At 36.4% G+C, this 57,671-nt stretch carries 43 protein-coding genes and 1 tRNA gene (1 of these 44 running past the window's edge); 23 read left to right on the top strand and 21 right to left on the bottom strand.

Features of this window, described 5'->3' with window-relative positions:
* The first annotated feature begins 209 nt into the window (after positions 1-209).
* The gene (locus tag FLA105534_RS01905; RefSeq protein WP_173964360.1) at positions 210-1,079 is read left to right on the top strand and encodes a GIN domain-containing protein; all 870 of its coding nucleotides are present in this window, start codon (positions 210-212) and stop codon (positions 1,077-1,079) included.
* A gap of 333 nt (positions 1,080-1,412) precedes the next feature.
* On the opposite strand, the gene trxB is transcribed toward FLA105534_RS01905, so the two are convergent.
* Positions 1,413-2,360: a thioredoxin-disulfide reductase gene (gene trxB, locus FLA105534_RS01910; protein ID WP_173964361.1), complete on the bottom strand. Its 948-nt coding sequence runs from the start codon at positions 2,358-2,360 to the stop codon at positions 1,413-1,415.
* A 350-nt stretch (positions 2,361-2,710) separates the two neighbouring features.
* Here trxB and FLA105534_RS01915 point away from each other — a divergent pair, with 350 nt between their 5' ends.
* The gene (locus tag FLA105534_RS01915; RefSeq protein WP_173964362.1) at positions 2,711-4,600 is read left to right on the top strand and encodes a carboxylesterase family protein; all 1,890 of its coding nucleotides are present in this window, start codon (positions 2,711-2,713) and stop codon (positions 4,598-4,600) included.
* A 144-nt stretch (positions 4,601-4,744) separates the two neighbouring features.
* Here the strand turns inward: FLA105534_RS01915 and FLA105534_RS01920 are convergent, their stop codons facing one another.
* Positions 4,745-6,448 carry a cadherin-like beta sandwich domain-containing protein gene (locus FLA105534_RS01920; protein ID WP_173964363.1) on the bottom strand — a complete coding sequence of 568 codons (1,704 nt, stop codon included), beginning with the start codon at positions 6,446-6,448 and terminating at the stop codon, positions 4,745-4,747.
* Between the two features lie 1,137 nt (positions 6,449-7,585).
* Positions 7,586-7,660, bottom strand: a tRNA-Pro gene (locus FLA105534_RS01925).
* Between the two features lie 201 nt (positions 7,661-7,861).
* Between FLA105534_RS01925 and FLA105534_RS01930 the strand changes: the two genes are divergently transcribed.
* From FLA105534_RS01930 to FLA105534_RS01965, 8 genes are all read left to right on the top strand, one after another.
* Positions 7,862-10,387, top strand: coding sequence for a DUF2339 domain-containing protein (locus FLA105534_RS01930; RefSeq protein WP_173964364.1), 2,526 nt, complete (start codon positions 7,862-7,864; stop codon positions 10,385-10,387).
* Positions 10,374-11,606 carry a hypothetical protein gene (locus FLA105534_RS01935; RefSeq protein ID WP_173964365.1) on the top strand — a complete coding sequence of 411 codons (1,233 nt, stop codon included), beginning with the start codon at positions 10,374-10,376 and terminating at the stop codon, positions 11,604-11,606. The genes FLA105534_RS01930 and FLA105534_RS01935 overlap by 14 nt, the downstream gene beginning before the upstream one ends.
* A gap of 236 nt (positions 11,607-11,842) precedes the next feature.
* The gene (locus FLA105534_RS01940; RefSeq protein ID WP_173964366.1) at positions 11,843-12,610 is read left to right on the top strand and encodes a ParA family protein; all 768 of its coding nucleotides are present in this window, start codon (positions 11,843-11,845) and stop codon (positions 12,608-12,610) included.
* 5 nt (positions 12,611-12,615) lie between these two features.
* Positions 12,616-13,518 (top strand): ParB/RepB/Spo0J family partition protein, encoded by a 903-nt coding sequence (locus tag FLA105534_RS01945; protein WP_173964367.1) that lies wholly within the window; start codon positions 12,616-12,618, stop codon positions 13,516-13,518.
* Entirely contained in the window at positions 13,518-14,078 is a 561-nt protein-coding gene (locus FLA105534_RS01950; RefSeq protein ID WP_173964368.1) for a DUF5683 domain-containing protein, read from the top strand. Before FLA105534_RS01945 ends, FLA105534_RS01950 begins: the two co-directional genes overlap by 1 nt.
* Before the next feature lie 37 nt (positions 14,079-14,115).
* Positions 14,116-14,817 (top strand): 4-hydroxy-tetrahydrodipicolinate reductase, encoded by a 702-nt coding sequence (gene dapB, locus FLA105534_RS01955; RefSeq protein ID WP_173964369.1) that lies wholly within the window; start codon positions 14,116-14,118, stop codon positions 14,815-14,817.
* A 65-nt stretch (positions 14,818-14,882) separates the two neighbouring features.
* The gene (lepB, locus tag FLA105534_RS01960) at positions 14,883-16,436 is read left to right on the top strand and encodes a signal peptidase I (RefSeq protein ID WP_173964370.1); all 1,554 of its coding nucleotides are present in this window, start codon (positions 14,883-14,885) and stop codon (positions 16,434-16,436) included.
* A 91-nt stretch (positions 16,437-16,527) separates the two neighbouring features.
* Positions 16,528-17,145 carry a WbqC family protein gene (locus FLA105534_RS01965; protein ID WP_173964371.1) on the top strand — a complete coding sequence of 206 codons (618 nt, stop codon included), beginning with the start codon at positions 16,528-16,530 and terminating at the stop codon, positions 17,143-17,145.
* A gap of 163 nt (positions 17,146-17,308) precedes the next feature.
* Here FLA105534_RS01965 and FLA105534_RS01970 read toward each other — a convergent pair whose 3' ends face one another.
* Positions 17,309-18,619 carry a S28 family serine protease gene (locus FLA105534_RS01970; RefSeq protein ID WP_173964372.1) on the bottom strand — a complete coding sequence of 437 codons (1,311 nt, stop codon included), beginning with the start codon at positions 18,617-18,619 and terminating at the stop codon, positions 17,309-17,311.
* Between the two features lie 176 nt (positions 18,620-18,795).
* Between FLA105534_RS01970 and FLA105534_RS01975 the strand changes: the two genes are divergently transcribed.
* Positions 18,796-20,016, top strand: coding sequence for a M24 family metallopeptidase (locus FLA105534_RS01975; protein ID WP_173964373.1), 1,221 nt, complete (start codon positions 18,796-18,798; stop codon positions 20,014-20,016).
* 70 nt (positions 20,017-20,086) lie between these two features.
* On the opposite strand, the gene FLA105534_RS01980 is transcribed toward FLA105534_RS01975, so the two are convergent.
* The 9 genes from FLA105534_RS01980 to FLA105534_RS02020 all read right to left on the bottom strand — a co-directional run bounded on the left by FLA105534_RS01980 (position 20,087) and on the right by FLA105534_RS02020 (position 37,760).
* On the bottom strand, positions 20,087-23,935 hold the full coding sequence (locus FLA105534_RS01980; RefSeq protein ID WP_173964374.1) for a M43 family zinc metalloprotease: 3,849 nt from the start codon (positions 23,933-23,935) through the stop codon (positions 20,087-20,089).
* A 355-nt stretch (positions 23,936-24,290) separates the two neighbouring features.
* Positions 24,291-25,748, bottom strand: a complete 1,458-nt coding sequence (locus tag FLA105534_RS01985) for a SusD/RagB family nutrient-binding outer membrane lipoprotein (RefSeq protein ID WP_173964375.1) — start codon at positions 25,746-25,748, stop codon at positions 24,291-24,293.
* Between the two features lie 14 nt (positions 25,749-25,762).
* Positions 25,763-28,969: a SusC/RagA family TonB-linked outer membrane protein gene (locus FLA105534_RS01990; RefSeq protein ID WP_173964376.1), complete on the bottom strand. Its 3,207-nt coding sequence runs from the start codon at positions 28,967-28,969 to the stop codon at positions 25,763-25,765.
* Positions 28,970-29,230: 261 nt separating this feature from the next.
* Positions 29,231-31,393 carry a S9 family peptidase gene (locus FLA105534_RS01995; RefSeq protein ID WP_173964377.1) on the bottom strand — a complete coding sequence of 721 codons (2,163 nt, stop codon included), beginning with the start codon at positions 31,391-31,393 and terminating at the stop codon, positions 29,231-29,233.
* 3 nt (positions 31,394-31,396) lie between these two features.
* A complete protein-coding gene (locus FLA105534_RS02000) occupies positions 31,397-32,692 on the bottom strand; it encodes an aminopeptidase P family protein (RefSeq protein ID WP_173964378.1) in 1,296 nt (431 codons plus the stop codon).
* 3 nt (positions 32,693-32,695) lie between these two features.
* Positions 32,696-33,931 carry an NAD(P)/FAD-dependent oxidoreductase gene (locus tag FLA105534_RS02005; protein WP_173964379.1) on the bottom strand — a complete coding sequence of 412 codons (1,236 nt, stop codon included), beginning with the start codon at positions 33,929-33,931 and terminating at the stop codon, positions 32,696-32,698.
* 73 nt (positions 33,932-34,004) lie between these two features.
* Positions 34,005-35,015, bottom strand: coding sequence for a 4-hydroxyproline epimerase (locus FLA105534_RS02010; protein WP_173964380.1), 1,011 nt, complete (start codon positions 35,013-35,015; stop codon positions 34,005-34,007).
* Between the two features lie 3 nt (positions 35,016-35,018).
* Positions 35,019-36,602, bottom strand: a complete 1,584-nt coding sequence (locus FLA105534_RS02015; RefSeq protein ID WP_173964381.1) for an aldehyde dehydrogenase (NADP(+)) — start codon at positions 36,600-36,602, stop codon at positions 35,019-35,021.
* Positions 36,603-36,845: 243 nt separating this feature from the next.
* Entirely contained in the window at positions 36,846-37,760 is a 915-nt protein-coding gene (locus FLA105534_RS02020; protein ID WP_173964382.1) for a dihydrodipicolinate synthase family protein, read from the bottom strand.
* Between the two features lie 178 nt (positions 37,761-37,938).
* On the opposite strand from FLA105534_RS02020, the gene FLA105534_RS02025 reads away from it, so the two are divergent.
* Positions 37,939-38,784: an AraC family transcriptional regulator gene (locus FLA105534_RS02025; RefSeq protein ID WP_173964383.1), complete on the top strand. Its 846-nt coding sequence runs from the start codon at positions 37,939-37,941 to the stop codon at positions 38,782-38,784.
* A 626-nt stretch (positions 38,785-39,410) separates the two neighbouring features.
* Here the strand turns inward: FLA105534_RS02025 and FLA105534_RS02030 are convergent.
* From FLA105534_RS02030 to FLA105534_RS02055, 6 genes are all read right to left on the bottom strand, one after another.
* Entirely contained in the window at positions 39,411-40,427 is a 1,017-nt protein-coding gene (locus tag FLA105534_RS02030; protein ID WP_246253156.1) for an endonuclease/exonuclease/phosphatase family protein, read from the bottom strand.
* A 48-nt stretch (positions 40,428-40,475) separates the two neighbouring features.
* The gene (locus FLA105534_RS02035) at positions 40,476-41,339 is read right to left on the bottom strand and encodes a rhomboid family intramembrane serine protease (RefSeq protein ID WP_173964385.1); all 864 of its coding nucleotides are present in this window, start codon (positions 41,337-41,339) and stop codon (positions 40,476-40,478) included.
* A gap of 43 nt (positions 41,340-41,382) precedes the next feature.
* Positions 41,383-42,132 carry a rhomboid family intramembrane serine protease gene (locus FLA105534_RS02040; RefSeq protein ID WP_173964386.1) on the bottom strand — a complete coding sequence of 250 codons (750 nt, stop codon included), beginning with the start codon at positions 42,130-42,132 and terminating at the stop codon, positions 41,383-41,385.
* Positions 42,129-44,075: a DNA mismatch repair endonuclease MutL gene (gene mutL, locus FLA105534_RS02045; RefSeq protein ID WP_173964387.1), complete on the bottom strand. Its 1,947-nt coding sequence runs from the start codon at positions 44,073-44,075 to the stop codon at positions 42,129-42,131. The genes FLA105534_RS02040 and mutL overlap by 4 nt, the downstream gene beginning before the upstream one ends.
* A gap of 218 nt (positions 44,076-44,293) precedes the next feature.
* Complete coding sequence (gene ribH / locus FLA105534_RS02050; protein WP_173964388.1) at positions 44,294-44,866, bottom strand: 6,7-dimethyl-8-ribityllumazine synthase; 573 nt, start codon at positions 44,864-44,866, stop codon at positions 44,294-44,296.
* 84 nt (positions 44,867-44,950) lie between these two features.
* Positions 44,951-45,730, bottom strand: a complete 780-nt coding sequence (locus tag FLA105534_RS02055; RefSeq protein WP_173964389.1) for a tetratricopeptide repeat protein — start codon at positions 45,728-45,730, stop codon at positions 44,951-44,953.
* 381 nt (positions 45,731-46,111) lie between these two features.
* Between FLA105534_RS02055 and recF the strand changes: the two genes are divergently transcribed.
* From recF to FLA105534_RS02075, 4 genes are all read left to right on the top strand, one after another.
* Entirely contained in the window at positions 46,112-47,191 is a 1,080-nt protein-coding gene (gene recF, locus FLA105534_RS02060) for a DNA replication/repair protein RecF (RefSeq protein WP_173964390.1), read from the top strand.
* A 448-nt stretch (positions 47,192-47,639) separates the two neighbouring features.
* Positions 47,640-48,338: a thioredoxin domain-containing protein gene (locus tag FLA105534_RS02065; RefSeq protein ID WP_173964391.1), complete on the top strand. Its 699-nt coding sequence runs from the start codon at positions 47,640-47,642 to the stop codon at positions 48,336-48,338.
* Positions 48,339-48,348: 10 nt separating this feature from the next.
* Complete coding sequence (locus tag FLA105534_RS02070; protein ID WP_173964392.1) at positions 48,349-49,026, top strand: DUF2461 domain-containing protein; 678 nt, start codon at positions 48,349-48,351, stop codon at positions 49,024-49,026.
* 192 nt (positions 49,027-49,218) lie between these two features.
* Positions 49,219-50,301: a glycosyltransferase gene (locus FLA105534_RS02075; protein ID WP_173964393.1), complete on the top strand. Its 1,083-nt coding sequence runs from the start codon at positions 49,219-49,221 to the stop codon at positions 50,299-50,301.
* 82 nt (positions 50,302-50,383) lie between these two features.
* Here FLA105534_RS02075 and FLA105534_RS02080 read toward each other — a convergent pair whose 3' ends face one another.
* On the bottom strand, positions 50,384-51,094 hold the full coding sequence (locus FLA105534_RS02080) for a hypothetical protein (protein WP_173964394.1): 711 nt from the start codon (positions 51,092-51,094) through the stop codon (positions 50,384-50,386).
* Between the two features lie 122 nt (positions 51,095-51,216).
* On the opposite strand from FLA105534_RS02080, the gene hisC reads away from it, so the two are divergent.
* The 7 genes from hisC (at position 51,217) to FLA105534_RS02115 (ending at position 57,526) form a co-directional block, all read left to right on the top strand.
* Entirely contained in the window at positions 51,217-52,320 is a 1,104-nt protein-coding gene (gene hisC, locus FLA105534_RS02085; protein WP_173964395.1) for a histidinol-phosphate transaminase, read from the top strand.
* A gap of 134 nt (positions 52,321-52,454) precedes the next feature.
* On the top strand, positions 52,455-53,468 hold the full coding sequence (gene murB / locus FLA105534_RS02090) for a UDP-N-acetylmuramate dehydrogenase (RefSeq protein ID WP_173964396.1): 1,014 nt from the start codon (positions 52,455-52,457) through the stop codon (positions 53,466-53,468).
* 77 nt (positions 53,469-53,545) lie between these two features.
* Entirely contained in the window at positions 53,546-54,160 is a 615-nt protein-coding gene (locus tag FLA105534_RS02095; RefSeq protein WP_173964397.1) for an FMN-binding negative transcriptional regulator, read from the top strand.
* Positions 54,161-54,243: 83 nt separating this feature from the next.
* Positions 54,244-55,350, top strand: coding sequence for a glycosyltransferase (locus FLA105534_RS02100; RefSeq protein ID WP_173964398.1), 1,107 nt, complete (start codon positions 54,244-54,246; stop codon positions 55,348-55,350).
* Complete coding sequence (locus FLA105534_RS02105) at positions 55,341-55,892, top strand: RNA polymerase sigma factor (RefSeq protein ID WP_173964399.1); 552 nt, start codon at positions 55,341-55,343, stop codon at positions 55,890-55,892. The genes FLA105534_RS02100 and FLA105534_RS02105 overlap by 10 nt, the downstream gene beginning before the upstream one ends.
* A gap of 155 nt (positions 55,893-56,047) precedes the next feature.
* A complete protein-coding gene (locus FLA105534_RS02110; protein WP_173964400.1) occupies positions 56,048-56,878 on the top strand; it encodes an energy transducer TonB in 831 nt (276 codons plus the stop codon).
* A 267-nt stretch (positions 56,879-57,145) separates the two neighbouring features.
* Entirely contained in the window at positions 57,146-57,526 is a 381-nt protein-coding gene (locus FLA105534_RS02115; protein WP_173964401.1) for a PH domain-containing protein, read from the top strand.
* A gap of 65 nt (positions 57,527-57,591) precedes the next feature.
* Here FLA105534_RS02115 and FLA105534_RS02120 read toward each other — a convergent pair whose 3' ends face one another.
* Positions 57,592-57,671 carry the end of a M48 family metalloprotease gene (locus FLA105534_RS02120; RefSeq protein WP_173964402.1) on the bottom strand. Its footprint extends 784 nt past the window's final position, so only the last 80 of its 864 coding nucleotides appear in the window; its start codon lies off the right edge, out of view; it ends in the stop codon at positions 57,592-57,594.

Below are 57,671 nucleotides of genomic sequence, written 5' to 3' on the forward strand. Positions count from 1 at the left end.
CGCGTTCTATTTCCTGAACAACTTGTAATTTAAAAGACATAGAGTAGTCTTTTTGTGTACGCTTTACATAGCGTATTTCTTGAGGTACTTCCATAATGACACTTTTTGTGTATCGCTATTTCAGGACTAGACATCTGTTAAATATAAAAAAATCATTCATCGAAAGTGGATGATTTTTTTATATTTGTCAAAATCAAATCTTAGAATTAATGAAAAAAAATACAGCCTTACTCCTATTATTATTGATTACTACTTTAACTTTTGCTCAACGAAGGGAAAAAATAAAAGGTTCTAAAATTGTAACTACCTCCGTAAAAGAAGTTGGTGCATTTGATGGCATTGAAGCTGATGACAATTTAGAAGTATACCTAGAACGAGGTGAGAAAAACGAAATTAGAATCGAAGCCGATGACAACCTGCACGAGATCATTGGAATGGATTTAAGAGAAAAAGTGCTTCGCCTGTACACCACCAAAGAGAGTACTATTTTCAAAAAACTGGTTGTTCACGTTATCTATACAAGTTCATTAAAAACGGCAATCGCTAAAAATGAGGCTGTAATTTATGCGATTCAGGAGCTTCAGTTAGATGATATCACTTTCCACAGCTTTGATTACGCCAAATTATTACTAAACGTAAACTCTAAAAAATTCAGTTTGTTTGCAGATGACAAATCTAAAACTGAACTGAACTTAAAATCAGAAGATGCTACTTTACAGCTAAGCAAAAATTCTTCGATTAAAACACTAGTTTCTGCTATAAAATTTAAATGTGATTTATACCAAAAAACAACGGCCGCTATTGAAGGTATTGCCGAAAAAGCAACTATCCGTTTAGACAATAACTCTGTTTTTACAGGAGTTAAATTTACTTTAAAAGAAGCCAATATTACCACCGAAGGTTCTGCCGTTGCTACTATACTAGCTGAAAACACGCTGGCAATTGCAGCCGGAGACAAATCAGAAATCTCTTTATTTGGTAACCCAAAAATAGATCTTACCCATTTTAGCGAGGAAGCCAAACTGATCAAGAAACCAAGTCCGGTAAAAGCTAAAGCAGCTACGCCATTGCAGGGGTAGAGTTTGTGGTTTGGAAAGGTTTCAAGTTTCAGGTTTCAAGTTGGAATGAGGGGAATTGATAAAGCGATAATGAACACCTAACCTACTAATCTCGCAGAAACGCAAAGACGCAAAGTTTTTACTTTTTAAAATATACCGGGCTGACTAACTGGTAAACAAAAAACAAAAAGTCCATTCGCAAAAACGAATGGACTTTTTCTATTTTAAGAGTTCCAACAACTTGAAACTTGAAACTTTCAGACTTGAAACTCTGCTTTGTTCCTTTGCACCTTTGTTCCTTTGTTCCTTTGCATCTAAAACTTAGAACCTAAGAACCTCAGCTCCTTAGAACCTTTACTCCTTAGCAGCAAGATATCTCTCTGCATCCAGAGCAGCCATACATCCGGTACCCGCAGCAGTAATTGCCTGACGGTATACATGATCTGCAGCATCTCCGGCTACGAAAACACCTTCTACATTTGTTTTAGAAGTTCCCGGAACATTTACGATATAACCGGTTTCATCAAGTGTGATGTAATCTGCAAAAATATCTGTATTTGGTTTATGACCAATAGCAACGAAAAATCCGGTTGCCGGAATGTCAAAAATTTCGCCAGTAGTTTTGTTTTTTGCTTTTATAGCATGTACAACGCTATCGTCTCCTAAAACTTCAACAGTATCGTGATTCATTAAAATCTCGATGTTTTCGGTTTTACGAACGCGCTCTTCCATGATTTTTGAAGCTCTGAATTTTTCACTTCTTACCAACATCGTTACTTTTTTACAAAGTTTAGACAAGTAATGTGCTTCCTCACAAGCCGAATCTCCTGCCCCAACAATAACAACTTCCTGATTACGGTAGAAAAACCCGTCACAAACAGCACAAGCCGAAACTCCGCCTCCCATTTGCAAATAATGCTGCTCTGATGGCAAGCCTAAATATTTAGCCGAAGCTCCTGTAGAAATAATAACAGTTTCACAGTGTAACTCGATTGTATCGTTAATCCAAACTTTATGAATATCTCCTGAAAAATCAACTTTAGTAGCCCATCCATCACGAATATCAGAACCAAAACGTTTTGCTTGTTCTTGTAATTGAATCATCATCTCCGGTCCTGTAACACCATCAACATAGCCCGGGAAATTTTCTACTTCATTAGTTGTAGTCAATTGACCTCCTGGTTGCATTCCCTGATATAAAACTGGATTCATATTTGCTCTGGCAGCATAAATAGCAGCAGTGTAACCCGCTGGGCCGGAACCAATAATTAGGCATTTAATTTTTTCGATTGTATCTGACATAATATGATTGTATTATTAATTAATGGTCACAAAAATAAGTTTTTATTGTCGGAAATAAGAATTCATTTAATTAGTTTTAACTATTCTCAAATAGAGAATTTAATACTGTAAAGAATTTAAAAATCTTTTCTCTCTTTCTCTTTATAATTAATCGATAAGATCATTTGAACTTCACTCAGAACAACAGACCAATTTCTGTTTAAAATTCCTGTTATTTCAGCGCTTTTACCCCCTTGAGATCTCCTTTACAACCAAAAGAACCCGCCACTTTTAAAATCTGAATTTGATTTTTAGTTATATTTGACATGACTACTGATCGATTGTTCGAAAACAAAACACTAGATATCAATATGAAAACAAAGGGTTATTTTTTGTACTTCGTATGGTGCATGATCCAGATTGTATCCGGACAGTCCTCACAATCAGACAAAATTCGCTTTTTAGATTTCACTCCTGTCATTGACGGAAAACTGGATCGTAAACTGATACATTTTAAGCAAAAGGAATTTAATCATTTCTTTCCGTTCGACAATCCGGCTGCGAGTCGTGCTAAGATCACTTACCTAATAGCCTATACTCCAACGCATCTCTATTTGTATATTGAGACTCCAGCTGATAGTATTACCTATCGGGACAGAGGATTTATTAATGGTGACGGATTCAAATTACTGCTTGCAAAACCCCAAAAGGACTCCCTCACTGACGAATACTATGATATTGCATTTTCGCCTTCAAAGGACAAAAAATACTGGGCAAGAAAAAGAATCTGGGACTACAACAGAAATCAAAGCCATGGAAAAAAGCTAAGTACCGAAACCCGTTTTGAGGAAATAGTTTATAATGGGAAGTGCGGTTTTGAAGTTTTATTAGCCTGGAAAGATGTCGATCCCTATCATCCCTGGTTTTCAGAGCAGTTGGGATACAACCTCTATTTTGCGAAAGCAATTGCAAACGATGCTGCTACTGGTTATTCGGTTGTTAAAGATGAGGGAATTTGGGATGAGGAAATTCCGAAAAGAAACTTCATTCCACTCGTTTTTGAAAAACCAAAAAGGATCAATAAATCCGTTTTGATTGCTAAGCTCACCAGAAGAAACATCCGTGTTCATGATTCTTTTCCCGTAGATTTGATGGCGCTATCAAAAACAACTGAAATTCGGCCAGTTCAAATCACTATTCGAAACGATTCTTCAAAAATAATTCTGGATACAAAAATCGACTGTAGTCTTAAAAACAAAACACAGCACAAACTTACTTCCCTTAAATACAGTATTTTAAAAGCAGGTCTTTATCATTTTTTTAGCCGCTCAGGCAACGATACCATCGGACAATATGATTTCGTTGTTTTTCCTAAATTTGATTTTGACAGCATCCGTTCGCAAATTGTACAAAATCAATATCGCTTAGAGTACGAAACCGTAAATACCCTATTATTCAAAGCAAATGAGGTTGAGAAGCAGCTGCACCAATTAAAACCTTATGAAACCGGAAAGAAAATATTGGACAAATACTTCCTTTTTGAAACAGAACTACATTCTTTTTTAAAAGAAAATGATCCCTATAAAGGGATTACAAAACCTTACAGAAGAGCTTTTAAATCAAAGTATGATAACAGCTTCCAACCTTATACCATAAAGCTGCCCCAAGACTACTCCCCCACAAAAAAATACCCTCTTCTGGTATTTCTCCATGGCAGTGGGCAGGACGAACAAGGAGTGTTGAATCAGACAAGAAGCGGTGGTAATTTCATTGAAATTGCTCCGTTTGCCAGAGACATGTACAACTGTTACGATTCCGACAGCTCACAAAAAGATATTATGGAAGCCATAGAAGATGTAATGGATCATTTTCCAGTCGACAAAAGTAAAATGGTTATCGCAGGATTTTCTATGGGTGGTTACGGTGCCTTGCGAACCTATTATCAGCACCCTGAGCTTTACAAAGGGGTTGCTGTATTTGCAGGCCATCCGGATTTGGCAAATGAGTGGCTGGGTTCCGGACATCCGAGTTTTTTAGAAGACCAATTTCTTGCTCCTTTTTCAAAAATCCCTGTCTTTGTTTACCATGGAAGAAAAGACGGTGCTCTACCGGTTGCCAAAGCAGAAGAATTAATACGTAAACTTAAATCGAATGGAATTGTTGTAACCGAAAGAATAATGGATGACAAAACCCACGAATACCCTGATGACGAAACAAATAAAATTTATTTTGAGTGGTTGACCAAAATCACTGAAAAATAAACATCCTAATTTAAATAACACCAAAAAAAACATATCCCCGGTACATATTTTAAGATTCTTATCGAATAACAATCATTCAACCAAAACAAAGCCCAAAAAAACAATCCTAAAAAAATTAGACCAAATCTTATTCTATAATAAATCTTATTCTATAATAAGTTTCTCGTTTGATTCCGCTCCATCCTGTCTTACTTTGAGGATATAGACTCCTTTTTGTAAGCTCTCCATATTTACTTCTCTATTTGTAGTTGAAACAAAAAAAACCATTCTCCCCGACATATCAAATATTTTTACATCCTTCATAGCAGTCGATTTAGTTTCTATATATACCTTTCCTTGTTGTACAGGATTGGGATAGACTACAAAACCTTCGATCTTATTACTGATCACTCCCAAACTTTTTTCGGTTGTAATGGTATACGTTTTTGCTGTACCATCCTGAGATGTAACTTCTATCGTAATAACGGTACTGGTTCCAGAGACCAAATCTATTTTTTGTGAAGGATTCCCACTAGTCACTGCTACCCCATTTACTTTTATCGTCGCATTGGTATCACCGCTGATCGGAGTAACTGTTATACTACTGACTCCGACAGGTACTCTTGCATAGTAATCAATAACTTCTGGTTGAAAAAATGCGGTCAAGGATCCGGCACTCAACGTTAAATAATTCAAACTAGCTGGATTATTTGGCGTAGTAACTGTTGCGGGATTACCTATGCTTGTAGTAGTCAAATAAGAAGGATAATATTGACTTCCATTAAATTCCATTACCATTACCTGATAAGTTACTCCAGGACGTAAACCACTGATATTTAACTCACTTACATCATTATGAGAAATAATATACCAACCTGTTGTACCTATCTGATCTCCCCAACCAAAATCAGGATCAGCCTGATAATAACCTTCGATCAGTTCAGGAACAGGATGAGGGTCAGGAACAGTATAATCATTTGTATTTGCCCTCATCAATACAGTTCTTCCTTCTCCGTTACCGTTTGCCCAGTTTAAAGTTGTTGTATTTCTTGTTGTATTGGTAAAAGTAAGGTCTTTAGTCTGGATTGTCGGCAATGGTAAGAGTCGGTAAATATTTATCTTATATATTTTTACAGCACCATCCTGAGCTGTAACTTCTATTGTAATAAGATTAGAATTGGCAGAAAGCGTACCCACTTGAAGATTGCCAATCGCTTGTGAAGGATTCCCGTTAGTCACTACTACCCCATTTACTTTTACCGTCGCATTAGCATCAGTGGTGACTGGCGTTACCGTTATGCCACTAACGCTATTGGGTACTCTGGCAATATAATCTGTAGTTCCGGGAGACAAAACGGTAACCAATGCCCCCGCACTCAGACTCAAATTACTCAAAGTAGCCACATTGCTCAGCGTAGTAACTGTTGCAGGATTACCTGCGCTTGTAGTAGTCAAATAAGAAGGATAATGTGGTAAAACGTTAAACTCCAACACGATTGCCTGATACGTCTTTCCCGGGCTCAAACCGGTTATTACTACCTTATTATTTTGATTAGTTTTAAGAATAGTATACCAGCCTATTGTACCTATCTGATCGCCAACACCAAAGACTGTATCATCTTTAAGATAAATATTATCCGGCACGGGAGCGGAACCTACACCTTCACGCATAAATACAATTCTCCCCTCTCCATTCCCATTGGTCCAGTTCAATGTCGTTCCGGTTGATGTGGTATTGGTAAAAGTAAGATTGGAAGCTTGTATAGTAGGCACTGTCTGAGCATCCACCATTTGAAAAATTGATAAAAAAGCGATCACATAAACCAAAAAAGGCTTTTTCGAAAACAAGAAAGTAAAAGTACTATTCATATCAAATTATTTTTTTTTAAGTTTTTAAATTACAACTCCAAACTTCGTCAAGGTTATTTTTGAAACTTTTGATAGTACTGCAACCTTATTCATCAAAGTATAAATCATTCTATCCCGAAGCAAAGTAACGTGTAAAAAAACAAGACACATGCGCAATTCAATAAATGGCGCAATAGATGTAATAACTGGAGTATTCATGTAATAACTGGATGATTTACTCAAATAAATGAGAAATAAAAAAATAGAGTACCAGCTATTTTGGACTGTTTATTTGTAAAAAAGGAGCCAACGGAGATGTGAGGCAAGTTGACTTTACTCCACCAGACAATTATCGTCAATAATGAATTTACATTATCTGCTTTTTTTTGTGAGGTTATTTCCAGAAGTCCCCTTCGTCGAAAAATAAATAGGATGGTATGTACCTTTTATTAAAGACTTCATCTTTTTTTAACCGGAGGAGGTTTTAAAAGCTAATATGACTTAATCAAGGATCAATACAAAATATTGAAGGCTGATAAGAGTTATTCCATCTATTAACGATTTCAGCTCTTCATTTAAGAGATCATTTTATTACCGCTGATTTCACAATTAGTGTTCTCTTTCTGTATAAATATTTGAAATGTTTAAAAAAGGCTGAAAGCCCAAAAGCATAAAAATAGTGCAACGCACTATAAAGTAAGATAATGAATCATATTGCCCAGAAGAGGCATAAGCAGTTATAAATAAAGCATAAGATCCTGATTAAAAGCTGCTAACTTTCGGAAATATCATAAAATTAAGACATGTGCTTTTTGGGTTATGCTTTCGCCCTTACAGGGCTTAAAGAAGTGTTCACCATTATTCATAGCACTTCGTACCATGTTACTGCTAAGGCTCTTTCAGAGCAACAGATTCCAAATACTTATCTCTTATGGGGTAAGCTGTAAATTATTATTTTTACAATTAAGAAATTTTAGGAAAATGTAGATCTTTAAAAGATTGCAAAAGGCTACCACTTTCATTCCTAAAAAATCTACGGTAAAGAGAATACTATTTTTATCACTCCACAACTCTCCAATCCGATCCTTAATCAATGCTTCTGCAGGCTTCTTCATAAAGCAAAAAAAAAAGTCTTTTCAAAAAATGAAAAGACTTTTGTCGGGGTGGCAGGATTCGAACCTGCGGCCTCCTGCTCCCAAAGCAGGCGCGATAACCGGGCTACGCTACACCCCGTAAGCGGGTGCAAAGATAGAACTATTTTTTACTTATCCAAAACAATTTCAAAAATTAAAAGCATTTTTTATTTTCCAAACAAAACCAAGGCTTCAAAAGACAAATACTTTTCATTAAATTAATACGAAAAAAGCCAAAAAGCCCGCATCGTATCAAAATGTTATTATATTTACAATATCATAATATTAAACTCATTTCCAAATGGAAGGTTTTCTTTTAGCCCTGTTATTTTGCTTTTTGTTCTATATCCTTAATACCATAAAAGGTCGTTTTGATCATCTTGAAGATGATATTCAAAAACTCAGTAAAAAAATTGATTTATTAAAAACAGCAGAAAAAACAACCGAAAATATTTCGGTTGCTCCAATTCCTGTTGTTAAAAAAGAAGATTTCAGAACAATACCGGAACAATCGAATCAAAATATTCCTGAACCTGTTAAGCCCGAAGTTGTCGAGGAAAAAATTTCTATTGTAACATCAACGGAAGAAATTAAGACTTCGGAACCTGAAAAGCCCCTTTCTCCGACAGCATTACAACCTGCTTCAGCACCTGAAAAAATAACTCCGCAACAGATTGCTCCTGCAGTACCTGAAAAATCATTTTGGGAGAATTTCAAAGAAAAAAATCCGGATCTGGAAAAATTTATCGGAGAGAACTTAATTAACAAAATTGGAATCTTGATTCTGGTTTTAGGAATAAGCTATTTTGTAAAATATGCGATCGACAAAGACTGGATTAATGAACCCGCACGTGTTGGAATTGGTATTTTATGCGGAGCATTAGTTATGGGAATTGCGCATAAATTGCGTAAAAACTATGCTGCATTCAGCTCTGTTATTGTTGCAGGTGCCATTGCCATCTTTTATTTCACCATCGGAATTGCTTTTCACGATTATCACCTGTTCAATCAAACGGTTGCTTTTAGCATCATGGTAATCATTACCGCTTTTAGCGCCTTAATTTCTTTATCGTACGACAGAATCGAATTAGCAGTACTTTCTCTTATTGGAGGATTTGCAGTTCCTTTTATGGTGAGTACCGGCACAGGAAACTACATTGTTCTTTTTACCTATATTGCGATTTTAAACATCGGAATTTTAGCTATTGCCTCTTATAAAAAATGGAATCTGGTTAATATTCTCTCTTATATCTTTACGGTTCTCTTATTCGCAGCTTGGTTATCGAAGGATTTAAATTCTGACAAGCCGCATTACGCGGGAGGTTTCCTATTTGGATTCCTCTTCTACTTTATCTTCATTTTAATGAACATAATTAACAATATCAGATCAAAAGGAGAGTTTTCAAAAACCCAGCTTACTATTCTGGCGAGCAACACGTTTCTGTTCTATGCAGCCGGAATGACCATTTTAACCTCTTATCATGCTGAATTAAAAGGTTTGTTCACCACGGCTTTAGCGCTCTTAAATTTAATTTATGCCTGGTTCTTATACAAGAAATTCGAACTCGACAAGAAAGCTGCTTATCTGCTTATCGGACTAACCCTGACTTTTGTAACATTAGCCATTCCTATTCAGTTTGAAGGAAATTATATCACACTATTTTGGGCTACCGAAGCCGTTTTATTATTGTGGCTGGCACAAAAATCAAAAATAACGAGCTATCGATTTGGCGCTGTAATTGTTCACATCTTAATGATTTTTAGTCTGATCATGGATTGGAATCATTACTACAATAGCGATCTTCCTTTAAGTATTGTCATAAATCCAATTTTTATAACCGGTGTTTTTGCTGTAGCTTCTTTGTCTGCAATTTGGTATTTGTTAAAAAATGAAACCGAAGATTCACCCCTCTTCAATATCACTTTCAATCCGAAAACGTACAAGAAATTCCTCGCTGGCGCGGCTGTTGGAATAGGTTATTTTACTGGTTTATTTGAAGTCATTTATCAATCTAATCATTATATCGAAAACCTTTACAGTTCGATTGCACTCCCAATTTTATATCACTTACTGTTCTCTGCATTATATACCTCATTTCGAATCGGGAGAAAAACGGCAACAGGATATCAGGGCGCCTTGTTAATAGCCCTGTCAAATATAGTTTTATTCACATTCTGGTTTTCCAATTATCCGTTTTTAGAACACCGAGATATTATTACTTCGGGTGTTGGAACATCCATTGCTTTTTATCTTCATTATATTTCGCTGCTTATCACCATTTATTTTGGTTACCAATTGTTTCAGATTTATAAAAAAGTAAATTTCACTTTTCTTCAGAGCCCGTATCTCATCTGGGGCGCCGCTTTTTTTATCTTGTATATTACCAGCTTAGAAGTGATGCTGCATGGTCTTATTATAATGAACTCCCCCGTAACTCCTCATGACTTACAAACAAGTATCTATACAGAATACAAATCTAATTTGCCTTATCTGCGTGAATTAATGGCTGGAGACTCTATTCATGTGGCCAGTATTAAAATAATCAAAACCGGCTTTCCTATTCTTTGGGGAATCCTGGCCTTTCTATTTTTAATCATCGGAATCAAAAAACAACAAAAATCTTTACGAATTATCGCTTTATCTTTGCTTGGATTAACCATTTTAAAATTATTCCTATACGATATTAGCAACATTTCCGAAACCGGAAAAATTATATCCTTTATCCTCCTGGGAATATTAATTTTAATTATCTCCTTTGTATATCAAAAAATCAAAGTCTTAGTTATTGACGAAAACAAGCTAAAAGACAACAATGAAACTAAATAAATTTATCTTACTCCTATTTTTTGCAAACCTTTCTTTTGGGCAATATCAAGCTACCGGAAAAATAAAACCCGTTTCAGAGAAAGGTTTTCATGAAATTGTTTTGTCTCCCGAAATAAGATCTTATTCCAAACAAGATCTTAGTGACATAAGATTATTTGACTCAAAAGGAAATGAGGTTCCGTATTTCATCCAGACTCCTAAAAACAATACGATAAGCACTTTTGAAGAGTACACAATTACCTCAAAAACAGCTACTCCAAAAAAGCAAACCTCAGTTATTATTGCAATTCCGTCTGATAAAAACCACAATCAGATCTCACTTTTTATTGTAAATTCTGATGCCGAAAAAAGATATACGGTTTCCGGAAGTGACGATCAAAAAAAATGGTTCGGAATCTCCAATGCTCAAATTTTAGATGAACTAAGCAGTACGTCAGAAACCAGCGTTATTAAAACTATTACATATCCATTAAACACCTACCGTTACTTAAAAATTGATTTTGACGATCAAAAAACGCTCCCCGTTAACATCTTAAAAGCCGGTAATTTCACCAACCAGATTCACCAAAGATCTTTAGAGGAAATCACTTCCGGCAAATCAACTGTAACAGAAAATCATTCGAAGAAAGAAACACAAATTCACGTACTTTTTGATGCCCCGCAAATCATCAACCAAATTTCATTTGAAATTACAAAACCTACTTATTACAACCGTAAAGTTGTTTTATACAAAAAAGGAAAAAGACAGTTAAAAAGAAAATCAATAGAAACAGAAGAAGAAATCGCGACATTCGAATTAAATTCAAATGTAAAAAACACTTTTGCGATCTCAGAAATATTCGAAAAAGAGCTTTTTATAAAAATAGAAAACAACGACAATCCCCCACTATCAATTTTAAAAGTAAAATTTAGTCAAAACCCGGTTTCGATGGTTGCCGAACTTAACTTAAACGAAAATTATATTCTTAAAACCGGAAACAAATCCATGACTGCTCCGGAATATGATTTGTCTGCTTTTAAAAACAATATTGCCTCAAATTTACCACAAACCTTTGTTTACGATATTCAGCAAAAAGCGACAGTAAAAAATCAAACACAAACCAAATCTTTCTGGCAACAATCCTGGTTTATGTGGCTGTGCATTTTGTCAGGAGGTGCAACCATTTTATTTTTCACAACAAGCCTTGTAAAAGATTTGAAAAAGAAAAATGGGCAGTAAACTTTTCTCGATTTTTAATTCTATTTTTCTGACTAAAGTAGAATTCTGTTCTTTTTCAACTAAAAGAAAGCAAAAAATAGAGCGAAATTTCGTTCCTGATTTTTCATTATCCTCAAAATAAATTCCAGAAAACACGCACCATACAACGATTAGCCGAAGTTTCTTAAATGTTAACAAAATAGATTTTCAGAAACCATAAATAATTGTATTTTTACGGTTCAAAATTCAGAAAATAAATGGGCAAAATCATTGCGATTGCTAATCAAAAAGGAGGCGTTGGAAAGACTACTACATCTGTAAATCTTGCAGCCTCATTAGGTGTTTTAGAAAAGAAAGTATTATTGATCGATGCCGATCCACAAGCCAATGCTACATCTGGCCTTGGGATTGATGTAGAGTCAGTTGAAGCCGGAACTTATCAAATCCTGGAACACAGTATAACACCAAAAGAAGCCGTTTTAAAATGTACAGCTCCAAATGTTGATGTGATACCTGCACACATTGACCTTGTTGCCATCGAAATCGAATTGGTTGATAAAGAAAACAGAGAGTACATGCTTAAAAAAGCATTGGAAAGTGTAAGAGACGAATATGATTATATCATTATTGACTGCGCACCTTCTCTTGGTTTATTAACCCTGAATGCTTTAACAGCGGCTGACTCAGTAGTTATCCCAATTCAATGTGAATATTTTGCACTTGAGGGATTAGGGAAATTATTGAACACAATAAAAAGTATTCAAAAAATACACAACCCGGATCTTGACATCGAAGGATTGTTACTAACCATGTACGATTCGAGATTACGTTTGTCTAACCAGGTTGTAGAAGAGGTTCAAAAACACTTTAACGATATGGTTTTTGACACCGTTATTCAGCGAAATGTGAAATTAAGCGAAGCACCAAGTTTTGGAGAAAGCATCATTAATTATGACGCAACCAGCAAAGGAGCAGTTAATTACATCAATTTAGCTCAGGAGATTATAAAGAAAAACAGCAAATAGTTTTTATGACAAAAGCAATTAAAAAACAAGCCTTAGGAAGAGGATTATCAGCGTTATTAAAAGATCCGGAAAACGACATTACATCAGTAGAGGACAAAAATGCTGACAAGGTTGTTGGAAATATCATTGAGCTTGAAATAAGTGCTATCGAAATAAATCCGTTTCAGCCCAGAAGCAATTTTAACGAAGAGTCGTTACGTGAATTAGCCACTTCTATTAGAGAACTTGGTGTAATTCAACCTATTACTGTTCGCAAATTAGATTTCAACAAATACCAGCTAATTTCTGGAGAGCGTCGTTTACGTGCTTCGACTTTAGTAGGACTAACACATGTGCCTGCTTATATTCGTATTGCCAATGACAACGAATCATTGGTTATGGCTTTGGTTGAAAACATTCAGCGTCATGACTTAGATCCAATTGAGATCGCACTTTCATACCAGCGTTTGATTGACGAAATTCAACTGACACAGGAGCAAATGAGCGAGCGTGTTGGAAAAAAGCGTTCTACTATTGCCAATTATTTACGTCTTTTAAAACTGGATCCGATCATTCAAACCGGTATCCGTGATGGTTTTATCAGCATGGGACACGGTAGAGCCATCATTAATATTGAAGACTTAGATATTCAAACAGATATCTACCAAAAAATAGTAAGTCAGAACTTGTCCGTTCGTGAAACCGAAACTTTAGTAAAAAATTATCACGAAAGCTTAAAGCCAAGACCGGAAGGAAAACCTAAAGCTGACTCTTCTTTTGTAGTTAGAGAAACACAGAAAAACACCTTCAACGATTATTTTGGTTCGAAAGTTGATATAAAAGTTGCCGGTAACGGTAAAGGAAAAATCTCCATTCCTTTTGACTCGGAAGCCGACTTTAACAGAATAATAAAATTAATAAACGGATAGTGAATAAAATTGTCCCCATAAGTCTATTGTTCTTTCTCATAGGAACCGTTTCTCTTTTTGCTCAGGTAAAAAAAGACACGGTTTTGGTCGTTAAAGACACTAGCAAATTGCAGGAAATCGATCCGCTTACGCCTGCAAAAGCAGCATTCTACTCGGCGATTTTACCTGGTTTAGGTCAGGCTTACAATAAAAAATACTGGAAAATTCCTTTAGTTTACGGAGCGATCGGTACGAGTTTATACTTTTATCTTGACAATAACAAAAAATACAACAATTATCGTGACGCCTACAAACGAAGACTAGAAGGTTATAACGATGATAACTATAAATTTCTGGACGACAGCAGACTTATTGCCGGTCAGAAATTCTATCAGCGAAACAGAGATTTATCTTTACTCTTTGTAGTTGGTTTTTATGCCCTGAACATTATTGATGCCAATGTCGACGCTGCATTGATTCAGTTTAACGTAAACGAAAGATTATCATTACGTCCGGAAATTTATCCTGACACTGTAACTTTCAAACCAAACGTTGGACTAACTTTTAATTACCACTTTTAAATAGCTCCGGTTATTTGAATTTAAAAAAATACACGAAATGAAAATTGCGCTTTTAGGATACGGAAAAATGGGTAAAGTAATCGAGCGAATTGCTTTAGAAAGAGGTCATGAAATTGTTTTAAAGAAAGACGAATTCAGTACTTATGACGGACTTTCAACAGCCGATGTTGCTATCGATTTCAGCGTCCCAACTGCTGCCGTTGACAATATTTCAAATTGCTTTCATTCTAATGTTCCCGTAGTTTCAGGAACAACAGGCTGGCTAGAACATTATGATGAAATGATAACACTTTGCAACGAAAAGAAAGGTGGTTTTATCTCAAGTTCTAACTTCAGTTTAGGCGTTAATATTTTCTTTGAACTGAATGAATATCTGGCCAAAATTATGGCTCAGTTTGATTCGTATAAAGTTACAATGGAAGAAATTCATCATACTCATAAACTAGATGCACCAAGCGGTACTGCAATTTCTTTAGCCAAAGGCGTGATCGAAAACAGCAATTATACCAATTGGACTTTAGACGAGGCTAAAGACAACGAAATCTACATTGAAGCCAAAAGAATTGGAGAAGTTCCGGGAACTCATACCGTAGCTTACGATTCAGCTGTAGACAGTATCGAATTGAAACATACCGCACACAATCGTGAAGGTTTTGCCCTTGGAGCCGTGATTGCTGCAGAATGGCTTGCCGGAAAAACGGGTATCTATTCTATGAAAGACGTATTAAATTTAAAATAAACAGTTATAAAGGTTGAGGTAATTTTCAAATTAGACCCCTGCCCTGAAACTTTAAACAAAATATTATGACACTATATTATTGGTTTGTATTTTTCTTAGCCGTTCAGATTATTCACTTTTTGGGAACCTGGAAACTGTATCAGGCTGCCGGAAGAAAAAGTTGGGAAGCTGCAATTCCGGTTTACAATTCAATCGTTTTAATGAAAATAATCAGTCGCCCGACCTGGTGGACTTTATTACTTTTCATTCCAATTATCAACCTGATTATGTTTCCTGTTGTTTGGGTAGAAACATTAAGAACGTTTGGTAAAAAAACAACTTTAGATACTCTTTTAGGAATCTTCACTTTAGGTTTCTATATCTATTATATAAACTACACTCAAAAATTAGTACACAACGCTGACAGAAAATTGACCTCAGAAAATAAAGCAAGCGATACGTTAAGTTCTTTACTTTTTGCAGTTATTGTGGCAACGCTTGTACATACTTATTTAGTGCAGCCTTACACAATTCCTACCTCGTCTTTAGAAAAATCATTATTAATTGGTGACTTTTTATTTGTTAGTAAAGTAAATTACGGCCCACGAGTACCTATGACTACCGTTGCATTACCGATGGTTCATGACTCTATACCTTTTGTAAAACAAAAATCTTATTTGAAATGGCCACAATTGCCTTATTTCAGATTACCTGCCTTAGAAAAAATAAAACGATCTGATATAGTGGTTTTTAACTGGCCTGTCGATACGGTTCATTATTTCTACGAACCAAAAGGAAGACCAGGAGTTATCAAACCTATTGATAAAAAATCAAATTACGTAAAAAGATGCGTAGGTATCCCGGGAGACAGTTTATCTATTAAAGACGGATTTGTTTTCATTAACGGAAAAAAATTAGTTTTACCGGAAAGAGCAAAACCACAATACTCTTATTCAGTAGCCATAGATCCAAAAATACCTATCGATTTTGAATCTCTGGTAAGAGAACTTGATATTACAGACGGAGCAGGATTTAAAAGCGAAAAAAGAGATACTCTTTATTTCAGAGCTTTAACCGAAGCCAGTGCAGAGCGCCTTAAAAACACTCCGGGAATTACGGCTGTAAAAAGAGAAATTGACAGAGGAAATGACAATGCTATTTTCCCTCATATCAACAAATGGAATCAGGATAATTTTGGTCCGATTTACATTCCGGAAGCAGGAAAAACAGTTGCGTTAACCAATGAGTCACTTCCTTTTTACAAGGACATCATTACCACCTATGAAGGAAACACTTTGCAGTTGGACGGCTCTAAATTCTTAATCAACGGTAAACCTGCCACTACTTATACCTTCAAACAAAATTACTATTGGATGATGGGAGACAACCGTCACAACTCTGAAGATAGTCGTTATTGGGGTTATGTTCCTGAAAACCATATCGTAGGAAAACCGGTTTTCATCTGGATGAGCTGGGATACTAACGGTAAAGGAATTAACAAAATTCGTTGGAGTAGAGTTTTCACAACTGTTGATGGTGAAGGACAACCTCAATCATACTTTAAGTATTTCTTATTTATTCTTGCAGCTTACTTTGTTGGAGAATATTTCTGGAGAAAAAGAAAAGAAAACAAAGCATAAAATAAAAAAAGTTATTTTTGTCTCAGGTTTCAAGTTTCAGGTGCATTCAAAACCTGAAACTTGAAACCTGAAACTTTTAAAGCAATTAAAGATGAACTCTCTCTTACTTCCTACTTATTTTCCATCGATAAGCCACTTTGCAGTTATGGCTCAATCTGAAAATATTACTTTTGAAATGGAAGATAATTTTCAGAAACAAACCAACAGAAACCGTACGTACATTTATAGTCCAAACGGGATTCAGTTACTAAACATACCGGTTAAACATTCAAAATCTGCGCATCAGAAAACGAAAGATGTTTTAATAGAGAATGAATTTGACTGGCAAAAACAACATTTCAAATCACTGGAAGCAGCTTACAGAAGCTCTCCTTTTTTTGAGTTTTTTGAAGATGATATTCGTCCTGTTTTTGAAAAGCAGCACACTTTTTTAATGGATCTAAATCTGGAAGTACTAGACATCACTACTAAATGTCTACGAATGAAATTAGAGTTTAGCAAAACGACAGAGTATTTTCATGAAATAGAGAACATCTCCGATTTCAGAGTTTTGGCTAACGGAAAAAAAGATGTTAATACATTTGAAAAATACACTCAGGTTTTTGACGACAAGCATGGTTTTATCAATAATCTAAGTGTTTTGGATTTACTTTTTAATGAAGGTAAATTTGCTGTGGATTATTTAAAAACACAGAAACTACTGGTTTAAGATTTAGGTTTAACCACAAAGAACGCAAAGATATTCGCAAAGTTCGCAGAGCTTTATTTATGATAGCTTTGCGAACTTTGCGTTTGTATAAGATCTTATCATTAAAAATCCTTGCGTTCTTTGTGGTTAAACCAACAAGAAATTCTGATCAGGCATTTTCTTTTTAATTTAGTTCCGCTTTATCGTCAGACGTTTTTAGATCCAGCCATCTTGACAATGTTTCCATAATTCGTTTTCGATCGTTCTCCGGAAAATCTTTCACCCTCGTAGTATGACTACCAGTCGGAAGAACCATTTTTAAAGCATCTAATTTCGAATCAGGTGTTGGGGCACACGAATACCAGGTATCATAACCGCCGTAGATATACAAAATTCTATTTCCTTTATTTTCTACATATTTACGCACTTCTTTGATGTATTTCGGATTGTATTTTATTGCGACTCCTTTGGGTGCAAACCGATCATTAGAAGTACTTTTTACTACCTGTAATAAATCAGCAACCGGAGAAAAATCAAAACCATAATAACCTAATTCTTTCAAATGCTGATAATAAGACGGCAGGTAATGAAAGTACATTTTATCATTGTATGTTCTAACACCTGAAACCTCATCCAGATAATCAAACAGTTCTTTTGGAGTAGCGGTCACTGCCAGAATAGCCTCACATTTTCCTCCCCATTGCCAAAAAGAAAAAGGAAATTCTAAAACCGCATATTCCAATGCTTCTGCCAAAGGCACTTCAGTAAAAGTCATTTTCTTTGCTTCCGCATATTGTTTAAACTCTTTTAAAACAGCCTCCCTATTTTCTAAAACAGCTCTTTGAAATGCCGTAATTTTAGCTCTGCATTCTGCTGTTCCTACCGTTTTTGTATGTTCTACCGTTCGGGGATCTTCCGTCGTATTAATTAACGGTGCCACATAAGGCATAGCCACATCAACGTCATTTGGGTATTTTGACTTATAAATCAAGGCTGTTTCTCCTCCTTTACTTATTCCGGTTGAAATCCATTTTCCTGTGTAGATTTGTTTCAATTTTACTACAAGATCATGATAATCAGCAATCGCCTGATCATTTGTCAAGTATTCCCACGGAAGTGGTTCCGGTCTTGACTTTCCGTAAAAGCGATATTCAACTGCAATCTGATTTGCGTTTAATAACTTACTTACCTCACTTTTAATATTGTTTGTATTGTAACCATGAGTTTCAATCACCATAGGACTATTAAAATTGAAATGCGATAAATAAACGTAATGTTTAAATGTTCCTTTTTGAGGATTTTTATGGTCTAATGGCTCGTCTAAAATGAGCTGATACGATTCTGAGTAACCTTCTAAATTTTCTATAACCGTAATTTCGGCTTTTGGAAACAAGGCCGTGAGTTTCTGATGTAAATCGGATGTACCTTGTGCTGAAGCAAAATGCGAACTCAGTACAACACACAATAGCAATAATAAACGCTGTATACTTTTCATTTTTTAAAGTTTAGTTGATTTTCTAAAAATACTGGCATTACCACCCAAAATCCAATAGTATATTATCCTTAAATTATTATATTTTACCTACTTTGAGTTAAAATAGCACTATCCGGAAATATTGACTTATTTTTAATCCGAAAAAACAAAAAACAACTAACCTTAAAACAAAAGATATGACTATTGGAGTTGGCGGATCTGACGCAATTGCAGAATTAGAAAAAATACAGGATATGACACTGAATGTGAAAGCCATTCAGCCGGAAGAATATCAAACGCGAATTGAGAAAGCAGTATCCCTTATCAAAACAACAGGCTTTAAAGCTTTATTTCTGAATGCCGGAACCAATTTGTATTATTTTACCGGAACGAAATGGAACCCTTCTGAAAGAATGGTAGGAGCTCTATTGCTTGAAGATGGTAGCCTGGAATATATCGTTCCGAAATTCGAGGAAGGTACTTTTAGAAAATTCATGCAAATCGATGGTCACCTGAATTGCTGGGAAGAACATGAATCTCCCTCTGTTTTATTTGGAAAAATACTACATGACAAAGGCATCAATAACAGTAAGATTGCACTGGATGAATCAGCTGGTTATTTTTTAATTGATGCGATCGTGAAAGCTAATCCTGGTTATGATTTTGAAAATTCCCAACCTATTACTACAGGCTGTCGTATTCAGAAATCAGCAAACGAAATTGCCATTATTCAGCAGGCCAAAGAAATTACCATGGTGGTACAACGCGCTGCCGCCCGCATCTTATATCCGGGTATAAAAGCCGAAACGGTGGTCGATTTTATCAATCAGGCGCATATCAAAGCCGGAATTTCCTCAGGATCTTATTTCTGTATTGTATTGTTTGCTGATGATTCCCAATATCCACACGGAGTAACCACTCCGCAGGACTTAAAAGACAATGATGTTGTACTTATTGACACTGGCTGTCGTCTGGAAGGTTATTTATCCGACATCACCCGAACTTATGTGTACGGAACTCCAACCGAAGCCCACATAAAGATTTGGAATTTAGAAAAGGCCGCTCAAAAAGCAGCTTTTGATGCGGCACAGTTAGGTGCAACCTGTAGCTCTGTTGATGATGCCGCACGTAAAGTAATCGCTGCAGGAGGCTTAAGTGCCGATTATGAACTTCCAGGACTTCCTCATCGTGTAGGTCACGGAACAGGATTAGACATTCATGAACACCCATACCTTGTAAGAGGCAACACTACTGTTTTACAGGAAGGAATGGTGGTAAGCAACGAACCTATGCTTTGTATCCCTGGGCAATTTGGAATTCGTCATGAAGATCACTTTTATATGACTGCTGACGGCCCAAAATGGTTTACCACTCCTATGCACAGTATTGACAATCCGTTTGGGATTGGTATTAATTAAGTTTTATTTTAAAGACATAAAAAAGGGGAAACAATGTCGTTTCCCCTCTTTCTTTTTACAACCAAATTATTTATTTAACCAATAATTTTTTAGTATCTGTGAAGCTTCCATCTGTAGCTACCACAATATAAACTCCTTTTCTAAGGCGATTTACTTCATAAGAAGCTGCATTTCTTACTACATCCACTACGTTTCCTGCACTGTCGTAGATCGTAATTTTGATATCCGACAAGTTTAGATTAGAGAAGTTAAAATTAACAACATCCGTAGCCGGGTTTGGATACAATGTAAATGATCTTGTAGCGTCAGTCTGAACTGCTCCGGCACTTCCGTTTTGCAAATCAATTGAAAGCGGGGCACTCCAATCACTGGTATCAGTGGCATTTTTAGCTCTAACTCTAAACTGATAAACCGTTTGTGTGCCTTGTTTCGGAATCCACAAATAATAAGTAGTAGAAGTTCCGAAAGTTGTCCATACTGTACTAGCATTATTCAGCTGCACTTCATAGCTTGTAGCATTAGCTACTGTATTCCACGAAGCATAAAATCCTGATGTATATACTCCTGAATTACCAATATTAGTTGGTGTAGGCAATGTCACCGGATTTGGTGCTGTACCCGCAACGACTGTATAATCTTCTACTTCCCCATCGCCGATGTTACCACAAGCTGACGGATTTGAATAATACTTCATTACAATACGCATTCTGGTCGTTCCCGTAAACGTAATCGGGGTAAAACTTCCCGTTGCAGTTCCAGTGGAAGAAATTCCATCAATTACTTTTTCGGAAGCATCAAAAACATTGTTTTTGTTATAATCAATCCATACTCCCCAGTATTCTAAGTAAGATCCTCCTGAGAAACCTGCTGCCAGACTCACATTTGTGACTGTTCCCGGAGTTACTGTTACCGTTTTAGAAGTAAAATTAGCATAACCACCTGCATCTTTACCAGATGTGTTTGTAAAACTTCCAATCGTTACTGAATTAATATATTCGTAATTACTATTAGCCTGAGCAGTACAATATGCCGAACCTGCAGTAAGAGTTGCCGTTACTTCATTTGAATAAGCTGAATAAACCGTATTTGCTTTTGCACGTACTCTGTACTTATAAGTATTTCCGGCTGTTAAACCTGTGTTGGTGTATGTAAGCGCTGTACTTGGTAGTGTTGTTATTTCAGCAAAAACATTATCTGTTCCTGCTCTTTCTACTACGATATTCGTTGCATTTGTCGCATTATTTACCCACGTCAACTGTACTTGTAAGCTGGTGTTGTTAACAGTAGCCGCAAGACTTGTAGGAGCCAAAACAGTTGTAGTTGTCTGAGTTCCCGCCTGAATTGATTCGTTTGGTTTGGTATTGTAAGCAAAGTCTAAAACTGAATAACCAACGCCTCCTGCTTCTACTTTTACATGCAGCCAGCCGTAGCATGTACGTCCTCTGCTTTTGTATTCAAAACCAATATAACCTGTTTGATTGTCCCAGGCTGTATACGTTGCCGTTCTTAAATCTAACTGATCTGGATATGCTGCTCCCGGAGTTACAAAATTACTTGATGCTCCAATTGTAGTCCCCTGAGCAATCAAACTGATGTTTCGGGTACCTGTTGGCCCCACCAATCTTTTGCCATATGTTTCTACTTTTAAAGCTGCAGCTGCAAACTGCCACGCTCCGTATTCTGTATTGTCTCCGATTCCTAAGTCAAAATATTGCCATGGTTGCGCTGCCGAAGCAACATAATCGGAATTGTTTACATAAAACACACCATAAGGCGCATCAAATTTCAGATTGATTGTTTTTGATGCATTATCAAGTGTCGAAATCCCTCCTGTAATAGCAGCATCTTTGAATGTAATTGCTACCGCGGCATCATTTGCCGGAAGATGTGCTGTTGCTTTTCCGGTGAAGGAAACAACTACTTTATTATTTCCTGAAAGCGTAAGAACTGCTGTTAAACCTGAAGGAACTCCTGTAATGGTATAATCAGTTCCTGCCGTTAAAGTTCCCGTACTTTTAGTAAAAGTTCCGTTGTTAGTGGATAACGAAATGGTGCTGGTGGTCGTAACACCTCCGTCATTAGCTTCGGCTTCATACAGTAAACTTTCAGATAAAACTACTGCCGTTTTGTTGGTCATACCTGTATAAATAGGAGTATTAGGCTGTGTATTATAAGCATATTCCGAAACGGTGTAACCATCTCCGTTAGCCGCAACATCTACCTTGAACCATCCATAACAAGTTAGTCCGTCAATTTTATATTCGAAACCAACATATCCTGATTTTCCGTCCCAGGCTGTATAATTTGCAGTTCTTAAATCCAGCTGATCCGGGTATGCTCCCGGAGCTACCATGTTACTAGCTGGTCCAACAGCTGCATTTTGTCCTAATAACGTAATATTTCTGGTTCCACTTTCGCAGACTAATTTTTTACCATAGGTTTCAATTTTCAGAGCATTGGCCGCATAACGCCAGGCTCCAAATGAAGTATCATCTCCTTTTGCAATATCAAAAGGTTTCCAGATTAAAGCGGAAGAAATATTAATGTTAGGCATGTCTACAAAAAAGATTCCGTATGGATCGGTAAATCTCAAATTGTAAAACAAAGAAGTACAAGACAAACCTGTGATTCCTCCGGTAAATGCTGCAGGTAAAAAGCTGATCCCTGCAGTTGAATTTTGTGCTGCTGCATGATTTGTTGCTTTTCCTGAAAGCGTTACCGTCACTTGTCCGTTTGAGTTTACAGTAACAACCGGTGTGATCCCTGCTGGAAAAGTGTGAGTAAAATGAGTTCCTGCAGTCATTGTTCCTGAACTTAGCGCAAAGGTTTTCCCTCCGCTTAAGGTAACCACTGATGCCGTATCAAAAGCTCCGTCATTAACAACTGTTTCCTTAAAACTAGTTCCGGTTGCCACTAAACTGCTCTCGGTAGAATTCACTCCCGTATCAATTAAGTTTTGTGGCTGCCAGAGTGTGATCCTGGCAGGGTGCTGTAAAGCTGCCAGCATTCTGTCGATCTGCCCCTGGGTATACATTTTATAACAGCCTTGTGCGCCATTGTACCCCATATAGTTTTCGATGTTTACTTTATCTCCTGTACAATTGGTTCCCGGTGTACAAGCCAGAGTGTGCTTAGCGTCTTCTGCAGGAGTGTCGGCAACTTCATCTGTGCCGGAGCAGCCTCCTTCGAAAGTGTGAATCAGGTTTAAGAAATGTCCAAACTCATGTGTCAGCGTTGCTGAAAATTCTTTGCTGTAGGAGTTGTCATAAAGGTAAGCTCCATTAAAGACTACACGCGCTGTATTGCTGGCAGTCATTTCTGAACTTGGATACCAGGCAACTCCCGAGTTGTTAAAAACTCCTTCGTTATACAAATCGTTCTGAATATAAACGTTCATGTATTTTTTATTGTCCCAGGCATCGGCGGCAATCTGGTCGTCATAACCTCCGCCATTTCCGTAACCGTTTTTAGCGGCATGAAAAACAACTCCGTTGGTACATCCTCCGTTCGGGTCTTTTTTTGCCAGTTTAAATTCGATGTTTAGAGTTCCTCTTCTGGCCTGAAAAAAGGGTTCAACGGTTTGATAATCTGCATTTCTTCCGTTAAAATCGTCATTTAATTGTGCCAGATGATTGACGATTTTTTCATAGGTAATGGTTTTTCCGCTTTGTACATCTCCATAAATATGAAAAACAACGGGAATAGTGTAGGTAGTTACTGCTGCACTTTTTGAAGTCTTGCTTTTACGCTGAAGTGCGAAATTGTTGGTAAAGGTTTCAAAGTCTTTTTTTTCCTGAAGTGATTTGGGGCTACTCCGATACATTTTGGCGTTTTCTTCAGTAGTCCGGCAAGGAAGTCCCTGCGCGCTCATTTTTCCTATCGAAAAAACAAGCATTAATACTAGTAGTTTTGTTTTCATTTTTTTTGGGTTAATTTGTTGGCATCAAAATTAACAGCATAGGTTCTATTTTACTGATACTATGTTATTTAAAAACAATATATAATTAACAACTTTTTAACTTTAAAAAAACACACTATTTAAAAATATTCTATAATTAATGAGCTTTCACAAACAAATAAGCATTTTTACTAAACAAAAACCAAATACACGACAAAGATCAAGTCAAGAATAAAGTCGCTAATTTTATTAAGCAGTAATTTGCTCACGAAGCGGTTTACATTTCACACTAACCTTATATATCCCTATTTATTAAACAAAAAAAAACCGGAACCCAATTAAGGGCCCCGGCTAAAAACAAGAAAACTAATTCAAATTAAAATTTATCCCAGAAAATCTTTGTAGTCATTAAATCTCCACCTATAGCAGAGGCGGCTGCTTCATAATTTTCTTTATTTAAAGTTTTATCGAAGATCGAATAGATAGTACGAACCGGTACTTTTCCCTTAGCAGCATCGACTGCAGTTGAAGGTGCTACTAAAACAGGAAAATCTAATCTTCTGTATTCTGTCCATGCTTCAAATCCTCTGTTGTAATAAGCGATCCAAAGCTGGTAGGCTACTTTTTCTTTAGCTGTTCCGGCAGCAGTTGCAAAATCAACATCTGCTCTGTTCAAATAGGTTTGGGCATCTGCATTAGAGACTCCCCAAAATTTCATGCTGGCCTGAATTCCTTTTTTATAATATTCCTCTACGGTACCTCCTACACTAAAACCTCTGTTAGCAGCATCAGCTAAAAGGAAACATGTTTCAGTGTAATCAAAAAGTACTCCCGGGTTTGTTTTTTCTTTTAATCTTAATCCCATATTAGAATAGTCCCCATAAGTTACCTGTTTTGCATAAGGTGCTCCTTTATAGTTGCCTGACTTTTTAGAGGCTGGATTAAAGAAGGTATCACGTCTTGGGTCATTTTTAGCATTCAATTCATCCACAAAAAAGGCTGTAGGTATGGTCTGACTTTCATTTACCAAGGTGTCATACAAAGGATTCATGTCTACAAGTGAAGAGAAATACTTAAACAATGCCGTTTCAGCTTCGCTTGTCATTACTCCTGAGCTATAAGCACTTTCTACTATAGCTTTTGCTTTTGCAGGCTCAACGTCAGCAAGGTGTAATCCTAGTTTTAGTTTTACACTGTTGGCTAATGTTTTCCATTTACCCACGTCTCCTTTATACACTAAGTCAGCTGAACCAAAACTCTCTTTACCGGCATCCATGCTGGCAATTGCAGCATCCAGTCTCGTAGCAAGATCAAAATAAATGGTTTTGGCATCGTCGTACTTAGGATAAGGATATACATCAATATTCAATGCTTCACTGTAAGCCACATTCCCAAACAAATCAACAAGGGTTTGATAAGCCATTACAATCTGAATATCAAGTATTGCAATTTTGTTTTTCTTAATTGCCGTTTCAACAGCTCCTAATGCTTCTTTACTTGCAACTTGTTTTTGCGCATTTACTAAATCCTGCAATACATCGCGGTATAACAAAATGGCATGAGAGTTTCCTAAGTTTCTTCTTTCCATATTGTAATTCACCTCATCTGTATACGTTGTGGTGCTCCAATATTGAGCATATCCTCTAAAATTATTGCTGTTTACCGAAGCATTGGTCAGGAAGAACGCATAGTTTACCTGTGCACTGGTCATAAGCGCGCCCGGTAAAACAGTAGTATACGCTTTTTTATCCTGATTTAAATCTTCTAAGTTATCACATGAAGCAACCGAAAGTAAAATGGCTCCTGCAAAAAATATCGTTTTTACTATTTTCATTTTTTTGTTGTTTTTTAGAATTGAACTTTCATATTAAAGCTGTACTCTTTTGATGTTGGTAAAACTCCTGTTTGGAATCCCTGAAGATTTCCTGAAGAAAGTCCCGCTTCCGGATCAGCATAAGGCAAATTTTTATGGATGATCCACAGGTTACTTCCATTGACTGCAAAAATCATATTGCTGATAAAAGTTTTCGCCAGAAATTTTGAAGGTACTCTATAGCTCAATCCTAACTCACGTAGTTTCACATAAGAAGCATCGTAAACATATTGCTGCTCTGGCATTGAGTTATAGAAAGAATATCCATCTGCACCTTCTACACTAACCACCTTATCATTTGGAGTTCCATCTGCCTTAACACCTGCTAACAAAATCCCTCCGCCATTGGCAAGGGGCTCTCTTTGTGGATTCCCTAAATGGTTGTTAGAAACTGTACTTTCGTAGATTCCCGTAGTATGTCCGAAACGTTGATCTAACGAATAAACGTCTCCTCCTTTTTTCACATCAATCAAAAAGTTTAACGAAAAGTTCTTGTATGTGATTACGTTATTCAAACCTCCAATCCAGTCCGGATTTACATCACCAATTGTTGCACCGGCTGTTTGCTGGTATCTTCCATTTGAACGAATTACTTTTTCTCCGTTCAGATAGGTAAATCCTGAACCGATCATTTGTCCAAGCGGTTTCCCTACCTCAGCAACATATCCTACTCCCTGGAAAGATCCTAACGAAATTCTGTCAGCTCCTCCTAATGAGATTACTTCATTTTTGTTCGTAGACCAGTTTACTTTTGCTTCCCAAGAGAAATTTTGTGTTTTAACCGGGATTACAGATAAGGTTACCTCAAACCCTTTGTTCTGAACATCACCTGCATTTATCCAGGCTCTTGTATATCCGGTTTGTGTAGGAGTTTCAATAGAAAGAATCTGATTGGTTGTATTGGTTTTGTAGTAAGTAAAATCAAACCCTACTCTGTTTTTAAACAGTTTAAATTCAAGACCTGCCTCAAAACCTTTCGTCTGCTCACTTTTTAAGTTACCGTTGCTTTTGTTATTTTCTGTAGAAAAACGAATTCCTTCAGGTCCAAAATTATCATTCTTTGGATAAGTCGCAATAATCGTCCCAAATTGCGCATCGTTACCTGTATCCGCATAATTCAAGCGTAATTTTCCAAAAGAAAGCCAGTCGGTCTTAATGTGATTACTAAAAATATAAGTTCCTGTAATCGATGGATAAGTATAAGTACTATTTGCAGTCGGCAATGTCGAAGACTTATCTACACGGTATGTCCCTTCAATGAAATAAGTTTCACGGAAATTAAATCCAGCACTTGCATAAACACTATTTGTACCAATAGTTACCTGAGTCTCACTTGGGCTGTTTATTTTATCAACTGAATTATTCAAAGCATAAATACCAGGTACTACCAATCCTCCATTTGTTGCAGCAAAGATTGAATTACTAATAGAACGTCTTGAATTACCACCAAGCATTCCGTTAAACTTAATATCCTCGGTAATATTAGTTTTGAAGTTCATGATCAAATCAAAGTTGACCTCTCTGAATGTTTTGTCAAACCTGGTATACTGACCGCGTGCATTAGGAGTTCTTTTCGATCCCACAGCAATGCGTTCTTCCTGCAACTGGTGGTAAGAATCTACAGATCCTTTACCAATTACATCAAACCAATTGGTGATTTCTGTACTTAAAGCGAAATTTCCGAAGAAACGATCACGATTTAAAGTATTGTAGTTGTTGTACCTTTGAAAATAAGGATTGTCGTGAAACTGAATCGCTAAATCCGTTGGTCCCGCCACACTCCAGGTAGTATTTTGTCCTGTAAGATCGTAAGCATCTTTCAAATCCTGAAAATCTACACTTGTAGAAAACCATTGTCTCACGCTGCTCAGGTAGTTGTTTCCACCATCACCATAACCCGTCTCATTCATTCCTTTGGCATTTGCTTTTAAATAGTTGGCAGAAACCGAAAGTTTAGTTTTTGGCAGGATGTTATAACTTGCCGAGAAGTTAAAATTATCTTTACGATTATTACTGTTTGGCAAAATCCCCTGATTCATGTTATAGTTGGTATAACCAAATCTAAAATCACCTTTTTCACCAGATCCTGTAAAAGCGATATTATTGATATAGGTTAAACTCTTCTGATAGAAATCATTTGGATTTTTCTTAACTGCTGTCCACGGTGTTGCTTTTCCATAACCCGGTAATTCAGGATAAAAAGAACTCCAGTTGTACACCAATAAATTAGGATCAAATCTAGGTCCCCATGAAGCATCATCGGTTGCAGCATAAGGATGAACTCCACTTCCTAAATCAACTGTACCATAAAAATCACCGTATCCACCACCGTATTGATTTTGATATTCCGGTAAAGTTTTTTTATCGACTACCCCAACGGTCACTCCGGAATTGAAACTTACACCCAGACCTCCCTTAGATTTACTTCCTTTTTTCAACGTTACCAAAATCACTCCACTTGCAGCCCTTGAGCCATACAATGCAGAAGCCGCAGATCCTTTCAAAACGTTCATGGTTTCGATATCATCAGGATTGATGTCTGAAGCAGCATTTCCGTAATCGTATCCACCAGTGTTACCCCCGCTTTTTTGATCAGCACTATTGGTATTATCATTGTTCAAAGGAATACCGTCTACCACCCATAAAGCCTGGTTGTTTCCGGTTAATGAAGTTGTACCACGAATCACTACGTTTGTCGAACCTCCAATGTTGTTATTGCGTCTGATTTGTACACCCGCAATTTTACCCGAAATAGAGTTCGCTACGTTACCTGTGTTTACTTTTGTCAGATCCTCTCCTTTGATTTCCTGAGTGGCATATCCCAAAGATTTCTTTTCTCTTTTTAGCCCCAAAGCGGTAACGACAACCTCCCCAAGCTGCTCTGATGCAGGAGATAAAGAAACATTGGCAGTGTTCCCCGTAACGGTTACCTCTACAGCCTTCATCCCAATATAATTAAAGACTAAAACAGCATTATGACTTGTCTTAATAGAATATTTACCGTCAAAATCTGTTTGAGCTCCCGTTTTTGTTCCCTTGATCAATACACTCGCACCCGGCAAAGGCATTCCTGCATTATCTGAAACAATTCCCGATACAACCCGCTCCTGTGCGAGCGCAAATTGTGCTAGCAGTACAAAAAAAAGTACTACCGTTTTTCTTTGAAAAAACTTGAATTTCATAAAATGGTTTTATAATTAGTATTGGCAAATGTTTTGCTTTTTTGATAATTTTTATGATAATATATTATCGCAAAAACCTATTATATTACCCTTTTATTACATATTTAATATTTTACATGTATTATCTTACCCTTTTAAATTTCAATCAAATAGGTATTTATTTTCTTACTTTTTATGATTTTTTAATTAATTTTAAACCACAAAAAAAGGGAGAAATCTCTTTTACAGAAATTCTCCCTTTTTTGTGCTTCTAAAACTACTCTATTTTGTTCCCGAAGGACATTTTTCTTCTATAAATTTTAGAAAAGTATCTACTAAATGTTTTCGGGTTCCTTCGCCTTCATTTATACTATGCGAACGATTTGGATAAATCATGAGATTAAAAACTTTGTCGTATTTTATGAGTTCATCAATCAAAACTTCCGCATTTTTGTAATGTACATTATCATCACCAGTCCCATGAATGTATAGCAGGTTCCCATTTAAGTTCTTGGCATGTGTTACGGGAGAAGCCAGAGTGTAAGCCGCTCCATTTTCACCCGGCAAACCCATATAACGTTCGGTATAAATATTATCGTAAAAATGCTGATCCGTAACCGCCGCAACCGCTACGCCTGTTTTGTATATTTCAGGATACTGAAACATTAAATTTAAAGTTACTGCTCCACCTCCGCTCCATCCGTGTACTGCAACTCTATTGGTATCAATAAAATCCCATTTCAAAACCTCCTTTGCTGCCATCGCCTGATCGCGGGTATTGATAATTCCAATATTTTTATAGATCGATTTTCTCCATTTTGTTCCTTTCAAAACCGGAGTTCCTCTGTTGTCCATTGCAATTCCGATGTATCCTTTCGGAATCAATAAACTTATCATCCCATTAAATAAAGGCATATCATTAGCTACCGAAGCCATTGGCTCTCCATACACGAAGAAAAACAACGGATATTTTTTTGCCGGATCAAAGTCAAGCGGTTTCGCCATGATTCCATCCATCTCAACACCATCAACCGTGGTTACTTTGAACTTCTCCAAAGAAAAATCACGTTCCGGTTTTGTAAAAGCATCTGTTTCTTTTGGTAGTATTTTTTTATGGTCTGATAATGATACCAGACGCGCGTTGAAGTCACGGTTGATATTAGAATTGGTGTGTTTTGCATACGATCCGTCAGTAGAAAACTCATACTCATTAGTCCCTTCAAATACTTCCGGAGTTATTCTTTTTGTTTTGCGTGAATTCAAATTTGTTTCATACAAATAACGCTGCGTTGCATCCTTAGGACTTGCGATATAATAAATTGATTTTGTCTTATCATTATAGGCTTTAAAGTAAGCATCAAAATTTCCGGTGGTAATTAGTTCTTTCTTTTTTCCGTCACGGCTAATTTTATAAACATGCATCCAGCCATCGGCATCTGAACTCCATAAAAAAGATTTACCGTTGTCTACAAACTGACAAGGGAAACCATCGTACACGCCTGAAGAAACATCAAAAACATCAATCCATTCCGCCGATTTTTCCTGATAGATTAAACTAGCTTTTCCTGATTGCGTATTACAATTGTAAAAAGAAACCTGATTTTGATTTCTATTCAGCTGTATTACCATTACCTCATCTTTAGCAACCCATTCCATTCGAACCAAATAATTATTATCAGGTTCTCCCGGAATATCAAGCCAGTTTGTTTTTACAGAAGCGATATCAATGACCCCAATTTTTACAGAAGAAGGTTTTTCTCCTGCCTTAGGATATTCTACCGGAACTACAAATGGATACAAGGCATCCGTATTGTTAATCATTAAATGAAACTTTGTTTCTGAAGCATCTACGCGCCAAAAAGCAATGCTTTTGCCATCGGGACTCCAGCGAAATCCATCACGCGCTGCAAGTTCTTCTTCATAAACCCAATCAAAAGTTCCATTAATTACCTTGTCCGTTCCGTCGGTGGTTAAAGACGTTATTTTGGCTGAAGCCAGATTTTCAAGATAAATGTTATGCTTTGAAACATACGCTACATTTTCGTTATCACTGGAAAACTTAGCAAACATTAAAGAAGACTCTTCTAAACTGGCGCCTAGTTTTCTTCCTTTTCCGGTGGTTAAGTCAAAAAACCAGTAATCACCTTTGGTATTAGCTCTCCATACTTTTTTTGAATTGGTATACACCAGCACTTTGGTTTTGTTCTGATTCCAGACCAATTCTTCGACCTCTCCTTTAAATCCTGCATTTGTTAATTGCTGTTGGGTTAAAACAGTAGTATTCTTATTTAACTGATCGACATCATAAACCAAAATGTTCCCTCCTGAATTTACCCAAAAGGAATGCGAATTAGGCAGCCATTTTAATTCATTAATATCAATGTCTTTTTGAGCCAGCATGCCCGAACAGACAAAAAGAAGCAATAAGAAGTATTTTTTAATCATGGTTTATTTGGTATTTATTAGCTGTTCTATCTCTTCAATTTCAATGGGCATTTCTTCAGATAAATTGATGTTTCCGTCTTCTGTCAACAAATAATCATTTTCCAGTCGGCACCCAATTCCTTCTTCGCGAATGTATATTCCGGGCTCACAGGTAAGAACCATTCCTTTTTCAAAAGGTTTGGAATACAATCCGACATCATGAACATCAAGTCCGAGGAAATGAGCTGTTCCGTGCATGAAGTACTTTTTGCAAACCGGATTATCAGGATCCTGGGCCGCAATTTCTTCTAAAGTAATCAATCCCAGTTTCACCAGTTCGGTTTCAACAAGGCTTGCCATCTGCAATTCGTAGTCCTTTGATAAAACGCCAGGTTTCAAAAACTTTGACCCTTCTTTAAGGCAATGCAAAACCGATTGGTAAATTTCTTTCTGACGAGGCGAAAATTTTCCGTTTACCGGAAGACAGCGCGTGGTATCTGAATTGTAATTGCCATAACAAACACCAAAGTCTACCAAAAGCATATCGCCATCCTTACAAACCGAATCATTGGTGTTGTAATGTAAAGCACAGGCATTTTTACCCGAAGCAATAATAGGTTTGAACGCATGACGGTTACCTCCATTTTTAATATAATGATACGCCAGTTCAGCCTCAAGTTCATATTCTTTTACATCAGGTCGTACGGCTCTCAACAGTGCTTTGAATCCGTCAACACTTATCGCAATTGCTTTTTGGATTAAAGCAATCTCTTCGGCTGATTTTACCGTACGAAGTTCTCTTGTTATTTTTGCAACACGTTCGTATTGATGCAGTGGGTATTTTTGTCTGCACCACTGAATCATTCGATCCTGACGTGTATTCATTTCTGCAGTTATTCTTTTAATGTGTTCATTGTGCCCTAAGTAAATCGCATCCGCTTCAAAAGCAAAAAGTTGTATCGCTTTTTCAAATTCATGCACCCACTTTACATTTTTAATTCCTGAAATGGCGGTAACTTTATCTTTGGTCAAAAAATCTCCGTCCCAGATTAATGTATGCTCACTCACTTCTTTTACAAATAAAATGGCTCTGTTTTCTTCTTTAAAAGCATCGGGATAAAGTACCAAAATGGTCTCGTCCTGCTCAATTCCGGACAAATAAAATAAATCATTATTTTGGGCAAAACCCATTACATCATCGGTATTATTTGGCATCACATCATTTGAAGTCAGTATAGCCAAACTATTTTTTTGCATTTTTTCGACAAACCTCTTTCGGTTATTTTCAAATAAAGAAGCCGGAATTGAATCGTATCTCATAGTTTATAATTGAAACATTTTAGTGTCAACAGAAGTTGTTTTGCCTGAAATAATCTCTGTGATTATTTTTCCAGTTGCCGGTGCGAGGCTTAATCCCATCATGGCATGTCCGGTGGCGAAAGTCAAATTTACAACTTTTTTTGCACGGGTAATAATCGGCATTCCCGAAGGTGTACAAGGTCTGAAACCAAACCAGGTATCCTTATTTTCAGGCATTTCAACCTGCATGTCGGGGTAAAACTCATTAATACTGTTTATAATTCCCTGCAGTCTGTTTTTATTAATTTTGGTATCTCCGGTATGCGTAATTTCCATAGTTCCTCCAAAACGGATATCATTATTCATAGGTGTCACCGCAACTTTACCTTCACACAAAATAGATGGAATCGAAGGTTTGTGATTTTTATCCTTCAGGGTAAAACTATATCCTTTTCCCGGTAAAATAGAAACCGAAACGCCCAGTTTTTTAGCCAGTGAAGGACTCCAGGAACCTGCCGCCAATACCACTTCATCGGTAGCAAATATACCTTTGTCTGTTACTATTTTTGTAATTTTATGATGATCGAAAACAAAATCCTGTACAGTGGTACCGGAATGGATTTCTACCTTTAATCTTTTTAATTCTTCTTTGATAAATTGCATGAATTTTTGCGGATACAAATGTGCATCACCTTTGTAGTGTATCCCACCCAAAACATCGGTTTTGGTGCCATTTTCTAATTTTGCAATCGCTGCTCCGGAAAGATAGTCTACTTCCAAACCTAACTTTTCCGCCTCTCTTGCTTCATGAAACATTTCATGGGCTACTTTATCCGTTTTATACAACATTAAAAGTCCCTTTTCTTCATAAAAGAAAGAATTGTTTTCTTTGGCAAAATCCTGATACAGTTCTTTACTTAGCAACGATAAATCGCGAAGTGCAGGCATTGCTTTTTCTACATGTTTTTCATTTGCATGTTTGTAAAACTGAAGTCCCCATTTGATCAGATTTGCATCCAATCTCGGTTTTACATAAAACGGACTCTGACTGTCAAACATCCATTTCATTCCCTGAGCAATCATACCGGCTTGTGCGAGCGGAATTATATGCGACGGAACTATCATTCCCGCATTTCCATAAGAACAGCCATCATCCATAGGAGACTGATCAAAAATAGTTACCTCATATCCTTCTTTTGCCAGATAATAAGCTGTACACAAACCTATTATACCTCCTCCAATTATACTTACTCTTTTCATTTGTTCGAAATTAAAAAATTCATTGAAGAAGAATCTTATCCTCCTTCAATGAATCTGAATTTTTAATATTTTTTTAAATTACCTGAAATCCATGAGCATACGGATCATTTGCTTCATCAATGATGATGGTATTGTAACCGTATACTTTTGCCCAGCCCTGAATACTTGGTACAATTGCCGGAATATCTCCAATCGAAGTTTCCTCTACAACTTTCCCAATAAACTTGCTGCCAATGTAACTTTCGTGGATGAAATCTTCTCCAACTTTAAGTTTGCCTTTAGCGTGTAACTGTGCAATTCGTGCCGATGTTCCTGTACCGCATGGAGAACGATCAATTGCTTTGTCTCCGTAGAAAACCGCATTTCGGCCCGAAGAGGTTGGATCTAAAGGTTCCCCTGTCCACAACATATGACTAACATCACGGATGGTATCATTTTCGGGATGAATAAAATAATCCGGATATTTGGCATTGATTCTTTTACGGACTTCCTGGCTCAGCTGGACAATTTTACCAGCCGAAAAGTCCTGAATTCCTGAAAAATTCTGTTGTGGGTCTACAATTGCATAATAGTTCCCGCCATACGCAACATCAAAAGTAATTTCGCCCAGCTCAGGACAATCAATTGTTAATCCTTCTGCTGCTAAGTATGATTTTACATTGGTCAGACGTACCCAGTCGACTTTGTTTCCGGTTTGCTGGTACTCGATATTCACGAGACCGGCTGGTGCTTCCATTCTTATTTTCCCTGGTATTTTTGGGGTAATCAAACCTTCTTCGATGGCAATGGTTATTGTACCAATTGTTCCGTGACCACACATCGGCAGACAGCCTGAGGTTTCGATAAACAAAATCCCAAAATCGTTGGCAGGATCACTTGGCGGATATAAAATACTTCCGCTCATCATATCATGTCCACGAGGTTCAAACATTAGCCCTTTACGGATCCAGTCAAATTCTTTTAAAAAATGCTGGCGTTTTTCACTCATATTAGCGCCTGTCAAGTTTGGCCCTCCTCCTGCCACTACTCTTACAGGATTTCCGCAAGTGTGCGCATCTACACAAAAAAAAGTTTTCTTTACCATTTATTATATCTGGGATTTTGTTTGAATATTATTTAATGTTCTTAAAATCTGTAATGGATTTTCGTTTTGCAATTCTGCAGGCAATAACTCATTTGGCCAATTCTGGTAACTAAACGGTCGTACCCAGCGATAGACAGCATGAATTCCAACCGCTGTAAATCTGGAATCAGAAGAGGCCGGATAAGGACCTCCGTGAATCATTGAAGGACAAACCTCAACTCCCGTAGGAACGCCATTAAAAATCAATCGCCCTACTCTGTTCTGCATAGCCGTAATCAGCTCTTCCTGATTTTTTAATTCCTCTGGCTCTCCTATAATTGTTCCCGTTAATTGTCCGTCTAACTGATTGACAATTTTTAAGAGCTGTTGCTCGTCATCACATTGTACCAGTACCGAAACAGGTCCGAAAACCTCATGACTTAAAGTTTTATTCTCTAAGAAAGTTTTTCCGTCTACAGTCAGTACTTTCTGCACTCCGTAATTTGGCGCTGCTTCGCCTTTATATTCAGCAATTTTAACAACTCCATTTTGCGCTATCAAGGTTGCTGATCCTTCTTCAAAACCATCTTTCATTGAAGGGTGCAACATACAAAATGGTTCAATTTTTTCAATAGCCTGAGTCAATTCTTCTGAAAATTTATTTAATTGAGCTCCTTTAATTCCAAACAGCAATCCCGGATTGGTACAAAACTGTCCTGCTCCAAGCGTAATGGATCCTGCATAGGCAGTCGCCCATTTTTGACTGTTTACTTCTACTGCTTTTGGCAAAAGAACCACTGGGTTCACACTTCCCATCTCGGCAAAAACCGGAATAGGTTCTGGTCGTTGTGCTGCAAGATCAAACAAAGCTCTTCCGGCACGAATACTTCCTGTAAAACCAACTGCTTTCACCAATGGGTGTTTCACCAATGCAGTTCCGAGAGTTGTTCCTCCTCCAATAAGATTAGAGAAAACTCCCTCGGGCATATTTGTTTTTTGTGCTGCTTTGATAATCGCTGAGGCCACCATTTCACCGGTTCCTATATGCATCGAGTGACTTTTTACAATCACGGGACAACCTGCTGCTAAAGCTGAAGCCGTGTCTCCTCCAGCTGTTGAAAATGCAAACGGAAAATTACTGGATCCAAAAACCACAACGGGTCCAAGGGGTACCAAAATTTTGCGCAAATCTTCTTTTGGTGCAGGAACTCTGTCTATTACTGCCGTATCAATTGCAGCCTGAACCCAGCTCCCTTCAATGAGCATTTGGGCAAACGCGCGTAGCTGACCAACCATTCTTCCGCGTTCTCCCTCTGCTCTGCCCATTGGAAAGCCGGATTCACTGCAATACTGAACTAACAAATCATTTCCTAAAGCTACGATTTCATCTGCAATCGCATTTAAAAAACCTGCTCTTTCAAGACCTGAACTTTTTTTATAAGTACCAAACGCCTGATGCGCCAAAGCAACTGCTTCTTCAATTTCTTCATGAGTTGCTTCCGTAAAAACCCAGGGATTTTCGACATTAAGCTGCGGGTTAAATGTTTTAAATGTCTTATTACCGGCAGCTTTAAGTGTACTTCCCACGTAATTTTTTCCTGTAATCATATTTCTTTTGTGTTGTTTGAATAAATACTTTACAATTCTTAGAGTCTGTTTAAAATTTATTTTTGAGATTTATTATCAAAGGATTTTCGAGAGAGAAGAGGCAAATTTTAATAAAATAGCAGTGCTATTGTATTAAAATTTAACGGCTTTGCAGCCGAAAATCATCATAAGAAAGCCAACAAATAAAATTTAAACAGACTCTTAAAGAAGAAATTTGTAAAACCAATTGTTTTCAGCGTACGGTTACAAATTTTTATAATCAGGCAAAGTTGGTCTTGATTCTAAAGATCTGGTAATAATTCCCAAAACTTCTTCTCTATCTGCTCCCTGAAGAGGCAATCTAGGTGCACGAACATATTCTGTTCCAATACCTGTTGCTACTTCTGCCAACTTAATATTCTGTACTAAAAACGAATTGATATCCAACTCTAATAAAGGAAGGAACCATCTGTATATTTTTAAAGCTTCGTCAATTCTGCCTGCTTTGGCTAATTTGTATATCGCAACTGTTTCTTTTGGAAAAGCACATACCAAGCCCGAAACCCAACCATCAGACCCCATTAGTAAACTTTCTAAAGCCAGTGTATCTACTCCTGATAAAATCTTTAATCGGTCACCAAAACGATTAATCATTCTGGTTACGTTCGAAATATCTCTGGTTGATTCTTTTACAGCCTGGATGTTATCATATTTTAAAATTTCTTCAAACATGTCCAGCGTAACTTCAATTTTATAATCTACCGGATTATTGTAAACCATTATAGGAAGTGAAGTATTTTTGGCTACTTCAGAAAAATACGTTACTGTTTCAAAGTCCGAAGCTTTGTAACGCATTGGAGGCAACATCATCAACCCTTTTGCTCCATCTTTTTCTGCTTTGTTGGCTGCTAAAATTGCAGCACGTGTAGTTTGTTCTGCAATATTCATGATTACAGGCACCTGGTTGTTCACCATGCTAACGGTACCTTTTACCAATTCACTTCTTTCTTCTTCTAAAAGAGTGCTTGCTTCTCCAAGTGTACCGCCAAGAATTATTCCTTCAACACCTGCTTCTAATTGTGCTTGTAAGTTGACTTCAAACATTCTGAAGTCTAGTTTATCATCTGCAGTAAATTTAGTCGTTACCGCCGGCATTACGCCTTTCCATTGAATACTCATAATATCGATTTTAATTAAGACCAAAATTATTTATATTGAACAAAGCAGGAGGCTTAAAAATTACCTCAAAACAATATTATATTACCCTATATAAACCAATTACAGAAAAAACCAACTAATATATTGCTATTTTTTTGACAAAATAAAATATATTTGAATTAACTAACCTCGACCAACCATGAAAGTTTTTCCATTTAAAATCCCTAAATCGGGAGAAGATCCTCTTATATATCAAGAGGATAGAGAGATCGTTTTTTACGACAAACTCCATCAACACGAAGAAATTCAAATTAGCTTTATCGAAAAAGGACAGGGTGCCATTTTTGCCGGCGACACCATTTCGCACTATCGCGAGGGAGACATTCTAATGATTGGCAGCAATTTACCTCATGTTTTCAGAAGTGAGGTATATGAAAATGAATCTTCGATCATGCGTACCTTATTTTTTACGACAAACTCATTTGGAAAAGAATTCTTCACGCTTACCACTTTTAAAAACATACACCCTTTTTTAGAAAGTAGTAAAAATGGATTTATTATTCACAATGCACCCAAAAAAATTACCAAGTCGTTTAAAAAGCTAAAAAAAGCCGACAATTACGAACGATTCATTTTGTTTCTGGAGATCATAAAGTGGCTCTCTAACAGCGACAGAGAACAACTCTCGAATCATCTCTACGACAAAAAAATTACCGATAATGAAGGCAAACGAATGCAAACCGTATTCGAACACGTTATGACCAACTATCAAAAAAACATTAACCTGGACGAAATCGCTTCGATTGCTAATATGACGAAAAATGCTTTCTGCCGGTATTTTAAAGTCCGGACCAACAAGTCGTTTTTCCAGTTTTTAATCGAAGTGAGAATTGAACATGCCTCGAAGCTATTGGCCAACAACAGTGAGCTTTCGGTTCTCGAAATTGCCGAATTATGCGGCTTTAACAATATTTCCAATTTCAACCGAAAATTTAAAGAACTAAAGCAGTCCTCCCCGCTGCAATATCGAAAACTGAATCTATAAGTAGTTTACTGTGGCTTAACCGCAAGGGACGCTAGGATTCTTTTCTTATTAGATTTTATATAAACGCAACGTTCGCAAAGCATTACCTTATCGCTTTGCGAACTTTGCGTTTTACTTTTAGACTTCTATAAAAAAACTTTGTGCCCCTTCCGGTTAAAAAAACTACTCAATAGAAAGCCGTGTCATAACAGGATAATGATTTGAGTTTTCATTGTCTGTAAAATATAAACCGCAAGGAACGCAAGGATGGTTTTCTTGTTAGATTCTATTATAAACGCAAAGTTCGCAAAGCTTTACTCTATAGCTTTACGAACTTTGCGTTTTACTTGTAACTTAAAATAAAAAAACTTTGCGCCTCTTGCGTAAACCTTAGCGTACCTCGCGGTTAAAAAAAACTATTCAATTGAAAGCCTCGTCATAATAGGATAATGATTTGAGTTTTCATTGTCGTAAAATATAAACCGCAAGGAACGCAAGGATGGTTTTCTTGTTAGATTCTATATAAACGCAAAGTTCGCAAAGCTTTACTCTATAGCTTTACGAACTTTGCGTTTTACTTGTAACTTAAAATAAAAAAACTTTGCGCCCCTTGCGTAAACCTTAGCGTACCTTGCGGTTAAAAAAAACTATTCAATTGAAAGCCTCGTCATAATAGGATAATGATCTGAATTTTCGAAGTCAGAAAAACTTTCAAATTGTTTCACTTTCATTTTACTGTCTGTAAAAATATAGTCAATTCGTGCCGGGTAATAACGGAACTTATAGGTTGCTCCAAACCCTTCTCCTGCTTCTTCAAAGGCATCTTTCAACTTTCCTTTGATACTTCGGTACACATACGAAAACGGACTATTGTTCATGTCTCCACAAATAATAATCGGGTTCTTGCACTGTTTGATATTTTCTTTAAAAATCTCGGCCTGCTCCTGCTGCTGTCTGAATCCTTTACTAATTCGGGTATAAATTAACTGTGATTTTTCCTGATTGACATGATCAATATTATTTGAAATATCACTCACATCCGGTGAAATTTTTATGGATTGCAGGTGCATGTTGTACACACGAATAACATCTTTTCCTCTTTTAATATCCGCATAAATAACGTTATTGTCTGAGTTTGGAAAGACAATATTCCCTTCAAATATGATTGGAAATTTTGAAAAAATCGCCTGACCGGTTTTGATTTTATTCCCGTCAATAAAAATATAACGGTGCGGATAAACTTTTAAATCCAAATGGGCTGAATTGGAATATTCCTGAATGCAGAGAATATCCGGATCTTTTTCGTCAATAAAAGCTTTAATATTGGAAGGAATATCATCGCGATCGAGCCATTTAAAAACGTTAAAAAGGCGCACATTATAACTCATTACCGAAAAGTCTCTTTCGTCCTGAACATATTCTTTTGCTGAGAATTTATAAAATTTGCTGATAAAGGTAATTCCGGTTAACAGTACCAAACCGGACAAAATAAGGCGTTTTTTAAACTGAATCGCCCAGTAAACGAAGAACAAACCATTCAGAACGAAAAAAGCCGGCATAAAGAGCGTTAGAACCGACAAAAGCGGAAAACTCTTTGGTGCCAGGAAAGGTAAAATATAAATACTAAACGTCAGTACAGTTAGCACTATATTCAAAAAGAACATTATTTTATTAAACCATGAAAGGTTTTTCATATTGTGGCCCTAAAACGATTATTTTCCAGCTTTAAATAAAAACTCTTTTTCTTCTTTGGTCAGACAATCATAACCGGACTGGCTAATTTTATCTAAAATTTCATCAATCTGTTGTTGCGTTTTGTCTTTCGTAACAATTCTTGACGTCACTTTTTCTGTAGGTTTTTTGTAATTTTTATGAACTTTGGTGAAAGGGGTCGATGGGGATTTTCTAAAAAGATTGCTAAAGAAATCTAGGGTTCTGGAAACAATTTTACTAAGATCTGTACCGTTTTGCAACAGCTTCATAAAAAGAAATCCGAAGAACGCTCCTGCCAGATGCGAGATATGCCCACCAGTATTGTCTAAACGAAACTGCATTAAGTCTAAAATCAGAATAACAGCGGTAATGTGCCAAAGCTTAACATTTCCGATAAGCAGCAAACGTACATTCATTAAAGGCTGATAAGTGGTAACTCCAACCAAAATGGCCATAATTGCAGCCGATGCTCCTACAATAGGTGCCGAAATATTTAAAAAATAAAAACTCAATGCAAAAACAATTCCAGAGAAAATGGCTCCTAAAACATACAATCCGAGATATTGTTTCTGAGTAAAAAAAGTCAGGAACAAATTACTCGCAAAATTTAAAACCATCATATTAAACAAGAGATGGAGAAAACCATAATGAAAGAAAGCATACGTTAGAAACGTCCAGGGTTTAAACATAAAAACCGCAGGATCTGACGACAATGCCAACCAGTTTGGAAATACAAACTGAGCATTAGAAAAATTATAAAAAAACACCAACGAAATCAGAAAACAGCCAATGTTCCAATAAATAACACGCATGGCTATCCCGCCTAATCTGTATTGTAGTTTTAAATCGTCCAGAATATTCATAAAAGCTTTCTTTAGTTTCTATTTGCAATATTAAAGTTAAAAATTAATTCCAACGATTTTTATTAAACTGATTTTTTTTCCAGTACCACATGATCAAAAATCCAAAGAGCGCTCCCCCGATATGAGCATAATGAGCCACACCGGATTCGATTCCTAAAAATGAGCTTCCGAAGATACCAAAGAAGCCATCAAAGAGAAGCATATAAACCGGAACAAAATATTTCGCTTTAATTGGAATTGGAATAAACATAATCCCCAATTCGGCATTAGGAAACATAAAGGTAAAGGCAATTAAAAGTCCGTATACTGCACCAGAAGCACCAACTACCGTTCCTAAATAAGCTTCTGTAAGATGCTTAAATTCCGAAACCGACAATATCTGCTGCCATCTCGTATCTATTTTTCCTTCATTTAGCAAGGCCAGTATGTCGGCCTTATTAAAACCATTGGCCAATAAAATATTCAATCCATCCTGATAAAAATAATAATTGACTGCAAAATTTACCAGGGCTGCTCCCAATCCGCAGGAGATATAGAAAAATAAAAATTTCTTTCCACCCCAAAAATGCTCCAACGTAGATCCGAAAGAATACAGTGCGAACATATTAAATGCAATATGAGCAAATCCACCGTGCATAAACATATGCGTGAGCGGCTGCCAAAATTTAAATCCCGGATTTTCAGGAAAGAAAAGTGCTAAATACTCGTAAGAAACCGGCACTAACTGTGAACCAATAAAGAAAATAATATTGATTATCAACAATTGTTTTACTACGGGAGTTATTTTCATCATAAGGCAAACTTTTTATCAATATCTTCCACACGCATGGTGATGAAAGTAGGTTTTTGAAAAGGTGAAATGTTTGGATCTTTACAGGCAAATAATCCGTTTACCAGATTATCCTGTTCTTTTTCGGTTAAATACGATCCGGTTTTAACCGCTAAACTTTTAGCCATTGACTTCGCAATGGTATCATTCTGACTGTAACTGTTGGCCGGAATTCCGTCCTGTAAATCACTCAGCAATTGTTCGATAACAAGTGAAACTTCACTTTCGGTAATATTTACCGGAATACCCGAAATCACAATATGATCGGTCTGGGCATTTTCAAAAACAAAACCAGTTGTTTCCAGAGAAGGTTTTAGTTCTTCGATCAGTTTCATTTCGGCCGCGGAATAAAATAAATCCAACGGAAACAACAGCTGCTGGCTCGAAGCCTGATTGACGGTCATATTCAGTAAAAACTGCTCGTATAAAATACGCTGATGTGCTCTTTGCTGATCGACAATCACCATTCCGGATTTGATTGGCGAAACAATATATTTTTTATGAATCTGATATGTTCCCTGACTGGCCTGTTCAATTTCATTATCGTTAAACAGTGATGAGGTCACTTCTTCATTTTCGAATGTAAACGGAGAACTCTCAATACTCTCAGTTTCTAAACCTACGTACAAACTTTCCCAACTTGCTGTAGGTTCTACTCTTTTAGAATAACCGGAATAAGAACCTCCTCCTGAGCTAAAGCCAGAACCTGATCCAGATCCAGAACCAGAACCTGATCCGGATATAGAACTAAAACCAGAGCCTGATCCCGATTTCGAATAATGCTGATTGGTCTTATCATCCGTAAAGGGATTAAAAGTACCATCTACCTGAATCGTTGGCGTTTCGGCTTCTAAATCTTTATAATGGTAAGGGGTATCTAAATTGGCATCGCGGTCAAAATCTAAAACCGGCGCCACATTAAACTGCCCTAAACTGTGTTTTATGGAAGCTCTTAAAATAGCATATAAGGCTTGCTCATCATCAAACTTAATTTCTGTTTTAGTTGGATGAATATTGATATCAATGGTATTTGGAGGAACTTGCAAATACAGGAAATAACTTGGCTGCGAACCGTCTTTCAAAAGTCCGTCATAGGCCGCCATTACAGCATGGTGCAGATAACCGCTTTTAATGAAACGATCGTTTACAAAGAAGAATTGTTCTCCTCTGTTTTTCTTCGCAAACTCAGGTTTACAAACAAATCCCTGAACGTTGATTATTTCTGTATCCTCACTAACCGGAACTAATTTTTCGTTGGTTTTACCGGACATGATTCCGACAATACGCTGACGATAACCTGCTGCAGGCAAATTATACATTTCACTTCCATTGTGATAAAAACTAAAATGAATATTGGGGTGCGCCAAAGCCACACGCTGAAACTCATCCATCACATGACGAAATTCAACGGTATCCGACTTTAAGAAATTACGACGGGCAGGAATATTAAAAAATAAATTTTTAACGGCAAATGATGTTCCTTTTGGCAGAACCGCCACTTCCTGAGACACAAATTTACTTCCTTCGATTACAATATGTGTTCCCAGCTCATCCTGTTCCTGCTTGGTTTTCATTTCCATGTGCGCAATCGCAGCGATAGAAGCCAGTGCTTCTCCACGGAAACCTTTCGTTCCAAGCGAAAACAAATCTTCGGCCTGGCGAATTTTTGAAGTAGCATGACGTGCAAAACACAAACGTGCGTCTGTAACTGTCATTCCAACTCCGTTATCAATCACCTGAACTAACGATTTTCCGGCATCTTTAATGATCAATTTAATGTCAGTTGCCTTCGCATCAACAGCATTTTCTAACAGCTCTTTTACAACCGAAGCAGGTCTTTGAACCACCTCTCCGGCAGCAATTTGATTCGCAACGTGATCAGGAAGTAATTGAATGATACTCGACATTAAAAAATTGGGGTTAAAGGTTGTCCTTTGATTTAATTGAAATTAATCCGTAAAATCTCGGGGTAATATTATTAATTTTCTCCTGGTTTTTTAAACCAAGGTGTACAAATTTAATGAATTTCTGTTGGGTTTCAGAATAACAGCTATCATAAAAAAAACAAAAAACCTATACTATTTTTACACAGTATAGGTTTTAGTATCTTTAAAACAATTGTGTTTTATTCTTTCTCAATTTTAATTGGTGTTTCTTCGATCTGAATTGCTCCTGAAGACAACAAAGGCTGATGAAACGGATGTGACAGAGAAGCCTGTTGACGGATATACGCCATTTTGATTGCTGCAATGGCAGCCTCAGTTCCTTTGTTTCCGTGAATTCCTCCACTTCTGTCAAGTGATTGTTGCATGTTATTGTCTGTTAAAACACAAAAAATAACCGGAATATCAGTCTGAACATTCAGGTCTTTTATTCCCTGAGTCACTCCTTCGCAAACAAAATCAAAGTGTTTTGTTTCGCCCTGAATTACACATCCAATCACAATTACCGCATCTACATTTTGCGTTTGCAGCATTTTTTTTGCACCATAAATCAGTTCAAAACTCCCTGGAACATTCCAACGAATAATTTGCTGAGCCGGAACATCACAATCTGTTAAGGCATCAAAAGCACCATTGTAAAGTCCTTCTGTAACCGTTTCATTCCATTCAGAAACAACAATCCCAAATCGAAAATCTTTCGCATTTGGGATTGTGTTTTTATCGTATTCTGATAGATTTTTATTTTGAGTAGCCATCTGTATATTTTAGATTTTAGATATTAGATTTCAGATTGCTAAAATACGAATCTAAAATCTAAAATCGGAAATCTACAATTAAATTTATTGTGCTAATCCGATCAACACATCAACAGCAGCAGCTTCCGGAGTTGCATCGTAATTTTCTTTGATATCGGTTAAATATTTCAAAGCATCTTCTTTTTGACCTAAAGCCAAAGCTGTTTTACCTGCTTTTAACAAGAAACGAGGTGTAGTGAAATCGTTTTTATTTGATTCAGCCGCTTTTACATAATAGTCTAAAGCTTCTTTTTGTTGGTTCTTTTGAGAATAAGCATCTCCAATCGCACCAATTGCCAAAGCACCTACAATAGCTTCTTTTGATTTGAACTCTCCTAAATACTTAATTGCATCATCATATTTTCCAATATTTAAAGAAGCAATACCTGCATAATAGTTCGCTAAATTTCCAGCATCCGTTCCAGAGTATTCGTCAGCAATTTTAATGAATCCGAATTTACCTTCAGAACCATTTAAAGCCAATTTGTATAAAGAATCGCTTGCTACACCGTTAGTCGCTTTTTCAAAATTTTGCTGAGCAACAAACATTTCGCTTGCAGCTTCATCCTGCTTAGGAGCTTCGATAAATTTTTGGTAAGCCAAATATCCAATAGTAGCGATTGCAATACCAGCAACTAAACCAATAATGATTTTTTGATTTTTAGCTACCCAATCCTCAGTTTTTGAAGCAGTTTCATCTAATTTAGAGAAAACTCCAGCTGTTGTGCTGTCTTTTTCGTCAATAATTACCTGTGTTTCCTCATTTACTTCTTTAACTTCTTTCTCTTTTGGTGCTTTATATCCTCTTTTATTGTAAGTTGCCATTTAAAATTAATTTAGTGAACGGCAAAAATAAAATTTTTATTGAAACCGACGTAAAAAAAATCAATTTTATCACTATTTTAAAAAAAATAATTTCATTAATACCAAGTCCTCCCTCCTCAACCGGAAAATAATTCATCCTCAAACACATCAAAAGCCTTTTATATCGATAATTTTCGATAATTTGCACCCTCAAATTTTTGATGATTTTAAATAACACTTTTCTAAGCCAAAACTATATTTTTAGCACTGATTTCGCAGATTTACACCGATTCAAGGAGTCTCAATATAAAACCCTTTTAATCATTTTAATCTGTGGCAGAAGAAAAAGCTCAAAAGAGTTACTTAGAAAACATCAAATTTTATCTTAGAGTTTCCAAAAAAATGCATTTAAACAAAATTTCTTTATTCAATTATAAAAATTTCTCCGAAATCAATTTTGATTTTGACCGCAAGATCAATTGTTTTGTCGGCAAAAACGGAATTGGCAAAACCAATGTGCTCGATGCTATTTACCATCTTGCTTATGGAAAGAGCTATTTCAATCCGCTGGCTGTTCAAAACATCAAACACGGAGAAGAGTTTTTTGTGATTGATGCCGAACTAGAGAAAAATGACAGAACCGAACAAATCGTCTGCAGTTTAAAAAAAGGACAGAAAAAAGTTTTAAAAAGAAACGGCAAAGCCTACGACAAATTTTCCGATCATATTGGCTTCATTCCGCTAGTCATTATTTCTCCGGCTGACCGCGATTTAATTGTAGAAGGAAGTGAAACACGCCGTAAATTTATGGACAGTGTGATTTCGCAATTAGACGCTACTTACCTGCATCAGCTTATTCAATATCAAAAAGTAATTGTACAGCGCAATGCCTTATTAAAGTATTTTGCATTGAATCATACTTTCGACAACGACACTTTATCTATATATAACGAACAGTTGAATGTTTTTGGACAATCGATTTTTGAAAAACGAAAAGACTTTCTCGAACAATTCATACCTATATTTAACGTACACCATCAGGCCATAACCGGATCGGAAGAAACGGTACAGTTGGTCTACGAGAGTCATTTGTACGAAAAGGATCTTTTAACGTTATTACGTGAAAACATTAATAAAGATCGGGCATTACATTACACCAGTGTAGGCATCCACAAAGACGACCTGTCGTTTGAAATTGATTCACATCCCATAAAAAAATTCGGATCACAAGGTCAGCAGAAATCTTTTCTGATTGCTCTGAAATTGGCCCAATTCGAATTTCTAAAAAAACAAAGCGGTGTAAAACCACTATTGTTATTTGATGATATTTTTGATAAATTAGACGAAAGCCGTGTTGCCAAAATCATCGAAATGGTAAACAGTGAAACTTTTGGACAGCTTTTTATCTCCGATACTCATCCGGAACGTACCGAAACTATAGTAAAATCAACACATCAGAGTTATAAAATTTTTAATTTGTGATTTTTTCGCCACAAATTCCACGAATTTGCACCAATCTTCTTTGAATAAAAACCTAACCTTAGATTTTAAGACCAAACGAAACCTGCTGGTATAATTTAAAAAAAATATTCAACACATAGAAACATAGATCTTAGGCCACAAAAGAGAACAAAAAAAGAAATCTATTTCACTCACATAAGAGGCTATGTGTATTTCAATGAAGTAAAACGCTTTTTTTAATCATAGAACCTATGTTACTATATGTTAAAATAATTCACAGCCAACAGCTTAAGCAGAATTAAAACTTTGACAACCCCCAAAGCTTTTCTTAAATTGACCGACCACGTAGTTATCTAAAAATTCGTCCAATTTGTGAAATTCATGGCTAACCTTTTTTTCACTTTCTATTAGGAATTCGAAAGTTGAAAAATCATTACTTTAGCAATTCTATAATCTAAAACTCAATGTTATGAAATTTCCTAAAATTCTATTCCTTATAGTTTCAGTTGTATTACTTTCCTGCAACGAAAAAAAATCCGGTACTATTGAAGAGATAACTCCAAAAGATTTTGCAGAAAAAATTAAAACAACCGAAAACCCTCAAATACTGGACGTTCGAACTCCCGAAGAATTTGAATCTAATCATATTGACAATGCTGTAAATGTAAACTGGAATGGTGATGATTTTGCCGCCAAAGTTGCAGCTTACGACAAATCAAAACCTGTTTTTATCTATTGTTTAAGTGGAGGAAGAAGTAAAAAAGCAGCCGCAAAATTAAATGAATTGGGCTTTACCAACATTTATGAATTAGAAGGAGGTATCATGAAATGGAATGCGGAAGGTTTTTCTAAACCTTCAACAGCTCAGGTTGGAATGACTATGAGTGATTTTGACAACCTTTTAAAAACAGACAAAAAAGTACTGGTTGATTTTTATGCCGAATGGTGTGGTCCATGCAAACAAATGGAACCTTATCTTTTGAAAATGCAAAAAGAAATGGCCGACAAAATAGTTATTGTTCGCATTGACGTAGACAAAAACAAAACTTTGGCTACTCAAATGAAAATTGAACAGCTTCCTACTATGGTCTTATATGAAAACAAAGCTGTAAAATGGCAAAATATTGGCTTTATCAAAGAGGAAGACTTAAAAAAACAACTGCAATAAAACCACAGATATGCTAACGAAAGAATCATTGCAATTTTTAGAAGACTTAAGAAAAAACAACAACCGAGATTGGTTTTTAGATAACAAAAAACGATACGAGATTTTCAAGAAAGATTATCATCAATTGGTCAGTGATTTACTCGACGTAATGAAACCTATGGATCCTTCACTGGAACTATTGGAAGTCAAAAACTGTACATTCAGAATCAATCGTGATATTCGGTTTTCCAAAGACAAATCACCTTATAAATCCCATTTAGGAATCTGGATGTCTACCGGAATCAAAGGACTGAATCGTGCCGGATATTATGTACATATTGAACAAGGAGCCAGTTTTATTGCCGGAGGTTATTACTCACCTGAAGCTGAAGATCTAAAGAAAGTCCGCAAAGAAATTGCTTTTTTCTATGAGGATCTCGAAGCCATCCTTAATGACAAAAACTTTAAAAAAGAATTTGGCAGTCTGGATGTAAACGAAAACAATTCACTTAAAAATCCGCCGAGAGGTTACGAAAAAGACCATCCTGCAATTGAGTTTTTAAAATTGAAAAGTTTTACCGCCACCCAAAAATATGACATCAACGAGGTGACTCAAAAAGACTTCGTTTCGAAAATGAGCAAAAAACTCATCGCTTTAAAACCCTTAAATGAATTCATCAACCGTGCTTTAGAAACTGAGGAATTCTAGAAAAGATACATTGCTACGAATTCACAAATTATTTAAATTAATTCGTGAATTCGTGGCGAAAAAAACTTCAAAAAAAGACATACTGCTACCCAAAAACAAGAGATAAAGTTTGGCGACAGATTTCACAGATTGATATATCAAAAAATCCCTTAAAAATCTTTTAATCTGTGGCAAAAAAATTAAGTTTGCCGAATGAAAAAAAGGAAGATACTTTTTCTTGGAGAATCTTATCGTGCTGACGCCATTACGTGGATGAACGGTTTGAAAGAATTTGGCGATTTTGAAATTTGCACCTGGGAACTTCAAACGCCTAACAACTCAAAGTTCAACCGATTCAAACGTATTGTAGAGTATCTTTTCTCTCCCTTCTCTATTCGAAAAAAAATCCGAAAGGAAAAACCCGATATGGTAATTGCCGAAAGAACGACCAGTTATGGTTTTCTGGCAGCAATTTCCGGAATGCATCCTATCGCAATTGCACAACAAGGCCGAACCGATTTGTGGCCGGAAGGTTCACTCCTGCTTCCTTTAAAAAAAATCATTCAGAAACACGCTTTCAAAAAAGCCAATTTAATACACGCCTGGGGGCCTGTGATGACCGTTTCGATGAAAGCGATTGGTGTAGAAATGAGTAAAGTTTTAGTACTTCCAAAAGGAATTGACTTATCACTTTTCTCTCCTTCAATCAACAACTCTAATAAAATCGAAGCTATAGTCACACGTTCTTTACAACCCGAATACCGTCATGATTCTATTCTAAAAGCTTTTGGTATTTTACACCAAAAAGGAATCGACTTTTCATTGACCATTGTTGGCGACGGAACCCGACTGCAATCTTTGAAAGATCTGGCCGCAGCACTTCAAATTGAAAGCAAAGTAATTTTCACCGGAAGAATTCCGAATACTGAACTTCCTAAATTATTGCAGCAATCTAACATTTATATCAGCATGCCCATTACCGAAGGCGTATCGGCATCCTTATTTGAAGCGATGGCCTGTAATTGTTACCCTGTAGTTTCCGACATTCCCGGAAATCAAAGTTGGATCAGGCATCGCGAAAACGGACAATTGATTGAAATCGACAATATCGAAATGCTTGCCGAAGAATTGATCTGGTCTTTTGAAAATTCGGAATCCCGCCATCAGGCCATTATTCGAAACAGAAAGTTTGTGGAAGAGAATGCCAATTATAATATTAACATGAAGATTATTTCTGATAGGTATCATGAGTTGCTGGATTTTCGTAAAAATCAACCGCAAACTTCACAAAACTAAGATCAACATAAAGCTTTGTCAACTTTCCATTTTATAAAACCGCATTTATAAAAAAGCTTGTGAATTTTATAACACAAAAAAATCACCTTGGATAAGCCAAAGAAACTTTCTTTTGAAAATCATCATAAATCACAAAGTGAAAATTGCTGTTTTCCTGCACAAGAATAACATCACCATACTTTTCTTTTTTTGAAAAGACAACTTTGCAATTAGAAAAATCAATCCGTTTTTCTGAATCAATACAATCTTTTACAATTTCTTCCCGGTTGTTCCCTTTGGTATTATTCCAAACAAAATCATACAATCGCCAATTAAAAGAATCCATCAGTTTATTGTACAAAATTTTATTTTTATCATCTTCCAAAACTCCATTACTTTCAATTAATCGAACTGATTTTGAATCTTTATAAATATAAAAAATCCCTAAATCCCGACTCAAATCTGATTCTAAATTATGAACTTTATTATAATTCCTTGAGGAAGTTTGTTGCAGAATAAAGCGAATATGAGTATCGTCAATTAATATAAAATTACCAAAAGTATTCAGGAAAGTATCATTCCCGCATGAAGGCAAATTTCTACTTATGAATGTTCCATCCAGATTCAATGTCAATAAATGTCCCGAACGATTACTCTCCTCTTGTTTAACCATAGAATATTCTTTAATATCAGAAATTCCAATAATATTATCAATTCTCCAATCTCCAAACATATTAATTTGGGCATTAGAAACGATTGAGAAAAATAGAATCAAAAGAACTGCAACTTTATTCTTAGAAATTGATTTAAACATCACGATATCCTTATAATTTATATCCAAACTTACAAAAAGAAAATATAAAAACACCTTGTAACTTTTCTCCTACCTCAGCGACTTACATTTCATCACATTGTTTAATTTAATCTAATAGAGAAATGAGTAACAGAAGAATCTGGCTAAAACAAATAGGTTTAGGCACAATAGGATTAGGCTTTGGCCAGTTTGAAACCTTTGCCAATGGCACTAATGAATACATTTTACCCGACTTAGCAGACCATTCTCCCATCTTACTCCGCTCCAATGAAAACCCTTACGGTCCGTCTCCAAAAGCGCGATTGGCAATGGCAAAAAGTGTCAACATCAGCAATCGATATGGCTGGAATCTTTCACCGGAACTAATCACTCTCCTGGCAAAAAAGAATACGGTTTCAGACAACAATATCCTTTTGGGTGCTGGCTCCACTGAAATTTTAGATTTAATTCTTCAATATACTGCTCTAAAAAAAGGCAACTTTATATTGGCCGAAACCACATTCGATTACTGGACAGCTCCTGCTGAAAAACTAGGAATAAAAAAAATCACTGTTCCGCTAACCAAAGACAAAAAGCATGATTTACCGGCCATGTTAAATGCCATTGATGCCGACACCAAAATGGTTTACATCTGCAACCCAAACAATCCGACAGGAACACTGTGCCAAAGAGAAGAACTGATTGCTTTTATAAGAGAAGCCACCCAAAGAACAATCGTTTTTGTCGATGAAGCTTATATCGATTTTACAGACGAGCCATCGTTAAGTGATTTGGTTGTTTCCAATAAAAACCTGATTATTACCAAAACTTTCTCCAAAATGTACGGCCTCGCAGGTGCCCGCATTGGCTACGCTGTCGCACATTCTACGGTCATTGATGAACTTAGTATTTTAAAATCATCTCCCAATTTATCGGTAAGTGTCGTTTCAATAGCTGCCGCAATTGCTTCTTTAAATGATGAAGATTTCATTCGTCAGGTACGCACCTCCAATCAGGAAGCCAAAAAATATACCATAGCACAACTTACACAACTCAATTTAACCTGTATTCCTTCTTATTCCAATTTTATTTATTTTTCTTTAGAAAATTACAAAAAAGACTATTTCAAACAATTGCAGGACCACAATATAGTGGGAACCAAAATTTACGAAGAAAATGGCAAGTGGACCAGAATTACAATAGGCACAATGAAAGAAATGCAGCGGTTTATTGAAGCTCTAAAATAAGACGCCTCAAAAAACATTTCCAACGAAGCTTTGTTGTCTTTTATTGGTTGTTATTTTTTAGAAAGCCAATTCAAATAAATTATAATCCTTACTTTTGGAGTCAGAATTAATTCTTCAAAAAAAGCCTTTTATTTATGGAAATCCAATCCAATTTTTCTTTAAAAAACTACAATACTTTTGGCATTGAAGCCAAAGCCAGACAATTTGTTGCCGTACACACTGTAGCCGAATTGAAAACCATTTTAGAAGAAAATAAAAACGAGCAAAAATTCATTTTAGGCGGAGGAAGCAATATGCTTTTAACGCAGGATATCGATGCTCTTGTTATTCATATTGATTTAAAAGGTAAAAAAATCATCAAAGAAGACGATGATTTTGTCTGGGTTGAAAGTCAGGCCGGCGAAACCTGGCACGATTTTGTACTTTGGACTATCGACAATAATTTTGGAGGTTTGGAAAACATGTCACTCATTCCCGGAAATGTAGGCACTACGCCGGTTCAGAATATCGGTGCTTACGGAACAGAAATCAAAGATACTTTTGTTTCGTGCGAAGCGATGAATATTACCTCTCAGGAAATGAAAACGTTCACCAATGCCGAATGTAAGTTTGGATACAGAGAAAGTATCTTCAAAAACGAAGTAAAAGATCAGTACATCATTACCGCTGTAATTTACAAACTAACAAAACGCAATCATAAAATCAACATTTCTTACGGAGATATTACGGCAGAACTAGCCAAAAACAACATTACTTTTCCAACCTTAAAAGACGTAAGCAATGCTGTAATTGCTATAAGACAGAGCAAATTACCGGATCCAAAAGAATTAGGAAATAGTGGAAGCTTCTTTAAAAATCCGATTGTACTAAAATCCGATTTCGAAAAAATACATCAGAAATTCCCTGAAATGAAATATTACGAAGTTTCAGAAACCGAAGTAAAAGTTCCGGCTGGCTGGTTAATCGAACAAGCTGGTTTCAAAGGAAAACGTTTTGGCGACGCTGGAGTTCATAAAAACCAAGCCTTAGTTTTAGTAAATTACGGAAATGCAACCGGACAGGAAATTTTGGCCGTTTCCAAAGAGGTTCAGAAAACTGTTTTTGATACTTTTGGAATTCAGATCGAAGCGGAAGTCAATGTAATCTAGAAATTAGATCTTTAGATTGTTGTATTTGAACCTTTGTCCCTTTGACCCTCTGAACCTTTGACCCTAAAAAAGAAAAAATGTACACACCAGACTTATACAAAAACGAAGATCCGGAATCGATCCGAACTTTTTTGAAAGAAAATAGTTTTGGCATCCTGATCAATCAGACACACGGAAAATTATGTGCGACACATATTCCGATTGAGCTGGAAGTCAATTCGGATGGGAAAGAGATTTTACAGGGTCATCTTTCCAAACTCAATCCGCAAGCCGAAGGTTTCGCCGAAAACGATCAGGTTCTGGCTGTATTTACAGGTCCGCACAGTTACATTTCATCGTCCTGGTACGATCACGAAAATGTTCCAACCTGGAATTATATCGCTGTACATGTTTACGGACGAATCAAAATTGTCGACGAAGCTACATCAATCGAGCAGCTTAAAAAATTAGTCGACAAATACGAAGTCAATTCCGAAAATCCGGTTCGCGTTGAGAATTTATCAGCACGAACAATGCGTGAAGCCAGAGGTATTTTTGGCTTCGAAATTGAAATCGACGAAATTCAGGCAACCAAAAAACTCTCTCAAAACAGGGACGATCACAATTATAAAAACATAATTTCGGAATTAGAAAAAACCGAAAACCCTCAGGCTATTGCTGTTGCGAAGGAAATGTCAAAATGCCGAAAGTAAATTCATTTTAACCATTGAAAATTACGATTTCATGAGTACATTTGCACTCGCAAGATTCAGAAATTAAAAGACATTAAAATCAGATGCTTATAACTTTATTTTACTTCTTTATTGCTATTGTTTTCATTCAGATTTTCTACTATTTAGGAATTTTTGGAAAGTTTGCTTTCGGCAAACCACAAGAAATAACGCCGAAAAAAATTCCGGTATCCGTTATTGTCTGTGCAAAAAATGAAGAAGAAAATGTTAAGAAATTCATCCCCTTACTTGCAGAACAAAACTATCCTGATTTTGAAATTGTTTTAATCGATGATGCCTCAAGTGATGAAACCCTTGAAGTATTTGAAGAATTCGAAAAGCAGTACAACAATATTCGTTTGGTTAAAGTACAAAACAATGAAGCTTTCTGGGGAAACAAGAAATATGCTTTAACTTTAGGAATCAAAGCTTCAAAAAAAGAATATCTGTTATTTACCGACGCAGATTGTTATCCAACTTCAAAAGAATGGATTACAGCAATGACTTCACAATTCACTATGAACCGAACTATCGTTTTGGGTTATGGTGGTTATGAAAAAATTGAGCGTTCGTTATTAAATAAAATTATCCGTTTTGAAACCGTTTTAACAGCGGTTCAATATTTTTCATGGGCTAAGCTAGGATTCCCATACATGGGAGTGGGACGAAATTTAGCATATAAAAAAGAAGAATTTTTTAATGTAAATGGCTTTATCGAACACATTCAGATTCGTTCGGGCGATGATGATTTGTTTATCAATCAGGCAGCAAACAAAAACAATACAACCATTGCTTACACCCCTGAGAGTTTTACTTACTCTAAACCCAAAGAAACATACAAAGAGTGGTTCACGCAAAAAAGAAGGCATATTTCTACAGCAGAACATTACAAGTCTTTTGACAAAATGCAATTGGGATTGTTTTTTATCTCGCAATTGTTTTTCTTTTTGGCAGCAATCTTATTATTAGCGTTTCAGTTTCAATGGATCGCTGTGTTAGCTATTTTAGCAACACGTTACACTGTAGCATGGACTGTTATAGGATTTTCTGCAGGTAAACTAAAAGAAAATGACCTAAAAGTTTGGTTTCCTGTGGTTGAAATCATCCTTATATTCACACAAATTAATATCTTTATAACTAATATCTTTTCAAAACCGGTATATTGGAAATAAATTCTAAAATAGAAAAAGCGAAAAAAGGCGATCAGATCGCCTTTACTTTTTTATTAGATTATTTCTGGAATGAAGTCTACGGCTTTATGCTAAAACGTACTGAAAATGAAACCATTGCCGAGGATATTACAATCGAGACCTTTTCTAAAGCTTTTGACAAAATAGCCAGTTACAATCCTGAATTCCAGTTCAACACCTGGCTAATTGCCATTGCAAAAAATGTTTATATTGATTTATTACGTAAAAAGAAGACTAGTCTTTTTATAGAAATCACAGACAATGAAGACCAACAGGCTTACAATATTGCCGACCCTACTCCCTCTGCCGAAGACGCTTTAATTAAAGAGCAAAACCTTTCGCGCTTACTTCAATGCATCAAAGAATTAAAACCTCACTACCAGGAGGTCATTCAGCTGCGTTACTTTCAGGAAATGACTTATCAGGAAATAGCCCTGAAAATCAACGAGCCATTAAGTAATGTAAAAGTAAAATTACTTCGCGCTAAAAAATTACTAGCAGAAATCATCGAACGCAACAGATAATTTATTATCTTTAGGTAAAGAACAAAATATCCATGTGTTTTTTCTTAAAAAACCTAATTATTCACATACTAAAACAACAACTCCTGCGTTGTTAGCTAAAACCAAAACCGTACTGCCTATGATTTAATGTTACTTAACCTTAAAATCCATAAATCATGACTAAATCAAACATCTACGAAACCAATTGGACCGATCTTGTTTTCGAAGACAAGAACAAAGAGTACGGCGCGTATCAATTACGCCAGGAGAGTTCAAAAACTACAATTACAGCGCTATTTATGGGATTGCTATTATTGGCAGGTCTGGGAAGTGCGTCGGTGTTGATTAATAAGTTTGGGTCGCATGGCCCTGTAGAAACAGAACCAACTGTTCTTACTGACCCCATAACACCTGTAGATCTAACTCCGATTCAGGTACAACCTGAACCACCAGCTCCAGCTGTACCTCAACAAAGCGCAGCTACGCCACCCGTTACTAGTATACAATTGGTAAATCCGGTTGTGACAACTACAGCCCAGGCTACTCCTGATGTTATTGCACCAAATACAGACAATCATCCTGTAGTTGACAATACAAATGCAGGAACAGGGCCCGTTACTGCAAATCCTATCCCAGGAAATAATGGTGGCGGAGAAGTTAAAACTTCAATAGGCGAAAGTAAAGACCCCGTGAATGTAGCAATCTTAGACAAACTACCAGAATTCCCTGGAGGAATGGCTAAATTTTATACTTACGTAGGAAACAATTTCAACAGACCAGAATTGGATGCAGAAAGAACATTAAAAGTATATGTATCGTTTGTAATCGAAAAAGACGGTTCCATTACTGACATTATGGTAAAAAACGATCCCGGGTACGGAATTGGAAAAGAAGCCATCAGAGTATTGAAATCCTTAAAAACAAAATGGAGTCCGGGTATTTTAAACGGAAATCCCGTTCGAACTGCCTATAATCTTCCAATCACAATAAAAACGGAAGCAGAATAATAAACACGAAAAAGCAGAACTCAGGTTCTGCTTTTTTTAAGCTCTTTTTCGAAAGCGCTTAAAAAAAACAGTTTTTATACACACAGCCACAAAAGAACCAAAACTTTGTGGCTGTGTGACTTTCCTTGAGATCACCAACTGTCTCTTTAAATTCAGTATTGAATTACACTTTTGTGTTTACAAAAACTATTTCCATCCTTTTATTTTTACTTACTTTTACCACTCCTAAAAAGGAAAATCAAATCTATTAAATTTAAAAACTAAAAAATGGGAATATTTTCAGCTATTCTAGGCAACGCTGGCTCTGTTAGTCAGGAGGAGTTATTAAAAAAATACGGGCAGCTTTTAACGGACAGGGAAGAAATCGAAATGGGTTTTAAACTACTTCGTGATACTTTTATCTTCACAAACAAAAGATTAATTCTGGTTGACGTGCAGGGAATAACAGGCAGCAAAACAGAATACAAATCAATTGCCTACAAAAGCATTACACGTTTTAGCGTAGAAACGGCTGGAACATTTGATCTGGATGCCGAACTAAAAATCTGGGTAGCAAGTGAATTACAACCAAGCATTGTAAAACAATTTAACAAATCTGTAAATGTGTACGATGTACAGAAAGTACTTGCATTTCACGTTTTAGGTTAAACCTTATACAGCAAGCCCGACAGATTTTAAAAATCTGTCGGGCTTAGTTATTAGATTAAAAAAGATTATTTTTTCTTTTTAGCAGGTGCTTTCTTAGCTGGAGTTGCTTTTTTTGCCGGAGCAGTATTTACAATTTTTTGCTGTA

It is taken from the genome of Flavobacterium collinsii (assembly GCF_902804485.1).
Lineage (GTDB): Bacteria > Bacteroidota > Bacteroidia > Flavobacteriales > Flavobacteriaceae > Flavobacterium > Flavobacterium collinsii.

Bases quoted from the DNA above. Each gene is read 5' to 3' on its own strand.
- trxB (WP_173964361.1), bottom strand. From the start codon at position 2,360: ATGTCAGATACAATCGAAAAAATTAAATGCCTAATTATTGGTTCCGGC.
- FLA105534_RS02010 (WP_173964380.1), bottom strand. From the start codon at position 35,015: ATGGTAAAGAAAACTTTTTTTTGTGTAGATGCGCACACTTGCGGAAAT.
- FLA105534_RS02095 (WP_173964397.1), top strand. From the start codon at position 53,546: ATGTACACACCAGACTTATACAAAAACGAAGATCCGGAATCGATCCGA.
- FLA105534_RS01930 (WP_173964364.1), top strand. From the start codon at position 7,862: ATGGAAGGTTTTCTTTTAGCCCTGTTATTTTGCTTTTTGTTCTATATC.
- lepB (WP_173964370.1), top strand. From the start codon at position 14,883: ATGACACTATATTATTGGTTTGTATTTTTCTTAGCCGTTCAGATTATT.
- FLA105534_RS01940 (WP_173964366.1), top strand. From the start codon at position 11,843: ATGGGCAAAATCATTGCGATTGCTAATCAAAAAGGAGGCGTTGGAAAG.
- FLA105534_RS02005 (WP_173964379.1), bottom strand. From the start codon at position 33,931: ATGAAAAGAGTAAGTATAATTGGAGGAGGTATAATAGGTTTGTGTACA.
- FLA105534_RS01970 (WP_173964372.1), bottom strand. From the start codon at position 18,619: ATGAAAAGTATACAGCGTTTATTATTGCTATTGTGTGTTGTACTGAGT.
- FLA105534_RS02020 (WP_173964382.1), bottom strand. From the start codon at position 37,760: ATGAGTATTCAATGGAAAGGCGTAATGCCGGCGGTAACGACTAAATTT.
- FLA105534_RS01965 (WP_173964371.1), top strand. From the start codon at position 16,528: ATGAACTCTCTCTTACTTCCTACTTATTTTCCATCGATAAGCCACTTT.
- FLA105534_RS02110 (WP_173964400.1), top strand. From the start codon at position 56,048: ATGACTAAATCAAACATCTACGAAACCAATTGGACCGATCTTGTTTTC.
- FLA105534_RS02115 (WP_173964401.1), top strand. From the start codon at position 57,146: ATGGGAATATTTTCAGCTATTCTAGGCAACGCTGGCTCTGTTAGTCAG.
- FLA105534_RS02015 (WP_173964381.1), bottom strand. From the start codon at position 36,602: ATGATTACAGGAAAAAATTACGTGGGAAGTACACTTAAAGCTGCCGGT.
- hisC (WP_173964395.1), top strand. From the start codon at position 51,217: ATGAGTAACAGAAGAATCTGGCTAAAACAAATAGGTTTAGGCACAATA.
- FLA105534_RS02035 (WP_173964385.1), bottom strand. From the start codon at position 41,339: ATGAATATTCTGGACGATTTAAAACTACAATACAGATTAGGCGGGATA.
- FLA105534_RS01920 (WP_173964363.1), bottom strand. From the start codon at position 6,448: ATGAATAGTACTTTTACTTTCTTGTTTTCGAAAAAGCCTTTTTTGGTT.
- FLA105534_RS01935 (WP_173964365.1), top strand. From the start codon at position 10,374: ATGAAACTAAATAAATTTATCTTACTCCTATTTTTTGCAAACCTTTCT.
- FLA105534_RS01915 (WP_173964362.1), top strand. From the start codon at position 2,711: ATGAAAACAAAGGGTTATTTTTTGTACTTCGTATGGTGCATGATCCAG.
- FLA105534_RS02030 (WP_246253156.1), bottom strand. From the start codon at position 40,427: ATGTTCTTTTTGAATATAGTGCTAACTGTACTGACGTTTAGTATTTAT.
- FLA105534_RS01945 (WP_173964367.1), top strand. From the start codon at position 12,616: ATGACAAAAGCAATTAAAAAACAAGCCTTAGGAAGAGGATTATCAGCG.
- FLA105534_RS01995 (WP_173964377.1), bottom strand. From the start codon at position 31,393: ATGATTAAAAAATACTTCTTATTGCTTCTTTTTGTCTGTTCGGGCATG.
- FLA105534_RS02000 (WP_173964378.1), bottom strand. From the start codon at position 32,692: ATGAGATACGATTCAATTCCGGCTTCTTTATTTGAAAATAACCGAAAG.
- FLA105534_RS01905 (WP_173964360.1), top strand. From the start codon at position 210: ATGAAAAAAAATACAGCCTTACTCCTATTATTATTGATTACTACTTTA.
- FLA105534_RS01975 (WP_173964373.1), top strand. From the start codon at position 18,796: ATGACTATTGGAGTTGGCGGATCTGACGCAATTGCAGAATTAGAAAAA.
- FLA105534_RS02025 (WP_173964383.1), top strand. From the start codon at position 37,939: ATGAAAGTTTTTCCATTTAAAATCCCTAAATCGGGAGAAGATCCTCTT.
- FLA105534_RS02070 (WP_173964392.1), top strand. From the start codon at position 48,349: ATGCTAACGAAAGAATCATTGCAATTTTTAGAAGACTTAAGAAAAAAC.
- FLA105534_RS02080 (WP_173964394.1), bottom strand. From the start codon at position 51,094: ATGTTTAAATCAATTTCTAAGAATAAAGTTGCAGTTCTTTTGATTCTA.
- dapB (WP_173964369.1), top strand. From the start codon at position 14,116: ATGAAAATTGCGCTTTTAGGATACGGAAAAATGGGTAAAGTAATCGAG.
- ribH (WP_173964388.1), bottom strand. From the start codon at position 44,866: ATGGCTACTCAAAATAAAAATCTATCAGAATACGATAAAAACACAATC.
- FLA105534_RS02065 (WP_173964391.1), top strand. From the start codon at position 47,640: ATGAAATTTCCTAAAATTCTATTCCTTATAGTTTCAGTTGTATTACTT.
- FLA105534_RS02100 (WP_173964398.1), top strand. From the start codon at position 54,244: ATGCTTATAACTTTATTTTACTTCTTTATTGCTATTGTTTTCATTCAG.
- murB (WP_173964396.1), top strand. From the start codon at position 52,455: ATGGAAATCCAATCCAATTTTTCTTTAAAAAACTACAATACTTTTGGC.
- recF (WP_173964390.1), top strand. From the start codon at position 46,112: ATGCATTTAAACAAAATTTCTTTATTCAATTATAAAAATTTCTCCGAA.
- FLA105534_RS01985 (WP_173964375.1), bottom strand. From the start codon at position 25,748: ATGAAAATAGTAAAAACGATATTTTTTGCAGGAGCCATTTTACTTTCG.
- FLA105534_RS01980 (WP_173964374.1), bottom strand. From the start codon at position 23,935: ATGAAAACAAAACTACTAGTATTAATGCTTGTTTTTTCGATAGGAAAA.
- FLA105534_RS02075 (WP_173964393.1), top strand. From the start codon at position 49,219: ATGAAAAAAAGGAAGATACTTTTTCTTGGAGAATCTTATCGTGCTGAC.
- mutL (WP_173964387.1), bottom strand. From the start codon at position 44,075: ATGTCGAGTATCATTCAATTACTTCCTGATCACGTTGCGAATCAAATT.
- FLA105534_RS02055 (WP_173964389.1), bottom strand. From the start codon at position 45,730: ATGGCAACTTACAATAAAAGAGGATATAAAGCACCAAAAGAGAAAGAA.
- FLA105534_RS02040 (WP_173964386.1), bottom strand. From the start codon at position 42,132: ATGATGAAAATAACTCCCGTAGTAAAACAATTGTTGATAATCAATATT.
- FLA105534_RS01990 (WP_173964376.1), bottom strand. From the start codon at position 28,969: ATGAAATTCAAGTTTTTTCAAAGAAAAACGGTAGTACTTTTTTTTGTA.